Origin of the sequence: Arthrobacter sp. 08Y14, assembly GCF_002929455.1 — a bacterium.
Lineage (GTDB): Bacteria > Actinomycetota > Actinomycetes > Actinomycetales > Micrococcaceae > Arthrobacter_B > Arthrobacter_B sunyaminii.
Window position 1 is genome coordinate 57,672 of record NZ_PJIX01000005.1, and the last position, 57,671, is coordinate 115,342.

The 57,671-nt window shown below is 64.3% G+C and carries 50 protein-coding genes, 1 tRNA gene and 2 riboswitches (2 of these 53 cut by a window edge); of the genes, 21 read left to right on the plus strand and 30 right to left on the minus strand.

Annotated elements, in window-relative coordinates:
* Together CXR03_RS17130 and speB are read right to left on the minus strand one after the other, a co-directional pair.
* On the minus strand, nt 1-1,207 hold the 5' portion of the coding sequence (locus CXR03_RS17130) for a thiamine pyrophosphate-binding protein (protein ID WP_104104949.1). Its footprint begins 518 nt before the window's first position; the window shows 1,207 of its 1,725 coding nt (coding positions 1-1,207); its start codon is at nt 1,205-1,207; its stop codon lies beyond the left edge, outside the window.
* Between the two features lie 33 nt (nt 1,208-1,240).
* Nucleotides 1,241-2,206 (minus strand): agmatinase, encoded by a 966-nt coding sequence (speB, locus tag CXR03_RS17135; protein ID WP_104056150.1) that lies wholly within the window; start codon nt 2,204-2,206, stop codon nt 1,241-1,243.
* A 162-nt stretch (nt 2,207-2,368) separates the two neighbouring features.
* Between speB and CXR03_RS17140 the strand changes: the two genes are divergently transcribed.
* Entirely contained in the window at nt 2,369-4,060 is a 1,692-nt protein-coding gene (locus CXR03_RS17140) for an FAD-dependent monooxygenase (RefSeq protein WP_104104950.1), read from the plus strand.
* A gap of 10 nt (nt 4,061-4,070) precedes the next feature.
* Here the strand turns inward: CXR03_RS17140 and CXR03_RS17145 are convergent, their stop codons facing one another.
* Nucleotides 4,071-4,646 (minus strand): helix-turn-helix domain-containing protein, encoded by a 576-nt coding sequence (locus tag CXR03_RS17145; protein WP_104104951.1) that lies wholly within the window; start codon nt 4,644-4,646, stop codon nt 4,071-4,073.
* A gap of 216 nt (nt 4,647-4,862) precedes the next feature.
* On the opposite strand from CXR03_RS17145, the gene CXR03_RS17150 reads away from it, so the two are divergent.
* A complete protein-coding gene (locus CXR03_RS17150; RefSeq protein ID WP_104104952.1) occupies nt 4,863-6,377 on the plus strand; it encodes a sodium:solute symporter in 1,515 nt (504 codons plus the stop codon).
* On the opposite strand, the gene CXR03_RS17155 is transcribed toward CXR03_RS17150, so the two are convergent.
* Complete coding sequence (locus CXR03_RS17155; RefSeq protein ID WP_258073739.1) at nt 6,378-7,499, minus strand: AI-2E family transporter; 1,122 nt, start codon at nt 7,497-7,499, stop codon at nt 6,378-6,380.
* 103 nt (nt 7,500-7,602) lie between these two features.
* The gene (locus CXR03_RS17160; protein WP_258073734.1) at nt 7,603-9,357 is read right to left on the minus strand and encodes a long-chain-fatty-acid--CoA ligase; all 1,755 of its coding nucleotides are present in this window, start codon (nt 9,355-9,357) and stop codon (nt 7,603-7,605) included.
* Nucleotides 9,358-9,731: 374 nt separating this feature from the next.
* Here CXR03_RS17160 and CXR03_RS17165 point away from each other — a divergent pair, with 374 nt between their 5' ends.
* The 6 genes from CXR03_RS17165 to CXR03_RS17190 all read left to right on the plus strand — a co-directional run bounded on the left by CXR03_RS17165 (nt 9,732) and on the right by CXR03_RS17190 (nt 17,337).
* Nucleotides 9,732-10,859, plus strand: a complete 1,128-nt coding sequence (locus CXR03_RS17165; protein WP_258073735.1) for a VIT1/CCC1 family protein — start codon at nt 9,732-9,734, stop codon at nt 10,857-10,859.
* 9 nt (nt 10,860-10,868) lie between these two features.
* Nucleotides 10,869-11,696, plus strand: a complete 828-nt coding sequence (locus CXR03_RS17170; protein WP_104104956.1) for an aldo/keto reductase — start codon at nt 10,869-10,871, stop codon at nt 11,694-11,696.
* A gap of 102 nt (nt 11,697-11,798) precedes the next feature.
* Nucleotides 11,799-12,740, plus strand: coding sequence for a DUF6507 family protein (locus tag CXR03_RS17175; protein ID WP_104104957.1), 942 nt, complete (start codon nt 11,799-11,801; stop codon nt 12,738-12,740).
* The gene (locus CXR03_RS17180) at nt 12,737-13,255 is read left to right on the plus strand and encodes a hypothetical protein (RefSeq protein WP_104104958.1); all 519 of its coding nucleotides are present in this window, start codon (nt 12,737-12,739) and stop codon (nt 13,253-13,255) included. The genes CXR03_RS17175 and CXR03_RS17180 overlap by 4 nt, the downstream gene beginning before the upstream one ends.
* A 361-nt stretch (nt 13,256-13,616) precedes the next feature.
* Entirely contained in the window at nt 13,617-15,497 is a 1,881-nt protein-coding gene (locus CXR03_RS17185) for a BCCT family transporter (RefSeq protein ID WP_104104959.1), read from the plus strand.
* A 286-nt stretch (nt 15,498-15,783) separates the two neighbouring features.
* Nucleotides 15,784-17,337 carry an alpha/beta hydrolase gene (locus tag CXR03_RS17190; protein ID WP_104104960.1) on the plus strand — a complete coding sequence of 518 codons (1,554 nt, stop codon included), beginning with the start codon at nt 15,784-15,786 and terminating at the stop codon, nt 17,335-17,337.
* 27 nt (nt 17,338-17,364) lie between these two features.
* Here the strand turns inward: CXR03_RS17190 and CXR03_RS17195 are convergent, their stop codons facing one another.
* The 6 genes from CXR03_RS17195 to CXR03_RS17220 all read right to left on the minus strand — a co-directional run bounded on the left by CXR03_RS17195 (nt 17,365) and on the right by CXR03_RS17220 (nt 25,847).
* Nucleotides 17,365-18,786 (minus strand): sugar porter family MFS transporter, encoded by a 1,422-nt coding sequence (locus CXR03_RS17195; protein WP_104104961.1) that lies wholly within the window; start codon nt 18,784-18,786, stop codon nt 17,365-17,367.
* A gap of 85 nt (nt 18,787-18,871) precedes the next feature.
* Nucleotides 18,872-19,774, minus strand: a complete 903-nt coding sequence (gene sucD / locus CXR03_RS17200; RefSeq protein WP_104056130.1) for a succinate--CoA ligase subunit alpha — start codon at nt 19,772-19,774, stop codon at nt 18,872-18,874.
* Nucleotides 19,775-19,812: 38 nt separating this feature from the next.
* Nucleotides 19,813-20,982, minus strand: a complete 1,170-nt coding sequence (sucC, locus tag CXR03_RS17205) for an ADP-forming succinate--CoA ligase subunit beta (RefSeq protein ID WP_104104962.1) — start codon at nt 20,980-20,982, stop codon at nt 19,813-19,815.
* A 207-nt stretch (nt 20,983-21,189) separates the two neighbouring features.
* A complete protein-coding gene (gene pcrA / locus CXR03_RS17210; RefSeq protein WP_104104963.1) occupies nt 21,190-23,688 on the minus strand; it encodes a DNA helicase PcrA in 2,499 nt (832 codons plus the stop codon).
* Between the two features lie 82 nt (nt 23,689-23,770).
* Nucleotides 23,771-24,571: an inositol monophosphatase family protein gene (locus tag CXR03_RS17215; protein WP_104104964.1), complete on the minus strand. Its 801-nt coding sequence runs from the start codon at nt 24,569-24,571 to the stop codon at nt 23,771-23,773.
* Nucleotides 24,572-24,632: 61 nt separating this feature from the next.
* Complete coding sequence (locus tag CXR03_RS17220; RefSeq protein WP_146070548.1) at nt 24,633-25,847, minus strand: acyltransferase; 1,215 nt, start codon at nt 25,845-25,847, stop codon at nt 24,633-24,635.
* A gap of 103 nt (nt 25,848-25,950) precedes the next feature.
* Here CXR03_RS17220 and CXR03_RS17225 point away from each other — a divergent pair, with 103 nt between their 5' ends.
* A complete protein-coding gene (locus CXR03_RS17225; protein ID WP_104104966.1) occupies nt 25,951-26,586 on the plus strand; it encodes a hypothetical protein in 636 nt (211 codons plus the stop codon).
* 82 nt (nt 26,587-26,668) lie between these two features.
* Here CXR03_RS17225 and CXR03_RS17230 read toward each other — a convergent pair whose 3' ends face one another.
* Nucleotides 26,669-28,810: an MMPL family transporter gene (locus CXR03_RS17230; RefSeq protein ID WP_104104967.1), complete on the minus strand. Its 2,142-nt coding sequence runs from the start codon at nt 28,808-28,810 to the stop codon at nt 26,669-26,671.
* An 85-nt stretch (nt 28,811-28,895) separates the two neighbouring features.
* Between CXR03_RS17230 and CXR03_RS17235 the strand changes: the two genes are divergently transcribed.
* The gene (locus CXR03_RS17235) at nt 28,896-29,405 is read left to right on the plus strand and encodes a MarR family winged helix-turn-helix transcriptional regulator (RefSeq protein ID WP_181034669.1); all 510 of its coding nucleotides are present in this window, start codon (nt 28,896-28,898) and stop codon (nt 29,403-29,405) included.
* 67 nt (nt 29,406-29,472) lie between these two features.
* Nucleotides 29,473-29,546: transfer RNA gene (locus CXR03_RS17240), tRNA-Arg, on the plus strand.
* A 70-nt stretch (nt 29,547-29,616) separates the two neighbouring features.
* Here the strand turns inward: CXR03_RS17240 and CXR03_RS17245 are convergent.
* Nucleotides 29,617-31,536 (minus strand): ABC transporter ATP-binding protein, encoded by a 1,920-nt coding sequence (locus CXR03_RS17245; RefSeq protein ID WP_104104968.1) that lies wholly within the window; start codon nt 31,534-31,536, stop codon nt 29,617-29,619.
* 207 nt (nt 31,537-31,743) lie between these two features.
* Here CXR03_RS17245 and CXR03_RS17250 point away from each other — a divergent pair, with 207 nt between their 5' ends.
* Nucleotides 31,744-33,417 (plus strand): ATP-binding protein, encoded by a 1,674-nt coding sequence (locus CXR03_RS17250; RefSeq protein WP_104104969.1) that lies wholly within the window; start codon nt 31,744-31,746, stop codon nt 33,415-33,417.
* Between the two features lie 10 nt (nt 33,418-33,427).
* Here the strand turns inward: CXR03_RS17250 and fdhD are convergent, their stop codons facing one another.
* From fdhD to CXR03_RS17290, 9 genes are all read right to left on the minus strand, one after another.
* Complete coding sequence (gene fdhD, locus CXR03_RS17255) at nt 33,428-34,255, minus strand: formate dehydrogenase accessory sulfurtransferase FdhD (RefSeq protein ID WP_104104970.1); 828 nt, start codon at nt 34,253-34,255, stop codon at nt 33,428-33,430.
* Nucleotides 34,256-34,354: 99 nt separating this feature from the next.
* Entirely contained in the window at nt 34,355-35,647 is a 1,293-nt protein-coding gene (locus CXR03_RS17260; protein ID WP_104104971.1) for a molybdopterin molybdotransferase MoeA, read from the minus strand.
* A complete protein-coding gene (locus CXR03_RS18490) occupies nt 35,637-35,927 on the minus strand; it encodes a DUF6457 domain-containing protein (RefSeq protein ID WP_219815636.1) in 291 nt (96 codons plus the stop codon). Before CXR03_RS18490 ends, CXR03_RS17260 begins: the two co-directional genes overlap by 11 nt.
* Nucleotides 35,928-35,959: 32 nt before the next feature.
* Nucleotides 35,960-36,676: a molybdenum cofactor guanylyltransferase gene (locus tag CXR03_RS17265; protein WP_219816281.1), complete on the minus strand. Its 717-nt coding sequence runs from the start codon at nt 36,674-36,676 to the stop codon at nt 35,960-35,962.
* On the minus strand, nt 36,676-37,176 hold the full coding sequence (locus CXR03_RS17270; RefSeq protein WP_104056105.1) for an HNH endonuclease: 501 nt from the start codon (nt 37,174-37,176) through the stop codon (nt 36,676-36,678). Before CXR03_RS17270 ends, CXR03_RS17265 begins: the two co-directional genes overlap by 1 nt.
* A 217-nt stretch (nt 37,177-37,393) precedes the next feature.
* Nucleotides 37,394-38,224 carry an NlpC/P60 family protein gene (locus tag CXR03_RS17275; protein ID WP_104104972.1) on the minus strand — a complete coding sequence of 277 codons (831 nt, stop codon included), beginning with the start codon at nt 38,222-38,224 and terminating at the stop codon, nt 37,394-37,396.
* Nucleotides 38,225-38,256: 32 nt separating this feature from the next.
* The gene (locus tag CXR03_RS17280; RefSeq protein ID WP_104104973.1) at nt 38,257-39,093 is read right to left on the minus strand and encodes an NlpC/P60 family protein; all 837 of its coding nucleotides are present in this window, start codon (nt 39,091-39,093) and stop codon (nt 38,257-38,259) included.
* 3 nt (nt 39,094-39,096) lie between these two features.
* Nucleotides 39,097-39,283, minus strand: a riboswitch (cyclic di-AMP (ydaO/yuaA leader).
* A gap of 95 nt (nt 39,284-39,378) precedes the next feature.
* Nucleotides 39,379-40,149 carry a M23 family metallopeptidase gene (locus tag CXR03_RS17285; protein ID WP_104104974.1) on the minus strand — a complete coding sequence of 257 codons (771 nt, stop codon included), beginning with the start codon at nt 40,147-40,149 and terminating at the stop codon, nt 39,379-39,381.
* A 2-nt stretch (nt 40,150-40,151) separates the two neighbouring features.
* Nucleotides 40,152-40,365: riboswitch (cyclic di-AMP (ydaO/yuaA leader) on the minus strand.
* Between the two features lie 65 nt (nt 40,366-40,430).
* Nucleotides 40,431-41,129 carry a metal-dependent transcriptional regulator gene (locus CXR03_RS17290; RefSeq protein WP_104056097.1) on the minus strand — a complete coding sequence of 233 codons (699 nt, stop codon included), beginning with the start codon at nt 41,127-41,129 and terminating at the stop codon, nt 40,431-40,433.
* Between the two features lie 229 nt (nt 41,130-41,358).
* Here CXR03_RS17290 and serC point away from each other — a divergent pair, with 229 nt between their 5' ends.
* The gene (gene serC / locus CXR03_RS17295) at nt 41,359-42,489 is read left to right on the plus strand and encodes a phosphoserine transaminase (protein WP_104104975.1); all 1,131 of its coding nucleotides are present in this window, start codon (nt 41,359-41,361) and stop codon (nt 42,487-42,489) included.
* A 42-nt stretch (nt 42,490-42,531) separates the two neighbouring features.
* Here serC and CXR03_RS17300 read toward each other — a convergent pair whose 3' ends face one another.
* The 3 genes from CXR03_RS17300 to CXR03_RS17310 are packed head-to-tail and all read right to left on the minus strand — an operon-like array spanning nt 42,532 to nt 44,792.
* Complete coding sequence (locus tag CXR03_RS17300) at nt 42,532-43,806, minus strand: MFS transporter (protein WP_104104976.1); 1,275 nt, start codon at nt 43,804-43,806, stop codon at nt 42,532-42,534.
* Between the two features lie 51 nt (nt 43,807-43,857).
* A complete protein-coding gene (locus CXR03_RS17305; RefSeq protein WP_104056091.1) occupies nt 43,858-44,394 on the minus strand; it encodes a DUF3027 domain-containing protein in 537 nt (178 codons plus the stop codon).
* Nucleotides 44,395-44,408: 14 nt separating this feature from the next.
* Nucleotides 44,409-44,792 (minus strand): cold-shock protein, encoded by a 384-nt coding sequence (locus tag CXR03_RS17310; protein WP_104056228.1) that lies wholly within the window; start codon nt 44,790-44,792, stop codon nt 44,409-44,411.
* 242 nt (nt 44,793-45,034) lie between these two features.
* Between CXR03_RS17310 and CXR03_RS17315 the strand changes: the two genes are divergently transcribed.
* The 6 genes from CXR03_RS17315 to CXR03_RS17340 all read left to right on the plus strand — a co-directional run bounded on the left by CXR03_RS17315 (nt 45,035) and on the right by CXR03_RS17340 (nt 52,131).
* A complete protein-coding gene (locus tag CXR03_RS17315; RefSeq protein WP_104104977.1) occupies nt 45,035-45,298 on the plus strand; it encodes a hypothetical protein in 264 nt (87 codons plus the stop codon).
* Between the two features lie 39 nt (nt 45,299-45,337).
* Complete coding sequence (locus tag CXR03_RS17320) at nt 45,338-47,770, plus strand: helicase-associated domain-containing protein (protein WP_104104978.1); 2,433 nt, start codon at nt 45,338-45,340, stop codon at nt 47,768-47,770.
* Nucleotides 47,763-49,409, plus strand: coding sequence for a DNA repair helicase XPB (locus tag CXR03_RS17325; RefSeq protein WP_104104979.1), 1,647 nt, complete (start codon nt 47,763-47,765; stop codon nt 49,407-49,409). The genes CXR03_RS17320 and CXR03_RS17325 overlap by 8 nt, the downstream gene beginning before the upstream one ends.
* A gap of 80 nt (nt 49,410-49,489) precedes the next feature.
* A complete protein-coding gene (locus tag CXR03_RS17330) occupies nt 49,490-50,203 on the plus strand; it encodes a response regulator transcription factor (protein WP_104056083.1) in 714 nt (237 codons plus the stop codon).
* A gap of 3 nt (nt 50,204-50,206) precedes the next feature.
* Nucleotides 50,207-51,676 (plus strand): HAMP domain-containing sensor histidine kinase, encoded by a 1,470-nt coding sequence (locus CXR03_RS17335; RefSeq protein ID WP_308470593.1) that lies wholly within the window; start codon nt 50,207-50,209, stop codon nt 51,674-51,676.
* 164 nt (nt 51,677-51,840) lie between these two features.
* Complete coding sequence (locus CXR03_RS17340; protein ID WP_104104980.1) at nt 51,841-52,131, plus strand: WXG100 family type VII secretion target; 291 nt, start codon at nt 51,841-51,843, stop codon at nt 52,129-52,131.
* Nucleotides 52,132-52,295: 164 nt separating this feature from the next.
* Here the strand turns inward: CXR03_RS17340 and groL are convergent, their stop codons facing one another.
* From groL to CXR03_RS17360, 4 genes are all read right to left on the minus strand, one after another.
* Nucleotides 52,296-53,933, minus strand: a complete 1,638-nt coding sequence (groL, locus tag CXR03_RS17345; RefSeq protein ID WP_104104981.1) for a chaperonin GroEL — start codon at nt 53,931-53,933, stop codon at nt 52,296-52,298.
* 320 nt (nt 53,934-54,253) lie between these two features.
* A complete protein-coding gene (locus tag CXR03_RS17350) occupies nt 54,254-54,457 on the minus strand; it encodes a cold-shock protein (RefSeq protein WP_104056226.1) in 204 nt (67 codons plus the stop codon).
* 220 nt (nt 54,458-54,677) lie between these two features.
* Nucleotides 54,678-55,307 (minus strand): LytR C-terminal domain-containing protein, encoded by a 630-nt coding sequence (locus CXR03_RS17355; RefSeq protein WP_104104982.1) that lies wholly within the window; start codon nt 55,305-55,307, stop codon nt 54,678-54,680.
* Nucleotides 55,308-55,344: 37 nt separating this feature from the next.
* On the minus strand, nt 55,345-55,647 hold the full coding sequence (locus tag CXR03_RS17360) for a DUF3263 domain-containing protein (RefSeq protein WP_104056073.1): 303 nt from the start codon (nt 55,645-55,647) through the stop codon (nt 55,345-55,347).
* Between the two features lie 166 nt (nt 55,648-55,813).
* Between CXR03_RS17360 and CXR03_RS17365 the strand changes: the two genes are divergently transcribed.
* Entirely contained in the window at nt 55,814-56,560 is a 747-nt protein-coding gene (locus CXR03_RS17365; protein WP_258073740.1) for a uracil-DNA glycosylase, read from the plus strand.
* A gap of 14 nt (nt 56,561-56,574) precedes the next feature.
* Nucleotides 56,575-57,432: a siderophore-interacting protein gene (locus tag CXR03_RS17370; protein ID WP_104104984.1), complete on the plus strand. Its 858-nt coding sequence runs from the start codon at nt 56,575-56,577 to the stop codon at nt 57,430-57,432.
* A 99-nt stretch (nt 57,433-57,531) separates the two neighbouring features.
* Here the strand turns inward: CXR03_RS17370 and CXR03_RS17375 are convergent, their stop codons facing one another.
* On the minus strand, nt 57,532-57,671 hold the 3' end of the coding sequence (locus CXR03_RS17375) for a threonine/serine exporter ThrE family protein (RefSeq protein WP_258073741.1). It continues 1,237 nt past the right edge of the window; the window shows 140 of its 1,377 coding nt (coding positions 1,238-1,377); the start codon falls outside the window, past its right edge; it ends in the stop codon at nt 57,532-57,534.

Here is a 57,671-nt window from a genome sequence, read left to right on the forward strand (position 1 = left end):
CAGCCATGAACTTCCGTTCCATGTCCAGGTCCTGGCTGTCCAGACGGTCAGCCACCTGCGCCAGTGTCCGGGCCACCAGCTGCTCCGGGGTCTGTCCGTTCCAGTCCGGCTCCTTCCGCGGAGTATCGGCGAGCACGGAACCGAGCGCCTCATCCAGTGCCGCGAGGGCCTGCCCGGCATCGGCGCGGATGCCGAGGGCCGGCCGGTTGGATTCCAGCACCCGCGGCTCGGCGTCGATCTGGATAATCCGGCCGCGCGGCTGCAGCGTGAAGTAGTTGGACGTGACCTCGCCCAGCGACGAGCCGACGACGACCAGGACATCGGCATCTTCGAGGACATCGGTGGTGTGGCGGTCCTCGATCCAGGATTGGAGCGACAGCTCATGGTTCCAGGGGAACGCTCCGTTGCCGCCGGGGGTACAGATCACCGGCGCGCGCAGTTTCTCCGCCAGTGCCAGCAGATCAGCTTCCGCTTTGCCGCGGCGGGTTCCGCCGCCGGCAATAATCGCCGGACGTTCCGCAGCGGCAAGCCACCGCACCGCTTCCTTCACCAGCTCGGTCCGCGGCGGATTATCAAAGGGCTCTGCCAGCGCATCTTCGACTGCGGGAACCATCACGGGGTTCAGCAGGACATTCTGGGGTATCTCCAGCCATACCGGCCCCATGGGCGAGGAGATGGCTTCCGTCCACGCATCCTGGATGGCCGAGGGAATGCCCGAAGCGTGCTGGATGAGCCGCTGGCTCTTGGTGACGTTGGCAGCCGAAGCCTTCTGGTCATCAAGCTGATGGAGCATGCCGCGGCGCCGGGCACCCAGTCCCTCGATGGGAATCTGGCTGGCCACCACCACCATGGGCACGCCGGTGGCGTAGGCCTCCTGCAGCCCGGCGAGCGCTGTCAGGGCTCCGGGACCGGTGGACAGGAAGACAACTCCCACCTGGCCGGTGGCACGCGAGAACCCGTCGGCGGCAAAAGCGGAGTTGTTCTCCACCCGCGAGGACACAAAGCGGAGGCTGGAACGGGACAGGGCGTCGAACAGTCCCAGCGCATGCTGTCCGGGGATACCGAAGACGGTGGTGGCACCGAGTGCGGCGAGGGTTTCCACCACCAGGTCTCCGCCGTTGCGCACCGGCGAAGCACCGCCGGGCAGCACGGCTTCCTCAGACAGCAATGTGTTCGGGATTTCCTCATCGCGAACGTGGCGCGTCATGCCGGATGCTCCACCCTGGCCCGTCCCGCTCATTTACGAAAGTCCCATGAGGGTGATCAGGTCATAGGCCACATGGGAGGCGGCCACCGCGGTGATGTCGGCGTGGTCATATGCGGGAGCAACCTCAACGACGTCGGCGCCCACCAGGTTCATGCCGCGCAGGCCCCGCAGGATTTCCAGCAGCTCGCGGCTGGTCATGCCACCGGCTTCAGGGGTGCCGGTTCCGGGGGCGTGCGCCGGGTCCAGGACGTCAATGTCCACCGAAATGTACAGCGGACGGTTTCCGATCCGGTCCCGCAGCTTGGCGACCACTTCGTCCACGCCCTGACGGAAAACATCGGAGGACGTCACGATGCCGAAACCAAAGCGGCGGTCATCCTCCAGGTCCCGCTTGCCGTACAGCGGTCCGCGGGTACCCACGTGTGAAATGGCTTCGGTATCGAGGATTCCCTCCTCCACCGCCCTGCGGAACGGAGTGCCGTGTGTGTATTCAGCACCAAAGTAACTGTCCCAGGTGTCCAGATGGGCATCGAAGTGCAGCAGCGCCACGGGCTGGCCTGCACGCTCCGTGGCTGCACGCAGCAGCGGAAGGGCAATCGTATGGTCTCCGCCCAGGGTGAGGAGCTTGGAGCCGCCGGCGGTCAGATCCAGCGCGTTTGCCTGGATTGACTCGATTGCTTCATTGATGTTGAACGGGTTGACTGCCATGTCACCTGCATCGGCCACCTGCAGGTTCTCGAACGGCGAGGCATCCTGCGCCGGGTTGTACGGACGCAGGAGCCTGGAAGCTTCACGGACATGGTTGGCCCCGAAGCGGGCGCCCGGCCGGAAAGAGACACCGGTGTCAAAAGGCACTCCCACCACGGCAACATCAGCGTGCTGCACCTGGTCCAGCCTGGGCAGGCGGGCATAGGTGGCCGGTCCGGCATAACGCGGCACCAGCGCCGCATCAACAGGTCCGAGGTTGCCGTTGGCGGTAATGCGCGGCGGGTTCTGCATGCTGTTTCTCCAAATCCGGGCCGGCCGGAATCCGGCCTGCCCTTGGCGACGCACCCGGCTCACCGACTTCCGGCGGCCTCGAATGCGTTGCCTGTTAGGCATCAAGTGTTTCCCATGAGGCTAAAGTGGAACGTGGGCCGCCGTCAAGACTAGGCTGTTCCTATGGCGGCTCAACAGCACAGTGCGGACAGTACCTACGACGTCGATGTCCTGATCGTGGGCGCCGGCCCAACGGGGCTGGCCCTGGCGGCCCAATTGGAGAGCTTCGGGACGAGTTTCCGCATCATTGACCGCAGCCTCACGCGTTCAGAGCACTCGCGTGCACTGGCGCTGCAGCCGCGGACCCTGGAAGCCCTTCGACCCTTCGGGATCAGCTCAGCACTAACGGCAGCGGGCCATTCTGCGCGCGGACTCCATCTCCATCTGCCCGATCAGACCCTCCCCGTTGACCTGTCCGACGCAGGCATTGAGGATTCCGAATTCCAGCACCTGCTGTTCCTCTCCCAGGCGGAAACCGAACAAGCTCTTGCCGCACATCTATCCGGCCGCGGGGTCCGGGTAGAACGCGGGGTTGAACTGCAGGATTTGGAATTCCTGGACACGGAAGATCCGTTCGCCGGAGTGGAAGCCAAGATCCAGCGCATGGACCGGGGCATCGAACGCATCCGAGCCCGCTACGTTGTCGGCGCAGACGGCGCACACAGCACGGTTCGCTCCAAGGCAGGCATGGACTGGCGCGGCAGCGGCTATCCCGGCACCTATGTGCTGGCCGACCTCGAAGTTGACGGTGCGGAGCCGGGCCACATGCACGCCTACCTCAATGGGGACGGCTTTATGTTCCTGTTCCCGCTGGGCCGCCCCGCAACGTGGCGTCTGATCACCATGAAGGAGGACGGCGATCCGGCGCAGGCAACGCTGGAGTCCCTGCAGAAGAATGCGGACAAGTTCTCCGGCGGGGCACTGACCCTGCGGGATCCCCAGTGGATCAGCGATTTCAAACTCTCGCACCGGATGGCCGAATATTTCCAGAACGGATCCGTCTTCCTGGCCGGGGATGCCGCCCACATCCACTCCCCTGTTGCCGCACAGGGCATGAACACCGGCATTCAGGACGCCTTGAATCTTGGCTGGAAACTGTCGCTGGGCGCACGCGGCCTTGCTTCCGAAGAGCTGGTGGACAGCTATGACGCGGAGCGGCGTCCCGTGGGCAAAGACATACTCCAGTTCACCGACCGCATCTTCCGCCTGGCCTCGTCCAAGAACGCCCTCCTGAAGCTGCCCCGCACCAAACTCCTGCCGGCCCTTGCCCCCAAGGCTTCCGGGTCCAAAGCGCTGCGCTCACGGTTGTTCCGTACGGCCTCCCAGCTGGGTACCCAGTACCGCGGCAGTGACATGGTGGACACCGGAGACAGCCGCCTTCCGGCATTCCTGACCGCCGGGCCGAAGGCCGGAGACCGGTTGCCGGACGCGGTGGTCCTGGAGCACGGACGCGAGCGGCGCCTGCATGAAATCCTCGCAACACCGGGCTTCCACATCCTCCTGTGCGGTCCGGGGTGGCCGGCGGACACCCAGCTGCGAATCCACGACGCCCTTGGGCGACTCTCCCCGTGGCTCAGCGTCCAGCGCCTGAATGTGGGCAGCAGGCTGGCAGTGGCGGATCCCGCGGAAATCCAGGACGTGAGCGGACTGGCCTTTGAACGCCTCGGACTCAGCGTCCGGCGTCCGGAGATCCTGGTGGTGCGTCCGGACGGACACATCGGGTTCCGTTCCCAGGGGACAGACATCACCGGGGCAGTCCAGTACCTGGACCGGCTGACAACTCCGGCCGCGGGCAATCTGGCCGCCGCCGTCTAGTCCGTTCGGGTCAGCTCGCCGACGGGCTAACCAGCGTCCACAGCACCACGGCCTCTTCGTCCGCGGGATTGCGCCATGAGTGCGGTTCCTGGCCGGGAAAAGTTACGGTGTCCCCTTCGGAGAGTTCCATGGTTTCTCCGGCAAACTCCAGCACAAAGCGCCCGCGGGCAACGTGGAGTACTTCCACGTCGCAATCCACGGAGTAGAGCTCCGTCTCCCCGGAGCCTCTGGGCTCAATGACTGCGCGGATGACCTGGACTCGGCGTTCGGCACGCGGCGTCACCAGCCGCTCCGTGATCCCCGTGCCGCCCAAATGCACTGACGGTGCATCGCGCCAGCGCGTCAGCTCCGTTGCCGGTGCAGTGAACAGGTCTCCGATGGAGATCGACAGCACCTGGCACAGCGTGAGCAGGGAAGCCACAGACGGCGATGTGAGGTCCCTTTCCACCCTGCTGAGGAACCCCTTCGTGAGACCCGTGGCACCGGCCACCTGCTCAATGGTCATCCGGCGGGCCTGCCGTGCCAGGCGGATCCTCGGCCCGATGGCCACCGGGGCATTGGAGGGCTCTACTGGCAAGGCCTTCATGACGGAAATGTCCTCTCATTCTTCTGACCTGCGGAAAAGCCGCCGGTTCCCTCTTCCGAGCATATTGCAGCCCAGCGCTCAGTCCCGTCCTGCGCGGCACCAAGTAACAACTGCCGAAATCATTGACGGCGGCACCGCGCTGAATTAGCCTACGGGACAACATAAGTTTACTTGGGGGCATTTTGCTGCCAAGTCTGGCGCAACGGCAGGAATTTCATGGAACACCTGAATACCGTCATCGTGGTGGCCTACCTCGCGGGCATGCTGGCCTTTGGCTGGTGGGGAAAGTCCCGGACCAAGAATGTCAGCGACTATCTGGTGGCCGGCCGCCGTCTGGGCCCGGTTTTCTACACCGGCACCATGGCAGCCGTGGTCCTGGGCGGGGCCTCCACTGTGGGCGGAGTGGGCTTGGGCTACACCTACGGGATCTCGGGAATGTGGCTGGTGGTGGCGATCGGCGCCGGGGTGCTGCTCCTGAGCCTGCTTTTTGCGTCCACTCTGCAAAAGCTGAAGATCTACACCGTCTCGCAGATGCTCACCCTGCGCTACGGAGTCCGGTCCACGCAGGTCTCCTCCATCGTGATGCTCGCCTACACCCTCATGCTGTGCGCGACGTCGACGGGGGCCTATGCGACCATCTTCGTGGTCCTCTTCGGCTGGGAGCGGTGGGCAGCCATCGCCGTGGGCGGCGCAGTGGTGCTGGTCTACTCCACCATCGGCGGAATGTGGTCCATCACCCTGGCCGACATGGTCCAGTTCATCATCAAGACCGTGGGCGTCTTTGCCCTGATGCTGCCCTTCACCCTCAACGCGGCAGGCGGCCTGGACGGCATCCGGGAGCGCGTGGGAGCCGAGTTCTTCAGCCTCACCGGCATCGGCACCCAGAGCATCATTACGTATTTTGTGGTTTACACCCTTGGTTTGCTGATTGGACAGGACATCTGGCAGCGGGTCTTCACCGCCCGCACCCCGCTGATCGCGCAGTGGGGCGGCACCGCTGCGGGCATCTACTGCATCCTGTACGGTGTGGCCGGGGCAGTGATCGGCATGGCCGCCAGCGTGGTCCTGCCCGCCGTGGCTTCCAAGGACGATGTCTACGCCGATGTTGCCATGAACATCCTTCCTGTGGGTCTGGGCGGCCTGGTGCTCGCGGCGGCCGTCGCTGCCATGATGTCCACAGCCTCCGGTGCACTTATTGCCGCCGCGACCGTGGCCCGCGCCGACGTCGTTCCCTTTGTCACCGGTTGGGTCCGCGGACGCGGCACCGCTGCACCCGCTGAGTCTGGCGGCAACCCCGAGCACCTGGTGGCTCAGAACCGGGCCTGGGTGTTGGGCCTGGGCCTTGTGGCCATCGGCCTGGCCATCGCGGTTCAGGACGTGGTGGCTGCCCTGACCATTTCCTATGACATCCTGGTCGGCGGCCTCCTGGTGAGCATCCTCGGCGGGCTCACGTGGAAGCGGGGCACCGGATTCGGCGCGGCGCTGTCCATGGCCGCCGGCACCGTGGTCACGCTGGGAACCATGGCCTTCCTGGAAATCACTGCGGAACAGCAGTACGACGGAATCTACGCCAACGAACCCATCTACTTCGGGCTGCTGGCCTCGGCCGTCACCTACATTGCCGGTTCGCTGCTCACGCCTCGCACCGACGACGTCGTGATGCGGGCCTGGGAGGACCGGGTAGCCGGCCGCTGGACGGACACCGACGCCGAGACCGCACCGGTGGCCTGATCAGTCCTGAACAGCCGTGCCGGCGGATTCCGCTTCCTCCGGCTCGGGGAGCTCGGGGACTTCCTCCGGATCGCCGTCGTCCTCTCCGATCCAGACTTTGATAATCGCCCAGGAAACCGCAGCGATGGGAACGGAAAGGATGGCGCCAACAATTCCGGCCAGAATTGTGCCGGCCGTCAGCGCCAGCAGAATCACCAGGGCGTGGATGCTCAGGGTTCGGCCCATCACTACCGGCTGCAGGAAGTTTCCCTCCAGCTGGTTCACGGCAATAATCACGATCACCACGATCAGCGCCACCAGGGGCCCGTTGGCCACCAGAGCGATCAGGGCCGCCAGCACGCCCGCCGCCGTGGCTCCCACCAGCGGAATGAAGGACCCGACAAAAACAATCACGGACAGCGGCAGTGCCAGCGGCACCTGCAGGATGAAGAGAGCCGCGCCGATGCAGATCGAGTCCACGGCGGCCACAATAGCCGTACCCCGGACGTACCCGCCCAGGACCTCCATGGCCCGGGCACCGGACAGGCGCGCCTTCTGCAGCCGGTCCCCGTGGAACCAGCGCAGGACGAATGCCCAGATCTTGTCCCCGTCCTTCAGGAAGTAGAACAGCACCACGGCCAACAGGATGAACCCCGTGATGAAGTTTGTGGCCGCACCAATGCCGGCCAGGGCGCCGTTACCCACAGCCGAGCTGGTGGCAAAGCTGATCGCGGCGTCACGGGCGTTTTCAATTGCGGCGGTGTCATGCGGGATGGGGCTGTCCTGAATGAATTCATACAGCTTGTTGAACCCGTCCACGGCCTGGTCCACCAGCGAGCTCCACTCGCTGCGGATGGCAAAAACGATGCCGGTGATGAGTCCGCCGAACACGATGAGCAGGAGCAGGAAGGAAACCCCGGTGGCGAGGGCGCTTGGCCACCCCTTGCGCCGCAGCCAATTCACGAAGGGGGCAATGGCTGCGGCCAGAATCAGGGCGAGCAGCACAGGAATGACCACGAGGGTGATCTGCAACAGTCCGTAGATGGCGACCACCGCGAGGATGAGCACCAGGAGGATCTGGGCGGCGCGTTGGGCAGCGTGGCCCAGGGAGCCGCTCCAGTACCGCTGAGGTGGTTCCCCCATGGGTCCGCGGTGCTGGGGTGACGGTGTTGTGGACATGTCCTGGTCTTCCTGTTGGCGGAACCGGTGAAGGAATTACTCGGGTGTTGCCTCTACTGTGTTGCCGCTACGGTGCAGTTGTGCCGTCGCTCGAGGCAGCGGGCTCGGTCAGGCTGTCCCGGACGTGCCGGCGCAGCACCTTGCCGATCAGCGAGCGTGGCAGATCAGGAATCTGAACGATCCGGCGCGGCACCTTGTAGGCTGCCAGCTCTTTACGGACATACTCGCGCAGATCTTCGGGCTTGAAGTGCGCATCATCTTTTACGACGACGGCGGCCACCACATCCTCGCCCCCGCTGGGCCTGCCGATGCCGACGACGGCGGCATCGGCAATGCTCTCATGGCGTTTGAGCGCTTCCTCCACCTCGGACGGTGACACGTTGAAGCCGCCGGTGATGATCAATTCCTTGATCCTGTCGCGGATCGTGACGAAGTGATCCTCATCCACGGAAACGATGTCACCGGTGCGGAACCAACCGCCGTCCAGCAGGGCCGCCTGGGTTTCCGTCGGCTTGTTCCAGTAGCCCTGGAAAACCTGCGGGCCGCGGATCAGCAGTTCGCCTTCCTGTCCGGCCGGCCGGTCCACAGTGGGGTCCTCCGGATCCACCACACGGATATCGGTCAGGGGGAACGGCACCCCCACCGTTCCGGGCTTCCGGGTGGGGCCCATCGGGTTGCCGATGGCAACCGGTGACGTTTCGGTCAGCCCGTACCCCTCAATCAGGTAGCCGCCGGTGGCTTCCTCCCACGCCTGGACGGTTGCAGGCGGGAGGTTCATGGCGCCCGAAATCGCGAAGCGCACGCCCTTCAGGGAAACTCCCTTTTCCTTGGCCCCGGCAGCAATACGGTCATAAATCGGCGGAACGGCCGGGAGGAAGGTGGGCGGTGACTTCTTTGCTGCGTTCAGCACCAGATCCACGTCGAATTTGGGGAACAGGACAAGCTTGGCGCCAATGCTCATCGCAAAAGTCAGGCACAGCGTCAGGCCGTAGGCGTGGAACATGGGCAGGATGGCGTAGAACGTTTCCTTGCCCGGCCGCAGCCCGGGCACCCAGGCCCGGCCCTGCGCAGCGTTGGCCATCAGGTTGGCGTGGGTGAGCATGGCACCCTTGGGCGTGGATGTGGTGCCGCTGGTGTACTGGATCGCGGCGAGCTCCGATGCCTCGGGCCGCGGATGCCGGCGCCGGAGAGGGCGGTGGTCCAGCAGCTTTTTCCATGCGACAACGTTCCGGGGTCCGCTGCGGGGCGCCTTGGCAACGGTCAGGGCACCGCGGGCCTTGCGTGCCGCCGGAACGGGAAGTTTCAGGGCCAGCCGGTTCTTCAGCGGCATGCCCTCGATCAGGTTCACCGATACGATGCTGCGCAGCGGAATGTCTGCGGGCAGGGCCTGCAGCCGGTCCACTGCCTTGTCCCACGCCACGGCCACCGTAGCTCCGTGGTCCTCGAACTGGTGCCGCAGCTCCCGGTCGGTGTACAGCGGATTGTGCTCAACTACGACGGCGCCAAGCCGCAGGATCGCATAGAACGCCACGATGTGCTGGGGGCAGTTGGGCAGCACCAGCGCCACACGGTCGCCCTGCTTCACTCCCAGCTTCTTGAGTCCGGAGGCTGCACAGCGGATTTGTTCGCCAAGGGCTTGATAACTGGTGGTCGCTCCGAAGAATTCCAGGGCGGTTTTGGACCCGTATTTCCGGATTGACTGCTCCACCATGTCCACCAGGGACCCGTCCGGCAGGGACGGGTTTGCGGGAACCCCGGCACCGTAGTGGCGCGTCCAGGGCCGCTCGTGTTCGACAGGGACTGGTGGTGTATGAGTAGTCACGTCCTCGACTTTAGCTCTTGAGCGGGGAGCTTCCGCTCCAGGCCCGCCGGTTCCAGCACCGTTGACTGCTGCCTGCATCCTGTCTTCCTCGGGTTGCACTTTAGTTCTCCGCTACACTGATAGGTCGAAGGGGAGTAGCTCCGGCCCTCCCGCAGAATCCATAGTAATGAACTCAGTCAGCGGTCATTGATTGCCGCTGGTTGCCGCGTTCACCGGATCAGCGGGAAGCAGCCGAGGTCTGTCGACATACTGGCCGCCATGCGGCCCGGCATACCACCCACTGTGTTCAACGCGCGGGCGAGCGAGACCTTCGGTCAGTTTCGCCATCAGCTGACCGGAGCCTCCCGAACGCTCCGGTCCACGTACCAGGAGCAGTGTTGAACACCCACCCCGAAGCCGAGCGCCCGCCCCAGCCCCGGCCGCCGTCGTCGTCCGACCTCAAACGGTGGCGTCAGTACCTTGCCGACGAACGAGCGGAAGCCGACACTTACCGTTACCTTGCCGAACGTCGCGACGGCGAAGAACGCGACATCCTGCTGGCCCTGGCCGAAGCAGAAGGCCGCCACGAAGCCCACTGGCGGGAGCTGCTGGGTGAAGAGGCCAACCGGAGAACCCGCGCGTCCCTGCGCAACCGTCTGCTCGGATTCCTGGCCCGGCGGTTTGGATCGGTGTTTGTCCTGGCGCTGGCCCAGCGGGCCGAAGGCCGCTCCCCCTATGCGCAGGATCCCAACGCCACGAGCGCCATGGCCGCCGATGAACAGATTCACGAGGAAGTAGTGCGGGGCCTGGCCACCCGCGGCCGCAACCGGCTCTCCGGCAACTTCCGGGCCGCCGTGTTCGGCGCCAATGACGGGCTGGTGTCCAACCTCGCCCTCGTGATGGGCATTGGTGCCACCGGCGTATCCAGCGGCTTCATCCTCTTCAGCGGCTTGGCCGGCCTGCTGGCCGGCGCGCTCTCCATGGGAGCGGGCGAATACGTCTCCGTACGTTCCCAGCGCGAACTCCTCGAAGCATCCCGTCCCACCCAGATCACGCTGGCCGCCGCCAAATCCCTGGACATTGATGCCAATGAGCTGGTGCTTGTCTACCGGGCACGGGGCATGTCTTTGGAAGCCGCAGAACACCGTGCGGCCGAGCGCATGGGCCTGTACAGCTGCGACTGTGACCCCAGCTTCTCGCTAAATCCGGAAGCTGCCGTGGAGGGCGTGGACGAGCACGAAACGGTGGGCACCGGAATCGGAGCCGCAACCTCCAGCTTCTGTTTCTTCGCTTCCGGCGCCATCATCCCGGTCCTGCCCTACATTTTCGGGCTCACCGGACTGGCCGCCGTCATCACGTCCTGCGTTCTCGTAGGCCTGGCCCTGCTCATCACGGGCGGCGTGGTGGGTTTGCTGTCCGGCGCCTCACCCCTGAAGCGGGGACTGCGCCAGCTGGCGATCGGCCTGGGAGCAGCCGGCGCCACGTACCTGCTGGGCATGCTGTTCGGCACCGGCGTGGCCTAGGCTTCCCCCATGAATACTTCTGTGCCCCTCCTTCAGCTCCGCAGCGGCGCCCTCATCCCCCAGATCGGGCTGGGAACCTGGCCCCTGGACGATGGCCAGGCGGCGAGCGCCGTGGAAACCGCCATCAATCTGGGCTACCGGCATTTTGACACCGCAGAGAACTACCGCAATGAGAGGGGTGTGGGCGAGGGTCTGCGCCGCAGCGGCCTGGACCGCGCAGAAGCTTTCATCACCACAAAGTTCAACAAGGAATGGCACAGTTTCGACGGCGTTCGCCGGGCAGTGGAGGCGGCCATCCAACGGCTGGGAACGGACTATGTGGATTTGCTGTTGATCCACTGGCCCAATCCCGCACAGGACACCTATGTGGACGCTTTCCGAGGTATGCGGGCCGTCCAGGAGGAAGGCCTGGCCAAAGCCGTAGGCGTCTCCAACTTCAAGCCTGCCCATCTGCAGACGCTGGCCGATGCCGGTCTGGTTTCGGAAGTGAACCAGATCCAGCTTGACCCCTACCGTCCGCGCAGGGATGTCCGGGAGGCCAATGCCAGGCTCGGGACGGTGACCGAGGCATGGAGTCCGCTGGGCAAGGGCAGCCGGCTGCTGGAGGATCCCCTGCTCGGCACACTCGCCGCCAAATACGGCAAGACACCGGCACAGGTGGTGCTGCGCTGGGATATCCAGTCCGGCATCGTGACCATCCCCAAGTCCGCCAACCCGGAACGGATGGCGCAGAATCTGGACATCTTCGATTTTGAGCTCGATGACCGGGAGATGACAGCGCTGGACACACTGGAAACTGATGCTCCAGTGACCGATTCGGACGTCTTCGGCCACTAGCTCCCGGGGTTTTCCACAGGCGGGAAGCTCGCGTATCCGAGGCTAACCGGACCGGTTAGATTGAGCTGACCGGCCAGCCGCCGGGCATCGGAAGGGGAACTCGTGGCCGCCTACAACATTGACACCGCTGCGGTCATGGCTGCCGTGCAGGACACGGAAGCAGAGCTGGCTTCGCTGGTCTCCCAACAAACAGATCTCCAGGGCGGGGTGGACGCGGTCACAGCCTCGCTCGGCGTCAGCCCGGTGGCACGGGCTTTCACTACCTTTGCGGCCGAAACGCTGTTCCATGACCTCCGCTCCGGACTGGTCAGCTCGGACCGCGCCGTTCAGTCCGTGAAGGCTGCGGTTGCCGAGTACGTCGCCGCCGATGAGGAGATGCGCAGGCGCGCCGAGGCAGCGGCAGCAGCTGTGCCGGCTGCCGGTTCCGGCAACCCGGGGAAAACGCTGCCCGCTGTCCTTCCCGGGGCCGTGCCGGAGGCCGGGCCGCGTGTCGAGCCGGATCGAGGTTCGGTGGTTCCCCCTGCCTTGCCCCGGCCCCGGCCTTTGCCGTCACCGCGCCCGGGCAAAGAGCCGGAGCCGGAACGCGGAGCTGTTGTGCCTCTGCCCGGACCGCCGCCCTGGAAGCCCGTTTGGCCGCAAAAGCCCCTTCCTGTCCTGCCGAACCCGCTGCTGAGAATCCCGTACTGGTGGATGCAGCTGCCGTGGTGGCGGCGTCCCCCGTGGTGGCTTGGCCCCCCACGGTGGATGCGTCCGTGGTTCCCCGGGCTGCCCCGGTGGCCCCACGGGCCCGGCGTACACAGGTCTCCCTGGCTCTGGGGATTCTGGCCGATGCCGGGCTGCCCCTGTCCGCATCGGCTGCCGGACGTGGGATTCCTGCCTCCTCCGGAGTATTACTACCCCTTGGTCCCGCTGGAGATTCCCCGAGTGGGTACAGAGCTGCCCGTCGCGCAGATGCTAATTGGCCGCCAGACCATACCCGCCGACGCCGAACCTCCGGCTGAATACAATGCCGGCCCGGGCAGCCGAAAGTGGGGACTGACATGAGCACCTCGATCGACCTGACGGCTACGGCGGGCTTGCCTGCCCCCTCGGAGCTTGAGGAAAGCGCCGCAGCCATCCTGCACCGAGGTTCCATCATCAACGATTCCCTTCAGCGGGCGCATGCCAGGTGGTCGCTTTTGGCCGATGCCTATGAAGCCCCCGAACAGTTTCAGGTCCGAGGCGGCATGGACCTGCCCCGCACCGCAGGGGAAGCAGTGCTCCAAGCCGCCTCCCATGCCGCCTCGGCACTGAGGGCCTTCGCGGGCGCTGTCGAAGAAATCCGCCGGAAGCGCCTTGAGCTGCAGGCCGAAGCCGGTGAGCTTCTGGAGAAGGAGAACAACTGTCCGGCGCCAACCGGGGCCTTGCCTGCCGGAAACGTTCCGCCCAGTCTTCCCGCGCTCCTTCTGCAGAGCAGAGCGGACCAATTGGCACTGGAGCTGAGCGCCGCTGAAGATGAGTGCATGCGTGCCTTGGCACGGTTGGAGCGCAGCGACGGTGCCGAGCGGCGGGGACTGTAGCGGGCGGGGTTCCTGCCTCTGATTTAGCTGAGCTCCCGATCACAAAGGTGGTGTGTGTTTCCACACCCGCCCCCGGCCGAAATCGGCACAGGTCCGCGGTTGTGAGCCTTTTTAGGGCAATTTTTGCTCCTGCGTAATTTGACTTGAATGTACAACCGGGAAAGCCTAAGAAGGACTACGCATCACTACGTATCAGGTGCGGAAGAAACGCAGAAGAGGGGCAGCGTCGCTTTCATCACCCGGTAAAAGCCATGCCCGCAGAGTTTATGCCTGCAGATTCCGGGACCAGCTGCCTCATCCCAGCCGCCCGAAATATCCACACGAATACCGGGCATTCTTCCGTTAATATCTAGGAAGGCCTATGGCTAACACGACTGAAACTCCCCCCGCCATCCCGGGGGAAGACGCCCTGATTGCAGAAGCTGATCCGGACCAGGAACTGCTCCAGCAGCTCCTGGAAACCGAACGGGCGCATGAAGCTGCCCGCCGGGCCGACGTACCGGCCAAACTGGACAAGGTCCTCTTCGGAATCACCGGTGCACTGGCCATTGCCTTCATCCTGTGGGGATTCTTGGGCGGTGATTCGCTGGCCGCGTCGTCACAGACCGCACTGGACTGGGTCATGGCCAACACCGGCTGGCTGTTTGTCCTGCTGGCGTCCTTCTTCGTGGTTTACGTCCTGTGGCTTGCCCTGGGCCGTTTCGGCAACATTCCGCTGGGCAAGGATGATGAGGAACCGGAGTTCAAGACACTGTCCTGGATCTCCATGATGTTCGCTGCAGGCATGGGCATCGGCCTGATGTTCTACGGCGTTGCGGAACCGCTGTTCCACTACGTTTCTCCTCCTCCCGGCACCGTTGACGGACAGACCCCGGAAGCCCTGCGCACCGCCATGGCCACTTCAATGTTCCATTGGGGACTGCATCCCTGGGCCATGTACGCAATTGTTGGCATCGCCATGGCTTACGGCAGCTACCGGCTTGGACGCAAGCAGCTCATTTCCTCCACCTTCACCTCCCTCTTTGGCCGGGCACGGGTTGACGGTCCATTGGGCAAGATGCTGAACGTTTTTGCCATTTTCGCGACTCTTTTCGGCACCGCGGCCTCCCTTGGCCTGGGTGCACTGCAGATTGGCAGCGGCATGGAATCAACCGGCTGGGTCGACACCGTCGGCGCCCCCATCCTGGTTGGCATCGTCGCGATCCTGACGGCGTGCTTCGTAGGCTCAGCCATGTCCGGGATCTCCAAGGGCATCCAGTGGCTCTCCAACATCAACATGGGCCTTGCACTGCTGCTGGCGATCGTCGTGTTTATCGCCGGCCCCACCCTGTTCATCCTTAACGTGATTCCCTCCGCCATTGCCGACTACGCCGGCAACATGGCCGAGATGGCGTCGCGCACTGAGGCCGTCGGCGACGAATCCATGCGTGCCTGGCTCTCCGGATGGACCATCTTCTACTGGGCCTGGTGGCTTTCCTGGACGCCGTTTGTTGGCATGTTCATTGCCCGTATCAGCCGCGGGCGGACAATCCGGCAATTTGTCAGCGGTGTCCTGCTGGTTCCTTTCGTGGTCACCGTCCTCTGGTTCTCGATTTTCGGCGGCGCCGCCATCGGCACGTCCCAGACTGCCGCTCCGGGTGAGGCGGATGCCCTGACGGCGGCTGCCGGCTCGGACGCAGCCCTCTTCGAACTGTTTGCCCTGCTGCCCATGCCCAACCTGATTGCTGCGGCCGTCGGAATCCTGGCCATGGTGCTGGTGGGCATCTTCTTCGTCACCGGTGCGGACTCCGCATCCATTGTGATGGCATCCCTGAGTTCCAACGGGTCGGACAAGCCGGCCCGCGGCGTCGTCATCTTCTGGGGTGTCCTGACCGGTGCGGTGGCGGCGGTCATGCTCCTGGCGGGAGACGACGCCGATCCGTCAACGGCGCTGGCTGCCCTGCAGCGGATCACCATCGTGGCGGCGCTGCCGTTCGCGCTCGTCATGCTGCTGATGACCGTTGCCCTCGCCAAGGACCTGACCCGCGACCCGATGGCCCTGCGGCGCCGGCTGGCCAGGTCAGTGGTTGAACGGGCTATCGCCTCCGGTGTGGATGAGCATGGCGGATCGACCTTCGACCTGTCCACCCATGAGCACGACACCACCACGCACGACGCCGCCACTCCCGCCCCCGTGCCCGCGCGTTCAGCGCAGGCCGGAACGCCAGCGGGCGACGACGGACCGCTGCGCCCGCGCAGCTAGCTAGCCGAAGCCGAGGCCCGCGCAGCATTCTTGAGAATGCTGCGCGGGCCTCTGCTGTCCCGGCTGGGGGCAACCGCTCACATGAAGGCGGAAGAGTACTTGACGACAGAACCTGGCTGAAGACTCCCCGGCAGCGGGAACCGCTAATTCCCCCAATTTGGCCCCAATGTGGCCGTCTTCCTTGCGGTACCTCAATCCTCTGCATAGCCTCCCCACAAGTTACCGAAGAGTAACTCGTTCCACGCCATGCTTTGAGACAATCACGCACAGAGACAATGAGGTCCCTATGAGGAAGCATCTTGGTATTCTGGCCGCAGTTGCAGGACTGCTGGGGTCATCCCTGGCAGCAGCTCCCGCCGTCTGGGCGGCACCGGCTCCAGCACCCGCACCCGCCGTCCGCACCGACGTCGTCATCACGAGTTTTGACGGCACTCCCATCCACACCAACTTCTTTCCGGCCGCAGGCCTTACCTCCGGCCAGCAGGCGCCCACTGTAATGGTTGGGCCCGGGTTCGGGCTTCCCGGCGGACGCCTCCCCGTCACTCCCACCAGCACACTCATCGGTTCCATCGGCATCGCTCCCCTGCGCGATGCCGGATACAACGTGGTGACCTGGGACCCGCGCGGCTTCGGCCTCAGCGGCGGCGAGGCCTACATCAACAACCCGCAGTACGAGGGCCGGGATGCCCAGGCCATCGTGGATTACATCGCGGCCCAGCCCGAGGCCCGCCTGGATGCCCCGGGGGATCCGGTACTTGGCATGGCAGGTGCTTCCTACGGCGGCGGCATCCAATTTGTCCTGGCGTCCCAGGATCCGCGCGTAGACGCCATCGCCCCCACCATTGCCTGGAATGACCTGACCACCAGCCTGTACAAAGAAGGCTCGTTCAAGACTGGCTGGGGTGCGTTGCTCTGCGCCGAAGGCACCGCGCTGGGCCAGCTGGGTTCGCTCGTTGGCAACCAGGGCGCACTGTCCGCGCCTGTGCGCAAAGCCTGCAAGGAGGGCCTGACCTATCCGAACCGGCTCAGCTCCGAATCCGTGGCGTACTTCGCCTCGCTCACCCCGGACGAGATGTTCACGTCCATCACGGCACCGACCCTGATCATCCAGGGCACCGCGGATACCCTCTTTACGCTCTCCGAGGCCACCCGCAACTATGAACTGATCAGCAGCGCCGGCACCCCCACCAAGATGCTGCAGTTCTGCGGCGGTCACGGTCTGTGCAACTCCACGGCCGGACCGGACCGCATCACCCCTGCGGTGCTGAACTGGTTCGGCAAGTATCTGCAGAATGCACCGGTGGATACCGGAGCGGCGTTCGAGTTCATCGACCAGTTTGGGGTGACCCGCGCGGCTCCGGGTTACCCGGCAGCCACCGGGTCGTTGACCGGGTCCGGCAAGGGTCCGCTGCTGCTGACGCCGGCTGCCCTCAGCGGCGCGGTTGTTGCGGCGGCCGTGGCGCCGTCGGCTGTCAATGTGCCCATCAGCACGCCGGCGGTGACGACGTCGGTCTTTGGAGCTCCGCAGCTGACCCTGACCTACCGCGGATACGCACCCCAGGGGAACACCCATGTGTATGCGCAGATTATCGACAAGGCACGGGCGTCGCTGGTGCTGGGTAACCAGGTCACCCCGGTTCCCCTCATCCTGGACGGCAGGGAACGCACGGTGACAGTGCCCTTGGAAGAGGTGTCCTACACCGTAACGTCCGCCAGCCGGCTGGTGCTGCAGGTGACGCCGGCAACGTCCGTCTACGCACTTCCGAAGGCGACGGCCCTGACCAGCTTCACGGCGTCGGTCACGGTGCCGACGGTTGGCGCCTACCCTGTGGTCCCGTAGGCGCCCGGCCAAGAATGTCCCCCGGGGCTAGCGGCGCCGCTCCCCGGGGGACATGCCGCGCAGCTGTGCTTCCACCTGTTCCAGGCTTCGGCCCCGGGTTTCCGGCATGAAGCGCTTCACGAACAGAATCGCGCAGATGCCCAGCGCCACGAAAATGAAAAAGGTGTTGGATATTCCCAGTCCGGCCATCAGCATGGGGAAGGAGAAGCCGACGGCGAAGTTCGTCATCCACTGCACGAAAACGGACAATCCCATGCCCAGCCCGCGGACCCGCAGGGGGAAGATTTCGGCGATCATCAGCCAGGTCACCGGAGAGATGGAACCCTGTTGGAAAGCCAGGAACAACACCGTCAGGGACAACACCACGAAGCCGCGGGCCGTCCCCTCGGGCATCGTGATGGAGGCGACGCCGATCAGCAGCAGCGTCGTGGAGGTGCCGATCAGGCCGGTGATCAGCATGGGACGGCGGCCCACCCTGCCCAACAGCCAGATGCCCAGGATCGCGGCGGCAACGGAGACGACGCCGTTGGCGATGTTGGCGGTGAGCGCGGCTTCGGTGCCGAATCCGGCGTCGGCGAGGATCTGCGTCCCGTAATACACGATCGCGTTGACGCCGGTGATCTGCTGGACCACGGACATGCCCATGCCGATCAGCAGCACCCGGAACAGCCAAGGTTCAGCGAAGTCCTTGAAGGAACCGCGCCGGGTGTCTTCGCCGGCGCCCAGGGCGCGGACGCCGTCGTATTCGGTTTGTGCGTCTTCAGTGCTGCGGATTTTCTGCAGCACCGCCATCATCTGCGGGTAGCGTCCCTGCGCGGCGAGCCAGCGCGGGCTTTCCGGCACAAACTTCATGCCGATCCACAGGGCGATTGCCGGCACCGAGGCCACGGCCAGCATCCACCGCCAGACGTGGGTCTCCCCGCCCCATGCGTTGCCGATGCCGGCGTTGACCGTGAAAGCGGCCAGCTGGCCGGTGACGATCATCAGCTGATCGCGCGTCACCATTTGTCCGCGCCGGTCAGCGGGAGCAATTTCGGACAGGAACATGGGCACGACGGCGGATGCACCGCCCACGGCCAGACCCAGCACCACGCGGGCCACCACCATCAAGCCCACGGTGGGGGCAGCCGCTGTACCGAGGGCACCGGCGAGGAAGACTGCGGCCAAGGCCATCAACAGCCGGCGGCGGCCGAACCTGTCAGCGAGCTGGCCTGCGGCCAGGGCACCAAAGGCTGCTCCGAAAAGGAGGCTTGAAGTAATCAGGCCTTCCGTGAACGGGGTCAGGCCCAGGTCCTCCGTCATGAAGGGCAGCGCGCCGTTGATGACACCGGTGTCATAGCCGAACAGGAAGCCGCCAAGGGTGGCAATCCAGGAGGCACGCCCCAGCACGCCGCGATGGCGGTTTCGGCCCTGCCGGGCGGAGGTTGCGGGGGTAAGAGTTGTGGACATCACGTTCTTTCTGGATATAGCCAAGCGCACAAAAACCCCCGCCCGCCGGAAAGTACTCCGGCGGACGGGGGTTGATGCGTGCGTGTTAGAGCGCTGCGTAAACTTCGCGCAGCAGGGTGGCGGTCTCGGACGGCGTCTTGCCGACCTTCACGCCGGCAGCTTCAAGAGCTTCCTTCTTGGCCTGAGCGGTTCCTGCGGAACCGGAGACGATGGCGCCTGCGTGGCCCATGGTCTTGCCTTCGGGAGCGGTGAAGCCTGCCACGTAGCCCACAACGGGCTTGGTGACGTTGGCCTTGATGAACTCGGCAGCGCGCTCTTCTGCGTCGCCGCCGATTTCGCCGATCATCACGATGGCCTTGGTTTCGGGGTCAGCTTCGAATGCGGCCAGCGCATCGATGTGCGTGGTGCCGATGACGGGGTCGCCGCCAATGCCGATGGCGGTGGAGAAGCCCAGGTCACGCAGCTCGTACATCATCTGGTAGGTCAGGGTGCCGGACTTGGAGACCAAGCCGATCGGGCCCTTGGAGGTGATGTTGTTGGGGGTGATGCCAACCAGTGCTTCGCCCGGGGTAATGATGCCGGGGCAGTTCGGGCCGATGATGCGGGTGACCTGGTTGCCGTCGGCATCCACCTTGGACTGGGCGTGGGCCCAGAACTCAGCGGAATCCTGGACGGGAACACCTTCGGTGATGACGACGACGAGGCCGATGCCGGCGTCGATCGCTTCCATGACGGCGTCCTTGGTGAAGGCCGGCGGCACGAAGACGATGGAGACGTCTGCATTGGTCTTGTCCATGGCCTCGGTGACGGTGCCGAAGACGGGCAGTTCCACGTCGCCGTGGGTGACCGTGGTGCCGGCCTTGCGGGCGTTAACGCCGCCGACAACCTGGGTTCCGGCCTTGAGCATCAGGGCGGTGTGTTTGGTTCCTTCGCCGCCGGTGATGCCCTGAACGATGACCTTGGAGTCCTTGTTCAAAAAGATAGACATAAGGGGATTCTCTTTCTAAAGGTTCGACAGGCTCTGGATCAGCGAGCGGCGTAAGCGAGCTCGGCAGCCTTGTCGGCGCCTTCGTCCATGGTGGTGGCCAGGGTGACCAGCGGGTGGTTGGCCTCGGCGAGGATGCGGCGGCCTTCTTCGACGTTGTTGCCGTCCAGACGGACGACCAGCGGCTTGTTGGCCTCGTCGCCCAGGATTTCCAGGGCCTTGACGATGCCGTTGGCGACGGCGTCACAGGCGGTGATGCCGCCGAAGACGTTCACGAACACGGACTTGACCTGCTCGTCATTCAGGATGACGTCCAGGCCGGCGGCCATGACGGAAGCCGAAGCTCCGCCGCCGATGTCCAGGAAGTTGGCCGGCTTCACGTTGCCGTGCTTCTCGCCGGCGTAGGCGACGACGTCGAGCGTGGACATAACCAGACCGGCGCCGTTGCCGATGATGCCCACCTGGCCGTCGAGCTTGACGTAGTTGAGGTCATTGGCCTTGGCCTTGGCCTCGAGCGGATCCGCTGCATCCTTGTCTTCCAGCGCGGCGTGGCCGGGCTGGCGGAAGTCTGCGTTTTCGTCCAGGGAAACCTTGCCGTCGAGGGCAACGATGTCACCGGCGCCGGTGCGAACCAGCGGGTTGACCTCCACCAGGGTGGCGTCTTCCTTGACGAAGACATCCCAGAGCTTCAGGATCGCGCTGACAACGCCTTCACGCAGTTCAGGGGCGAAACCTGCGGTGTCGACGATCTCTTCGGCCTTGGCCTGGTCGATGCCCACGGCGGGATCAACGGCAACGCGGGCCAGGGCGTCGGGGCGCTCTACGGCGAGGACCTCGATTTCCATGCCGCCCTCAACCGAGCACATGGCCAGGTAATTGCGGTTGGCACGGTCCAGAAGAACGGAGAAGTAGAACTCCTCAGCAATGTCAGCACCCTGTGCGATCATCACGGTGTTGACGGTATGGCCCTTGATGTCCATTCCGAGGATGTCGGAGGCGTACTGGAACGCCTCGTCAGCGGTCTTGGCGACCTTGACGCCGCCGGCCTTGCCTCGGCCACCGACCTTGACCTGTGCTTTGACGACAACTACGCCGCCAATCTTCTCGGCTGCAGCTTTTGCTTCTTCAGGAGTGTGCGCCACGATTCCGGCAAGCACGGGTACACCGTGCGCCTCAAACAGATCGCGCGCCTGATATTCAAACAGGTCCACGGGCTAGTGTCCTTCTACGTCGAAGTAGGTTTACATTCGATCAAATGATCGCAAAAGCAGATGCGTAAAGCCTGTCTGCCTCTCTGGAACTTTAGTCGCTCGGCACTCAATGCCGTCCATAGACTACCGCTTTAGTGATGAAGCGCACACTTCTATGGTTTGTAGAAAACCGTGGCTGTGGAGTATGAGTCGCAGATTACTTTTCGTTCACGACTCTTTGGTCAGCGGGGCGTACCTCAACAGCAGACGCTTTTCTCCGACGTCAAACTTCACCTTGGCCACGGTCTTGTCTCCGGACCCCTCCACCGCGAGCACCGTTCCGTGCCCGAAGGACGTGTGGTTGACCTTGTCCCCCGGTGCCACTGAAATGACTTCCTTCTGAGGCTGAACCCGCCCAATTGCCTTCGCAACGGGTGCGGCGGAAATGTTGCCGCCGGTGCCGGAGCCCGACGGCGCCCCGGCGCCCCAGTGCGAGCCGCCGTACCGGCTGGACCCGGCTCCGGAGCTCCCGCCCCAGGCGGGCCGTTCCATCCCTTCGCGCTTCCAGTCGATCAGTTCCCCGGGGATCTCTCCGACAAACTGGCTGGCGGGGTTGTACTGGCTTTGTCCCCACATGCTGCGCACTTCTGAACGGGTAATGTAGAGGCGTTTTCGGGCACGGGTGAGGCCCACGTAAGCGAGCCGCCGTTCTTCGGCGAGCTCCGCGGGGTCGGTGGCCGAACGCTGGTGCGGGAAGAGCCCCTGCTCCATGCCGGTCAGGAAGACCACCGGGAATTCAAGCCCCTTGGCAGTGTGCAGCGTCATCAGTGTTACCACGCCCTGGCGGCGGGACTCCTCGACGGCGGCTGCCACTTCCTCGGCGGTGCCCTCCGGCGCGTCGGGAATGGAATCGGCGTCCGCCACCAGGGAGACCTGTTCCAGGAACTCCCCCAGCGAGCCCTCGGGATTGTCCTTCTCATATTCGCGGACCACTGCCACCAGTTCGGCGAGGTTCTCCACCCGCGATTCATCCTGCGGGTCAGCAGAGGAACGCAGCTGGGCCAGATAGCCCGTCTGTTCAAGCACGGCTTCCAGGGCGGCCGCGGCACCGGAGCCGGACGCCACCTCGGACAGGTCATCGATGAGCTTGACGAACCCGTTGACTGCATTGAGCGACCGGGTGGCCAGCCCGGGGGCCTCGTCCGCCCGCCGCAGGGCTGCCATGAACGAAATCCGTTCCCGCTCGGCCAGGGCCGCTACGGCATATTCGGCGCGGTCGCCGATGCCGCGCTTGGGCTCGTTCAGGATCCGGCGCAGGTTCACGACATCATCGGAGTTCACCAGCACCCGCAGGTAGGCCAGCGCGTCCTTGATTTCCTTGCGCTCGTAGAACCGGGTGCCGCCGACCACCTTGTAGGGCAGCCCCACGCGCACCAGGACGTCTTCCAGGGAGCGGGACTGTGCGTTGGTCCGGTAGAACACCGCGACGTCCCCCGGGCGCAGACCCTCTTCATCCTGCAGCCGGTCAATTTCCTCGGCAATGAACCTGGCTTCTTCGTGTTCGTTTTCGCCGACGTAGCCAATAATCTTCTCGCCGTTGCCCTCGGCCGTCCACAGGCGCTTTTCCGGACGGTTCGGGTTGCGGGAAATGACGGCGTTGGCCGCGTTCAGGATGGTTTGCGTGGAGCGGTAGTTCTGTTCCAGCAGGATGGTGCGTGCTGTTGGATAGTCCTTCTCGAAGTCGACGATGTTGCGCACATCGGCTCCGCGGAACGCATAAATGGACTGGTCCGAGTCGCCCACCACGGTGAGCTCGGCCGGCGGGATGTCCACCGTGTTGTGCTCGCCGGGCACACCCACGAGCTCCCGCACCAAGGCGTACTGCGCATGGTTGGTGTCCTGGTACTCGTCCACGAGAATGTGGCGGAACCGCCGGCGGTAATACTCGGCCACGCCGGGGAACGCACGGAACATGTAGACCGTCTGCGCAATCAGATCGTCAAAGTCCATGGCATTGGCCGACCGCATGCGCTCCGTGTAGCCCTTATAGACGTCGGCGACTGCCTGCTCAAACGGATCGGAGTAGTTGGCCGAGGCGGCAAAGGACTCGTCATCGATCAGTTCATTCTTCAGGGCGGAGATCTTGTGCATGATCATTTTGGGTGTGAAGCGCTTGGGATCCAGGTCCAAGCCCTTCGCCACCAGGGTGATCAGCCGCAGCGAGTCCGCTGAGTCATAGATGGAAAAATTCGAGTTCATCCCCACCGATTTGGCCTCGCGGCGCAGGATGCGCACGCAGGAGGAGTGGAACGTGGAAATCCACATGGTCTTGGCGACGCCGCCAACCAGCGTTTCGATGCGCTCGCGCATTTCCGCAGCGGCCTTGTTGGTGAACGTAATCGCCAGGATCTGGCCGGGGTTGGACCGTCCGGTGGCCATCAGATAAGCAATCCGATGACTGAGCACCCGCGTCTTGCCTGACCCGGCTCCGGCCACGATCAGCAGCGGTGAACCCGCGTGTTTGACGGCTTCTTCCTGTTGCGGATTCAGGCCCTGCAGCAGGTCCGCTGCCCGCTTTTCATCCACACGCGACGGCGTGTGCGGGCGTTCGACGTCGCCGCGCCCGTTCCGCGAAGGAGACTCCGCGGCGGAATCGGCGGCGGCGGAACCTGGCTTGCCGGCGTCGGTCTTGGCGGCTGAAAAGTACGGATCAAAAAGATAGTCCATGGTGTTCTTAAGTCTAGGCGCTGGCGCCGACCATTCCGGCGCTGGTCTTTTGCCGTGGTGGGCCGCGCCTGGCCGGCCCCGCTCAGGCCCGTATGAGTGCGCCTTCAATTTCGCGTACCGCCGACGCCCTACCCGCGATGTGCCAGCGGAAGCCGTTCACCTCAACCACGGCCGTGCTTCCGCCGGCTGCCCGCACAATGGCCTTGCCCGGCAGCCAGTCCCACTCCGGGCAGCTGTGCTGGAACCAGGCTCCCAGCCGGCCTGACGCTACTCCCCCGAGGTCGCAGGAACCCGAGCCGAGCATGCGGATGGTGGCAGCCCGGGAGGCCGCAGCGGTCCAGGGACCGGCCACTTCGGGGCGGAGCAGCCAGGTGGGATGCAGGTAGGTTCCGGCGCTGAGCCGGTCCAGGGATGCATCTCCCAGCGGCGGAACCGGATCACCGTTGAGGGTGGCGGGGTGTCCCTCGCCGCCGAGCCACAACCTGTCTTCCTGCGGCTGGAAAATGGCTCCCAGCAGAACGTCAGGATCACCGTCCAGCGATTCCGGCTCGTCCGCCTTCAGGGCAATCGCGGAACACCAGTACGTGGATCCGGCAAAGAAGTTATAGGTCCCGTCCACGGGGTCGATCACCCAGGATCTGCCGGAGGTGCCCGTAACACTGGCACCTTCCTCCCCCACTATTCCGTCATCGGGGCGGAGCTCGCGGATCCGCTCCACCACCAGCTTTTCAGCAGCATGGTCCGCCGCGGTGACGACGTCGGACACGGTGGTCTTGGCGGTTGCGGTCAGCCCCTCCGAGCGCATGCGCAGGGCCAGTGCCCCGGCATCGCGCACCAGGGAAGCCGCCAGGGAGAAATCTTCGTTCGTCGCGTGAACACTCATTCGGCCAGCCTATCGGGCGCCATCACCTAACCAAAGGAACGGCTGCCGGCGGCTGGCCGGCTCAGGCTTGCGCGGCTGCGGCGGCGGGTTTTTCCGGGAATCCGTCCGCGGTGGCGGCGGGCATGAGCGGCGCGGCGGGTCCGGCGGAAGGCTGCGGGACGGCAGCGTGCGGTGCCGCAGCTTTTCCGGCCCGGCGGACCGTGCGCATGATGGGCCGCTCCAGCCAGATCCAGGAGCAAATAGCCGGCAGGAACGTGAGGACCCCCGCAATGATGATGTAGGCGGGCAGCCCCCGTTCATGCAGCCCGTACAGCGCCAGCAGCTGCTGGACCGGGAAGGCATAAATGTAGATGCCGTAGGACACGTCGTTTTTCTTGACCAGCTGCGGCGAAGGAAGCCACAGCGAGATCCACAGGAGCCCGTAAGCGATGAACGCCCCGGAGGCGCCGCCGCCCCAGGTCGGAAAGAAAGCGGTGAGGACCGCAGCGGCGGCCAGCGAGAGCACTGCCGGCAGCCAGTGGATGCCGATCCGGTGCTTCCAGACGTAGACAACGGAACCGCCAAGGAAAAACGGCAGCAGATGCATCAGCATCGTGAAGTCGTAGTTGCCCTGCGCGTACGGGGCAATGCGCGTCATCGCGACGTTGGCCGCCACGCTCAGGACGAACAGGACAGTGATGGGCCACGGAGACTTGCGCACCAGGGCAAACAGACCGATAAAGGCCACGATGATGTAGCAGCAGAACTCAAAGTAGATGCTCCACAATGAGCCGTTCCACACGCCGGCGTAGGGCACCGCGGCAGGGGTTCCGGCGACGTCGTACGCGTTCATGCGCAGTCCCAGATTGGTGAATACGTAGTTGAAGGGTGTGGTTCCGGTGCCGAAGAAGCCGTCCAGGGTGCCGTTCGCCTTCGCATAGCCGATGGGCGCAAAGACCGCCGCCACCACAATCAGGCAGACGATGAAAGCGGGCACAATGCGCGCGATGCGGTGCACGAGGTAATCGCCCAGGCTGTGAGTGAAGCGGCTGTGCGTGATGAGGTACCCGCTGATGACGAAGAAACCTGCAACGGCCCAGCCGCCCAGCGTATCCCCCGCGAAGGACGGCGAGTTTTCAGTCCCCGAAAGCGGCCAGGCATGGTGCACGAGAACAGCAACGGCAAAGACCAGCCGAATCAGGTTCAGGCTGTTATTCCGTGCATCAAACGGCTTGCCGATCCATAGGCTGTCGGCAGCCCGGTAATTTCCCAACATGGCCTCCAGCGGCGTTGACAACCTGCCAATGCTATCTGACCGGTACAAATTCGAGGTTCAGAGGACTCAGTGGCGGTGCAGGTTTTCAGCACGGCCGCTGCGCACTGCGGCCATACTGTTAAGCATGGGAAAAACTCCGGCACAGCGGGCCGCCAAGCACGGCGAGAATGCAGTCGCCCCGCCGCATACAGCGAATATGGCCACTCCGCCCTCCGGGCAGCAGGCCAAGTCCAACGCCAATCTGATCCTGGTGGCGGCGGTTGCCACCACTTTGTTCATGTTCTTCTACCTGCACCTGCTGGTGCTGGATCAGATGACGCAGCTCTCCGGTGGCATGGCCATGCCCGATTCGCTGGTGGGCGGCTACAGCCTGGAGTATCTGGCGGACCTGCGCTCGGTCATGGACGCCGATGCCCTCGGCCAGCTCAGTTATGTGCACAAGACGGCCGGAACCATCTTTCCCCTGATCTTTGGCTTCACCTGGCTGCTGATCATCGGGCTGAATGCCCGCGGACGGGTCAAACGCTGGATTCTGTGGGCTGCCCCCATCCTCTTTGTCATTGTGGATCTGTGGGAAAACGTTGCCATTGACGCGGCTCTTGGCGCGGACACCCTGACCAGCGCCGATGCCACCCTGGCCAGCGCCCTGACGATTGCACGCTGGATACTGTTTGCCCTGAGCCTGCTGGCATCGCTGGTTGCCGTGTTCAGCAAACGCCGTCCCCGCTCGGCGGACAGCCAGGCTTCGACGAAAGCCTAGGCGCTCACGACCGACTCCAAGCAGAAAAGTGCCTGTCCGGATAATCCGGACAGGCACTTTTCTGTTTCTTATGGGTGAACCGTCAGCGGGTGTTTGCCCGATGCGCGCCGGCGGGTGCAGGCAGGGACTTCGATCCCGAATCATCACCCGAGACAGGTGCCTCGTGCCGGCCCCCCGTGCCGGCCTTAGCCGCCGGGTTGGACGGCCACCAGAACTTGTCGCCGAGGATGAAGGTCAGTGCCGGAACAATGACCGTGCGCACCACCAATGTGTCGAGCAGGACGCCGATCGCCACGGTGATACCCACCTGGGTCAGGGTGACCAGCGGCAGCACGCCAAGGACAGCGAAGACGGCAGCGAGCAGGATGCCGGCACTGGTGATCACGCCGCCGGTGGAGCGAAGGGCGCTGAGCATGCCCTGCTTGGTGCCCATGGTCATGGCGTTCTCTCGGGCCCTGGTGGTCAGGAAGATGTTGTAGTCCACACCCAGTGCCACAAGGAAGATGAACGAGTACAGCAGCGTGAGCGTGTCCAGGGCCGGGAAGCCCAGCACGTTCACGAACAGGACCCAGCTGAGGCCGGTGCTGGCAACGAACGTCAGGAGCACTGAGGCCACCAAAAGAACCGGAGCCACGATGCTGCGCAGCAGGACCAGCAGAACGAGGAACACCAGGATGATCACCGAGGTGACCACCAGCGTCAGGTCGTGCTGGTTCGCTGCGAGCTGGTCCACGCGTTCGGCGGCTTCACCGCCCACCAGCGCCTCATATTCTGGGGTTTCCGCCAGATCGTTGCGCAGGTCTTCAATGAAGGCGTTGGCCTCGGCAGTGCCGGGCTCGTACTGATCTACAACGTCGATGCGGCTCACGCCGTTGTTTTCGGAGACCACGTCGGCGCTGGACACGCCTTCAACAGCGGCGAGTTCTTCCGCCGCGGCTTCCGCGGAATCGGTATTCACCAGGACAGTAACCGGCGAGGTGGAGCCGGCGGGGAAGCCTTCGGCAAGGGTTTCGGCTGCGGTGACGGCCTGCGGCTTCTCGGTGAACTGTTCGTTCTCGCTGAGGCCGATCTGGACGTTGAACAGGAGTGCGCCGGCCGCCAGCAGAACGACGACGGCGGTGCCGGCGATGCGCTTGGGGGCACGGGCCGTGGCCTCTCCGAGCTTGCCCCAGAATTTGCCTTCACGGGCTGCGTCGCCGACCTTGGGCACGAATGGCCAGAAGAGCTTCCGGCCGAGCAGCACCAGGGCTGCGGGCAGGATGAACAGGGCGCTGAGGATGGCCAGCACAATGCCGGTGGCCGCGGAGAAGCCCAGGCCGCGGTAGCTCAGGGTATCGGTGAAGAGCAGCACCAGCAGGGCCAGGATAACCGTGCCGCCGGAAGCGATAATCGCTTCCCGGGTGCGGGTGAGCGCTTTGCCCATGGCCTGGTACTTGGACTCGTGGATGCGCAGTTCTTCGCGGTACCGGGCGATCAGCAGCAGGGCGTAGTTGGTGGCAGCACCAAAGACCAGCACACTGGTGATGCCCACTGCGGACGGATCAACGTCGATTCCCACTACCGGCGCCAGCAGGTCCACCACCTTCAGGGCAGCCTGTTCGATGGTGGCCACCACGGCCAGGGGAACCAGCCAAAGCCACGGTGACCGGTAGGTGATGAGCAGCAGCAGCGCAACGACGCCGGCCGTAACGGTCAGCAGAATGAAGTTTGCTCCGGAGAAAACACCGGCCAGGTCAGCAGTGAACGCCGCCCCGCCGGTCAGTTCAGCCTTGATGCCTTCGGGGGCAGCATCCGAAATGCTTCCGCGGAGGCTTTCCACCTCGGCGGCAACAGCGTCGCCGTCGTCCGCGGCCGCTTTCAGGGTGACCGGAACCAGGCCCACCAGCTTGTTTTCCGACACGATCGGCGGCACCTGCGGAGGAGGGCCAACGGCTCCCAGCTCGGTTGCAGCTGCATTAATGTCTGCGATTGCAGCCTGATCGGCGTCGGTCAGTTCGCCGCCGTCCTCCCGGGACACCACGATCAGTGCGGTGGATGTCTGGGCATCGGGAAACTCTTCGAGGAGTTCGTTGACCTGCGTGGTTTGGTATTTGTCGCTGAGGCCTCCGACTGTGGAGGCCTCGTTCTCCTGCGCCGGCAAAGCAAAGAGGCCAATGACGACCGCAAGGCTCAGCAGCAGCGTAATCCAGGCCGCTTTGGCCGACTTCACTATCCCTGCGTACATGCTCGCTCCTGGTGCACTAAAAATTGTCTCCAGCAAAAAGTATCTCACTTATAGAGATACTTCAATGTGGAGTTACAGTAGGACCGTGGAAGAAAAGGATCTGCGGCGCAACATCATCAACGCCATCCGCGGCATGGGCCTTGACGGGCAGCGCGTGGCGGATACTTTCGCGCACCGGCACGGACTCAATAACACCGATATGCGGGCATTGACCCTCATCATGGAGGCTGAGCTGAAGCATGAAGCTTTGACGGCCGGCCGGCTAAGCGCCAAGCTGGGCACTTCCACAGGAGCCACCACTGCGGTGATAGACCGGCTGGAACGGATCGGACACGTCCACCGCAACCGGGACCATTCGGATCGCCGGAAAGTAACCCTTCATTTTGAACCGCTGGCGATGCAGCTCGCGGGGGCGTACTTCGGGCCGCTTGGAGCGCTCACCGACGAGGTCATGAACCGGTACACCACGGAGGAATTGGCAACTGTCCACCGGTTCATGGAAGACATGCGCTCTGCCTATGCTGCTCATCAGGCCGCGTTGGCCGATCCTGTTCCGCCGGCGGCAACAGAGCCCGCCGAACAACACGGACCGTAATGCCTGCAACAACACCGCCGCGGAAACAGGTAAGCTGATAACCGCCTGCCGGCCAGTCCGGCAGTCCGCCCTCGTAGCTCAGTAGGATAGAGCGGCCCTCTCCTAAAGGGCAGGTCGTCGGTTCGATTCCGGCCGGGGGCACTTTCTATGCCCGGGCACTTTCTATGCCCGGGAACTTTCTCTGCCAGGACACTTCTGCCCGGGCATATCCTCAGGATGCCGTCGGGCGCTTCCCCGCCGACACGGCGTCCGCATCCGCGGCAGGCGTTGTTTCCACCGCGAACTGCGTGCCGTGAAGTTCCGCATAGCGTCCCCCCAGCGCCAACAGCTCAGTGTGGGTGCCCTGCTCCGCGATGAGGCCTCCCTCGATCACCAGAATCTTGTCCGCGTTGCGAATGGTGGACAACCGGTGCGCAATGACGACGGCGGTGCGGCCTTCCAGCGCTTCCCCGAGGGCAGCCTGCACGGCGGCCTCGGATGTGGAGTCCAAAGCCGCAGTCGCTTCGTCCAAAATGACGATCCGGGGCTGGGCCAGCAACAGCCGGGCGATCGTCATCCGCTGGCGCTCTCCTCCCGACAGCCGGTAGCCGCGCTCCCCCACCATGGTGTCCAGGCCGTCGGGAAGGGAGCGGATCAGGTCCTCGAGGCGGGCGCGCCGCAACGCATCCCACACCTGTTCCTCGCTGGCTTCCGGGTTGGCCAGGAGCAGGTTGGAGCGGATGCTTTCATGGAACAGGTGCCCGTCCTGGGTGACCATTCCCAGCGCCTGCCGAATGGAAGCGAAGCTGACGTCCCGCACATCGGTGCCGGAAAAGCGCACGGCTCCGGAATCGACGTCGTACAGCCGGGAGAGCAGCTGGGCAATGGTGGATTTGCCGGCACCGGAAGTGCCCACCAGGGCAACCGTCTGGCCCGGCTCCACCCGGAACGAAATACCGTGCAGCACTTCTTCGCCGCCGCGGGAATCCAGTACCGCAACATCCTCCAGCGAGGCCAGCGACACTTTGTCCGCCGTCGGATAGGCGAACCGGACGTCGTCGAACTCCACAGCCAGCGGACCCTCCGGAACCGGAACCGGGTTCTCCTTCTCACGAATCAGCGGCTTGAGGTCGAGGATTTCGAAAACGCGCTCGAAACTCACCACCGCGCTCATGATCTCCACCCGGGCATTGGCCAGCGACGTCAGCGGTGCGTAAAGCCGGGTCAGCAGGAGTGCAAGCGTCACCACATCGCCTGTGTCCAGCCGCCCGGTCAGGGCAAAGTAGCCGCCCAGCCCATAGACCAGCGCCAGAGCCAGGGCGGAAACCAGGGTCAGAGCAGTGACGAAAACTGCCTGCATCATGGCCATTTTCACGCCAATGTCCCGCACCCGGGCTGCCCGTACCGAGAACTCGGTGGATTCCTGCTCCGGCCGGCCGAACAGCTTCACCAGCGTGGCACCGGGTGCCGAGAACCGCTCGGTCATCTGCGTGCCCATGGACGCGTTGTGGTTTGCCGCCTCACGGCGCAGCGAAGCAAGTTTTCCGCCCATGCGGCGGGCGGGGATCAGGAACACCGGCAACAGCAGCATCGCCAGGACGGTCACCTGCCAGGAGGTGTTGAGCATGACGATCAGAGTCAGGACCAGGGCCACGACATTGCTGACGACGCCGGAGAGGGTTCCGCTGAAGGCCTGCTGGGCTCCAATGACGTCATTGTTCAGCCGGCTGACCAAGGCACCTGTCCGGGTGCGGGTGAAGAAGGCGATCGGCATTTTCTGCACATGATCAAAGACGGCGGTCCTTAGGTCCAGGATGACCTGCTCACCGATCCGCGACGAGAACCAGCGGGTAGCCAGGGACACCGCAGCATCCGCCACTGCCACTGCCCCGATGAGCACCGCCAATTGGATGACCACGCCCGTTGCCGAGCGCGCCACGATGGCATTGACAACTTCTCCTGCCAGCACCGGCGTGGCAACTGCCAGAAAGGCACCAAGGGTGGACAGCAGGATGAAGCCGACCAGTTGCTTCTTGTAGGGAGAAGCAAACGTGACTATCCGCTTGAGGGTCTCCTTGGAGATCTTGTTGGTGCTGCCCTTGGCGGTGGAGATTTTATGAAGAGAACTCCAGGCCGCGCTTTCCATGCTCATGATCTGTCCTTATGTTGTTGACCCTCTCCAGCTTAAGCCTCGGCACTGACACCGGATGCCGGGTCCGATGTCCCGGACAGCATCTCCAAACCGGGGCACGATGGAACCAACCCCGCAGTGACGGCAGACACACCAATAAGTGTGCGCGCTGGTAGGATTCCTTTCGCCGGGTCCTCCTGGGAGCTCGGCACACAACGAAAGGCATCCATGCCCACGGCTCTCCTACCGCTGCCGGAAACATCCGGTGATGCCGGTGAACAGTGCGCGGTAGTGGGCGTCCGCAGCGCTGATCTCCGGGACTCAGCGGAGGCCGTCCTGCTGGCAGCGGGCCTCGTTCCGGTGTACGTGGAGTCTGAGCACGAAGTCGTCAGCGCCATCCTTGAACGCGATGTGGTGCTGGCAGTTGTCGACGCGGAAATGCTGGCGGCAACAGGGCCTGAACACCTTAGCCGGCTGCGGCAGGAACCCTCCGTGGCCTCGCTGCCGGTCATCCTGCTGGCCGGCGATGAAGAGCTGAACATTGAAACAATGGTCCAGCTGAGCATCACCCACTTTGTAGCCGGCAGCGTCCAAAGCACGGATCTGGCCAACCGCGTGGCCCTTATTCTGGCAGGCACCCGGGCCACCCGCCGCCGCAAGGTCGCCGCGGCCCGTCTCCGGGACAAAGCCCGGGCTGTGTCCGCCGCGCTGCGGGGAACCAATGACCCCCAGCAGATGGCTGCCCTTGCCGTTCAAGGTCTTGGCGAGGCGTTTGGCGCCTGCCACGTGAGGATTGAGACGTTCCAGGACGAGCGTGTTCCCGAGGTGGCAGCGTCCTGGAGCATGACCAGCGGAACAGCCGGCCTTCCGCCGCTTCCCCTGGCCGAAACCTCAATCCTCAGTTCCTCGTTATGGGATCGTGAAGCTGTTCTTCGGATTGAGGACCACCTCTGCTCCGACGATCCCGAGAGCGGCATGTTCCCGGCCCGCGTGCCTGCCGCTGTGCGGACATCGGTCTTCGCTCCGCTGGGCCACGGGGATCAGGTGCTTGGCTATGTTTGGATTGCCGGCACCACCGGACCCAGGAGGTGGAGCCGGACAGAACTTTCCCTCATCCAGCACGTATGCGGGAATCTGGCTCACGGACTGGTGCAGGGGCACGTCATTACGGCCCAGCGTGAAGTGTTGGCACGGCTGCGGGAACTCGATCGGGCCAAGACTGACTTCGTTGCCACAGTGAATCACGAGCTGCGGACCCCGCTAACCTCGATTACCGGCTACCTTGAGCTAATCCTGGAGGGCTCCGGAGAAGACATTCCGCCGAAAACCAGGCAGATGCTGGAAATAGTTGGGCGCAATGCCGCCCGGCTGGATCAGCTCATTTCCGATCTGCTCACCATTTCGCGCACGGATGCCCATGCAGCTCTGGCGCTGGAGGACCTGGACCTCGGTGAACTGCTGGATACCGTGGCCGCTTCCCTTGCACCCGCTGCCGCTGCCAGCGGGATTACGCTGCAACTCGGGCTGCTGCCGGCTGCGCATGTGGTGCGGGGGGACAAAGCCCAGCTGGAACAGGTCTTTACGAACCTGTTGTCGAATGCCGTGAAGTTCACCCTTCCCGGCGGGACTGTTAACGTGTGCAGCAAAATGGTGGCCACGGACGCCGGACTCCAGATCAGGGTTCAAATTGTGGACAACGGCATCGGCATCCCGGAAGCGGACCTGCCCAAGCTGTTTCGGCGCTTTTTCCGGGCCTCCAACGCCACCTCGGCTGCCATCCCCGGCACCGGCCTTGGCCTGGCTATCGTTCAGGACATCGTGCTCCAGCACGGCGGGGAGCTGGACATCGATTCGACCCTGGGCCGCGGCACTACGGTCACGGTCCAGATCCCCGCCTGCTGACCGGTCTTTCTCAGGCCAGGATCCGTTCCGGATACGAATAGCAGTTCAAGGACGTTCCGCGGCTGAAACCAACCACGGTCATTCCGGCGTCCTGGGCCAGTTCCACCGACAACGACGACGGCGCACTCACCGCCGCCAGCACCGGAATCCCGGCCAGCTGCGCCTTCTGCACCAGCTCAAAGGATGCCCGGCCGGAAACCTGCAGCACGGTCCCCCGCAGCGGCAGCATCCCGGCACGCAGGGCCCAGCCAACCACCTTGTCGACGGCGTTGTGGCGCCCAACATCTTCACGCAGGCACAACAGCTCACCTTGGACGGTGAACAATCCGGCGGCGTGCACGCCACCGGTGCGGTCAAAGACCTTCTGTTTCTGCCGGAGCTGTTCCGGCAGCCCGGCCAGGATCCGCAGCGGCACCCGGACGTCGTCGTCGCCCACCGAAAAATGGGACGACTTGCGAACCGCTTCTATGGAGGCGGTGCCGCAGATACCGCACGAACTTGAGGTGTAGACGTGGCGCTCCATCGTGGTGTCCGGCAGGGCGGTGCCGGGCCTCAACTGCACATCCACCACGTTGAAGGTCTGCTGCCCGGAGTCGTCGACGCCGGCACAGTAGCGCAGGCTGACCAGCTGTCCCGGTTCCCAGATGATGCCTTCTGAAACCAGGAACCCTGCAACGAGGTCGAAATCGTCGCCCGGCGTCCTCATCGTCACGGTGAACGACCGGCCGCCCACCCTGATCTCCAGCGGCTCTTCGCCGGCCAGTACGTCCTCGCGTTTGGTAACTGTTCCGTCCGTCCGGAATTTCGTAATCTGACCGCGCCTGGTAACCCGTCCCATACTCTCTCCTTAGACACACCCGCTTTTAGCAACCGGTTTGTGCAACCACTGCCTGCTCTTCCACCGTGGCGGCTGCCCGTCCGGTGTGCCGCACCTGCCCTAACGTGCCGGAGGCTGCTCTACCGTCCAGGGCAGCGGCAGCGCGGTAACGGCCTCGTCAGTGGTGCACCCTGCCTCGGGGACCACCATCACCGCATCAGCGTCCGCGATCCCGCGAAGCATTCCCGATCGGAAGTACGGCGACGGCACCGCCCTGCCGTTCTCGATCCGGCACGGAATAAGCCGCGTCCGTCCCGGCAGCGGCTCGATATCCACTCCGGCGAGCACATGTCGTTCGGGCGGGAGCGGAGCGCCGCGGAGCCCGTCCAAAAGCGGCTGGAGGACGGTGAAGACCGCCATCATGGCAGCCAGCGGATTGCCGGGAAGCGCCACAAGCAAACGTCCGTCGGGAAGGCGTGCCAGCATGGTGGGGTGTCCGGGGCGCATGGCGATGCCGTCGATCAGCATCTCAGCCTGCATGTCCTCCAGCGCCTGGCGCAGGTGGTCGGCCTCAGACCGGCCGGTACCTCCGGTGGTGATCAGCACGTCTCCGGAGGACATCGCGATGGACATCTCGTCCGTGGCGTCGGAGCTCAATGCCGCCACCACGTCTTCATAACGGTCCGAGAGACGCCTCACCACATCCATGCGGCCGCCCAGCATGGTCACCAGCTGGGGCAGCTGGGGGCCGAAAGTATCCCGAACCTGGCCGGCTTCCGGAAGCCCGTACTCAATGACTTCATCGCCGGTCAGCAGGAGGGACACGCGGGGAGGGCGCAGCACCGGCAAGGTGTCATGCCCGCACACAGCTGCCAGGGCAATGTGTGCCGGATTGAGCACGGTGCCGCGTGTAATGGTGACTTCACCGGCCGCCGCCTCTTCCCCCGCCGGCCGGATGTGCTCGCCGACGCTGGGTTCCCCTCCTCGGGCGCTGGAGCTGAGGGTGAGCTTGTCATCGCCGGAGACAACACCGCTTTCGGAGCGAAGCACACTGCTTGCACCGGCAGGAATCATCCCGCCGGTGAGGATGGCCACGGCTTGTCCGGGCTGCAGCGGGCGGCGCCCTGATTCCTTGTGGATCTGCCAGCGCTCCGCCCGGGGTTCTTCATGGGTCACCAGCTGCCAGGGCGGCGGACCGGATACAGCCCAGCCGTCCATCGCGGAGGAAGCATAGTGGGGAACCGGTTGCAGCGCCGTTGTATCCAGCGCGAGGATCTGCCCCAGGGCCTCGGCCAGCGGGACTGTTTCATAGGGAAGCGGCCGCCCTGCGGAGTATGCGGAGCTACGGGCATGCTCCCACGCTGCGTTCGGCTGCAGCGGAAGTATGACGGGCGTTGAGTTGTCAGTGGTCATCAGTATCTCCGGTTTCACCGTAGTTTTTGCATTCTCGGGCAGCCACGCGCATCGCTGCGCCCATGGCGGCGGCGTCGTCGGCCTGGCCGCTCCCGGCCGCCAGGCCTGCCGCGAATCCCGCAATGAAGGTGGTCAGCGGAGCAGCCGGGCGGACTACCGTGTGCGCTGCAACGGAGGCCAGCTGCAACACTGCGCCAACGTCCACTGTGGTGTCTTCAAGCTCCAAGGAGGTGAGCAGTCTGCCGCACCACGCTTCGAGTTCCTCTTCCTGGCTTGCCATTTCCTGCTCCTTTATCGGCGCATATCTGCACGCTAGTTCAACGCCGCGGGCGCATCCGGGTCCCCGGCGGTTCCGGGTTTCACTGACCAGCGGCCCGCGTCCTCCCAGGTGTCAATATCCGCTGTGCTGTGGGGCGGCACCGCAACGTTCCTCCATTGCACCCTAGCAAGGAGCCGCTTCATTGAAAGGTTTTCCAGTCCGCCAGGCCTGTCGAAGAAGCTGACGGCGGCGCCCAGGGCAGCCGTTCGATACAGTCCGGCCAACGGCTGGGATCTTCCGGATTCGTCAACGCAGAGGAGGGATTGGGGCTGCCGGCTCCCTTGATGACTGTCGTCTGCCGAGTTGCCGGCTTCAAGGAGGAGCGCCGTTACTGCCGCGGAGATGAACGGCATGTCGCAGGCAAGGACCAGCGTCCATTCGGGCGGGGTTGTCCCCGTGAATTCATCCCCTGACGCCAGCGCAGTCCATGCTGCGGCTACGGCGGCTGCCGGGCCCGAGAACGGCGGGTCCTCCCGGACCAATTGCGCAGGAACACCGGATGCCTCCACGGCAGCGGACAGCTCCGGCGGCCCCGCTACGGCGCAGCTGCGTGCCCCGGACGCAGCCTCCAGCGCAACTGCCAGAAGCGTGCGGCCGGAAGACTCCAGCAGAGCTTTCGGTGTTCCGCCGAGCCGGGAGGATCTCCCGCCGGCAAGAATAATGGCATTGTGTCCGACCAAATGGCCCAACCCCCAGGTATTGGGCTCCATCAGGCTGCTGTGCCGGCATCGAGGAACTGATTCCATTGCGGTGCCGGCCGTTCCAATTCGCGAATTTGCCAGCGTGCTCCCCGCGGCGGCTGGGGCCGGAACCTAAGCTGCCATCCCAGCTGGGTGAGGGTCCTGTCGCCTTTTGCATTGTTGCACCGCAGGCAGCATGCAACCAGGTTTTCCCAACTGTCCGCCCCGCCCCTGGCCCGGGGAAGGACGTGGTCCACGGTGGACGCAGCCTTGCCGCAGTAGGCACATTGGTGACCATCACGGCGCAGGACTCCGCGCCGGGTGGCAACGGTGCCTTCCCGATACGGAACTTTCACATAACGGTGCAGCAGGATCACTGATGGTCGAGGAAGGATTTCCGTGGGCCCAACCACAGGTTCGCCGTCTTCTGCAACAACGCTTGCTTTTCCTGCCAAGACCAGCACCAGCGCCCGCCGGAAGCTCACTACAGCCAACGGCTCATACCCGGCATTCAGAACGAGAGTGCGCATAGACGTTTTCCTCTTCGCCTGCGGTCCGTCGGCGGGGCCAGACCCGTCAACGGATGAAGGGACTTCGGATGATCTATGGAAAGGGTATGCCCCCATCCGGGTCTTCGCCATTTCCGGCAGCGGCCGCAGGTTTAAACGCGTCAAGGGTTCCTCCCGAAGGAGGAACCCTTGACAACTCCGGCATATCGGAGTGTGCGCAGAGTGTTCTACAGGCCCTCTAGCGGACCCGGATGTACACGCCGCCCGAGCCGAGCTCGGCCGGAGCCACTACCGTGGAGTTTCCGTTGAAGCCGCCGTGGATGGCCTGGCCGTTGCCCACGTAAACAGCAATATGGGCCATACCCATGCCGCCGTCTGCGTAGTAGATCAGGTCGCCCGGAACAGCCTGTGAGGCGCTGACGGTGCTGCCCAGGGACAGGTAGCCTGCAGGCCAGTCGTGAAAACTGATTCCTGCAGCAGCCAGTGAGTTGGTAACCAGCATGGTGCAGTCCTGCGACACGCCCAGCTGGGCGTAAGCAGCCGCTGCAATGATGGAAGCCGTACCGGAGGCCGCCGGAGCGCTGTCCTGGACCGGAGCGGGGCTGGCCGAGACGGCAGGTTGTGCACCGTAGCCCGCAGGAGTTGCGTCCTGCAGCGGGGCTGCCGCTTGGGACTGCTCTGCCGCGGGCTGCCCTGCCTCGGACTGCATTGCCGGCGTCTGCAGCGCAGTCTGGGACTGCACGGCAATCTCAGGCTGCACTGCTTCAGGAGCCGTAATGACACCGGCAACGGCCGGACGGTCAAAGTTCACGGAAGCAGTGGAAGGAACCGTCAGTTGTGCGGCAGCGGCCAGGTCCAGCGTGCTGGTCTGAACGTCGCGGGCAACATCGGAACCTGTTGCGTTGGCTGCGACACCGGAAGCCAGAACCAGGCCGGATGCAGCAACAACAACAGCCGCCTGCCGTCCCATGGAACCGGCGTTGGCAGACACTGCCTGGGCAAGTGCACTCAGCGGTGCGGTGCGTTCCACCGGTGCGCGGTGACGGGCACGCTCAGTTGTAGAAGTCATGCGAGTGAAGTCTCCGTTATCTGCAACTGGGCTTAGCTGACGCGGACGAAGCTTGCGCCGCCGAGGTAGGACAGCGGGTGCAGAACGGTGTTCATACCGTCGAAGCCGCCGCTGATTACCTGACCGTTGCCCACGTAGATTGCTACGTGGCCGGAGGTGATGACGAGGTCGCCCGGCTCGGGCGAGCCGACAACAGAGCCGTATGCGAAGAACTGCGCGGGAGCCAGGTCGCCAACCGACTTGCCGACCGAACGCAGTGCATTCTCCACCATGGCGGTGCAGTCCTGGGCAACGCCGATCTGCGAGTAGGCGGAGGCTACCAGGGCCGCGCCAATACCGCTGGCTGCGGGAGCAGGAGCCGAAGCAGGTGCGGGAGCCGGGGTGTTGACGGCCGGAGCCGCTGCAGGTGCCGCGTTGGTGGCGGCCGGGGCTGCGGGCTGGGCCTGAACGGCTACGGCCTGCTGCGCCTGAACGGCGGCAGCCTGCTGGGCCTGAACTGCCTGCTCCTGGGCTACGGCGGCTGCAGCCGCTGCTGCTTCTTCCGCAGCAACCTGGGCACGGTATTCAGCGCCGGATACAGCAGAGACCGGCTCAATGGTGGCCAGTTCGAAGGGTGCCTGTGCGGAGACCGAAACGGCGCCGGTGGTGGTTACGGCACTGAGCGGAGTGGCCTCGAGTGCCTGACGATCGGTGCTGACGGCTGCCTGGGCGGGAAGACCAGCGGCCAGGACGAGTCCTGAAGCAGCGACGACGACGGCTGCCTGGCGGCCGATGGTTCCCACATTGGAGGTGACGGCCCGGGACAATGCTGAAATTGGGCTCGACTGGACGGTGGCCGCGCGACGGCGGCCGTGAGCTACTGATGACACAAGTTTGCCTCTCCCAATGCCTGCGAGGTGAGCTGTCGGATTCGGATGGGAGTCACCCGGTTGCCGGCTGTGAAGCCTGGCAACTTAACCCCAAGGGCTTCTTGCGAAGCCCGAATTTGGTTCCCCCGCCTCTGCCATGCGATGTTGCGAACGGACCTCAGACAGTGGCAGAGCTCGGCGATCTGTTAGAGGGTGCCCGATCTTTAGGTCGATCAGGCACGAGGATGACCTTACAACAACATTTGGCCAATGTCACGTTCAGGTCACGGAATGGTTATCCTGCGGTCACAGCCAGCCCAGCGGGTCAACAACTTCGCCGTTCACCATGACCTCAAAGTGCAGGTGGCAGCCCGTGGAAGCACCGGTGGTACCGCTGGCCCCCACCAGGTCCCCCCGCTCCACCGTGGCTCCCACAGCAACGGCAAGGCTGGACATGTGGTTGTAAGTCGTTTCAACACCGTTACCGTGGTCCACAACCACGCGGTTGCCGCCACCGTAGGCGTGCCAGCCCGAGAAGGTCACGGTCCCGGACGCAGCTGCAGTGACGTCAGTGCCGCAGGCGGCCGAAAAGTCCTGGCCGCGGTGCATCTCGCCCGCGGTGCCCGTGATCGGGCTGACCCGGTAGCCGAAGCCCGACGTTTCAACGAGGTCCGCTGCCAGCGGCTTCGCGAGCGTCCCCTTGGCCGCGCCTGCAGAGATCTCCGAACCGGAGGCAACAACCACGTGTCGGAGTTTGGCTTCGGGATCGAATTTGCTGCTGAGTGCGGCACGTTCAAAGCTGACTGTCGCTTCGGGATCAGCCGATACCACCGGGGCTTCAACCGCAACAGCCTGCAGTTCCTGCACGGGCTCGCTGACGGCGGCGGTGGTGGGGATGGCAACGGTGAGGATCAGGCCGGAGGTTGCCGCTGTGATCGCTACCTTTTGTGCGGTGTCGCCTAGGGTGTGGTTCTTGGTTTCCGCGCGGCGGCGGCCGGATGTCTGGCCGTTCCGGGAGCGTGGAGCCGGGGCCGGAGCAGACGCGCGGCGCCTGCCCGGGGCAGCATGCTTCGACAAGGTATACCTCTCTCATATGCCTGCGAAGTTAGCTGTCGGATTCGAGTAGAGAAACTCGGCCCCGCACTCACCACCGGCCACACCAGTGGTGCGGCCGCTGTGCTGATGCTGGAGGCTTCACCCCGAGGCAGCCTTGGCTGCCGATTGATGGGTCCTCCGCCCCTGCCTGAAAGTCTGAAATTCCGGGCCAGTGGCAGGGTTCGGCGTAAGGCCCGGATAACGGTGTTATTTCAACGTCATTAAGTCACTATAGGTTAAGGAAGCCAAAAGAGACCATTCCGTTATCCGGCGGTGGAAACAAACACGTGGTTGGCTACCTCTGGAGGAAGCTCGAGCGCCCCTTCAATCCCTGGTACGCGCACGGAGATGTAGCCGGCCACCGTCTCGGCGGTAAGTTCCGCACCCGGGCGCAGCCCTGCCTCATCAAGCTGGACGAGCAGTTCGGGCTCCACCTGGACCGGTTCGGCAAGGCGAACCAGCTGCAGCTTGGTTCCGGGCTCAGTCGCGGCAACCGCTGCAACCAGGTTGATGACTCCGTGGTGGAAGAGTTCGGCGGCTACTCCGCCAATCTCTTCCAGGCCCGGGATGGGGTTTCCGTACGGCGATTCCGTGGGCCGGCCCAACAATTCATAAAGGCGCCGCTCCACCCGCTCGCTCATCACGTGTTCCCAGCGGCAGGCTTCATCATGCACATACGCCCAGTCCAAGCCGATCACGTCTGAGAGCAGCCGTTCCGCCAGGCGGTGCTTACGCATCACTTCCGTTGCCCGGCGCCGGCCCAGTTCGGTCAGCTCGAGATGCCTGTTCCCGGACACCACCACCAGTCCGTCCCGTTCCATCCGGCCGATTGTCTGGGAGACCGTTGGCCCGGAGTGGCGCAGGCGTTCTGCGATCCGCGCCCGGAGCGCAACAATGTTCTCCTCTTCAAGCTCCAGGATGGTCCGCAGATACATCTCAGTGGTATCGATGAGGTCCGTCATGGCAGGGCCGCTCCTATGTATTCGAGGGAAGATCAGGAGAACAACGGCTGGACGCCGCCGCCACAGGTGATTACTGCCAATACGTTACTTCATTGACCCACGGGGCGGATAATTCCAGCGGTGTCCGGCACCTTGCTGAGCGAGTTCACAAATGGCCCGGACACGGCACGGTGGGGCAGAATAAAAGGGCATATCAGAGCACCCTGCCTACCGCTTGGAGCGATACCCCATGGGCGAAACCGCCTCGCTAACGATTCCCGCCGAACTACTCCCCCGGGACGGCCGGTTCGGTGCCGGCCCCTCCAAGGTGCGTCCGGAACAGATGGAAGCACTGTCCCGCGCCGGCGCAAACCTGCTCGGCACCTCCCACCGCCAGGCACCCGTCCGTAATCTTGTGGGGAACGTACGGGAGGGACTCTCCAGCCTTTTTCGCGCGCCGGACGGCTACGAGGTGGTACTTGGGGTAGGCGGTTCCACCGCATTCTGGGATGTGGCGTCCTTCGGCCTGGTTCGGGAAAAAGCACAGCATTTGTCCTTCGGCGAGTTCGGTTCCAAATTCGCCGCGGCCACCAACAAGGCTCCGTTCCTCGCGGAGTCCTCCATCATCAAGGCTGACCCGGGAACCCGTCCCGAGGCTGTCGCTGAGGCCGGAGTGGACGTTTACGCCTGGCCCCAGAATGAAACATCCACGGGCGTCGCCGCACCGGTCCGGCGTGTTCAGGGCGCCGACGCCGATTCACTGGTCCTCATCGACGCGACCTCTGCCGCCGGTGGCTTGGACGTGGACCTGGCGGAATCCGATGTGTACTACTTTGCTCCGCAGAAGAACTTCGCTTCCGACGGAGGGTTGTGGCTGGGCATGTTTTCCCCCGCGGCACTGGAACGGGCCGCGCAGATCAATGCAACGGACCGCTGGATTCCCGATTTCCTGAACCTGCAGACGGCCATCGACAATTCCAAGCTCAACCAGACCTACAACACGCCGTCGCTGTCCACCCTGGTCACGCTGAACGCGCAAATCGAATGGCTGAACGCGAACGGCGGCCTGGACTTCGCCACCGCGCGCACAGCGGACTCCGCCGGCCGGATCTATGCCTGGGCGGAAGCTTCCCCTCTGGCCACTCCCTTCGTGGCCCGGCCCGAGGACCGCTCCAATGTCATTGCCACGATTGACTTCGACGACAGCATTGATGCGGCGGCAATCGCAAAGACGCTCCGCGCAAACGGCGTCGTGGACGTGGAGCCTTACCGCAAGCTCGGCCGCAACCAACTGCGGATCGCAACGTTCGTGGCCATCGAGCCGGACGACGTCAGCGCGCTGCTGCAGTGCATTGACTACGTCATCGAACACACCCGGTAATTCCCCCGGACAGCGAGAGAGCCAACCAGCAGGACCCGGCCTTTAGACCAGGCCCGGGTCCTGCTCTGTCTCACTGGTGGTCATGTGGAGCCGCCGGGGAAGAGCCCGGTCATAGTGAATCCGCAGGTGGTGCGCCCGCCATGCCCAGACGAAACCCACCACGGCGGTGATAAGCCCGGATGCGGCCGCTACGCCCAGGCTCCAGCGCGGCCCAAAACTGTTGGATACCCAGCCCACCAGAGGAGCACCGATGGGGGTTCCTCCCATGAAGATGGCGAAGTACAGCGCCATCACCCGCCCGCGCATCACCGGGGTGGTGGTCGTTTGGACATAGGCGTTGGCGCTGGTCATCAGGGTGAGCGCAAAGAGTCCCACCGGAATGAGCGACACGGCAAACCACAACAGGGTGGGCGCTGAGGCTGCCACCAGGCAGGCTGCACCAAAAGCCCCAGCCGCACCGAAGACAAAACGCAGCCGCGGTTTGTCCCGCCGTGCCGAGAGCAGCGCCCCGCACACCGAGCCAATGGCCATGACCGAGTTCAGCAAACCGAAGATTCCGGCGTCCTGGCCGAACTCGGTGCGGGCCATGGCCGCAATGAAGACGGCGAAGTTGAGCCCGAAGGTGCCCACGATAAACACGGCCAAAAGCACCATCATCAGGTCGGGGCGAAGCCGGACGTACTGCAAACCCGCCCTGATGCGCCCCTTGCCCGGAGCCGCTTTGGGCAGAACCCTTAGTTCACTGCTGCGCATCTTCAGCAGGGCGATGACCATGGCAGCGAAGGTGAGGGTGTTAATAAGGAAGACCCAGCCCGGGCCAACCGCAACCGTCAGCAGTCCTGCTGCGGCGGGGCCGACCATGCGGGCACCGTTGAAGGAGGCACTGTTCAGGGCAACGGCGTTGGGCAGGTCGGATTCACCCACGACTTCCGAAACGAAGCTTTGGCGGGCCGGCGCGTCCACGGCGGAGACCACGCCCAGCGCAAGCGCAAACGCGTAGACGTGCCACAGCTGGGCGGCGCCCGAAAGGACCAGCACCCCCAGCCCCAGGCCCAGAGCGGCCATGGCCACCTGCGTGAAGACCAGCACCTTGCGCCGGTTGTAAGTGTCGGCAATCAAGCCGGCCCAGGGAGCCAGCACCAGCTGGGGGCCGAGCTGCAGGGCCATGACGATGCCCATCGCGGCGGCATCCTGGTCCGTGAGGATGTCGTACACGAGCCAGTCCTGGGCGGTCCGCTGCATCCAGGTGCCGATATTGGACACCAGCGCACCCAGGAACCAGATGCGGTAGTTAAAGAACCTCAGCGACCGGAACAAAGCTCACCACCGGATAAACAAGACTTGATGATTTCCCCCGGACCCACTGGTTTAACGATCCTCCTGCGCTGCCCCGTCCTGGCCGGTGCCGTCCCCGGCACTGTCTGCGGCATCGTCTGCTGCGTTGCCGTCGCCGTCGGGCTGTTCGCGTTCCTGCGCCGCACGGGCGGCTTCCTCAGCCGCAACGTCCTCCGGACGCAGCCGTTCCGACCACGGCAGCCATTCCGGAGCCAGAACAGCATGTTCCGAGGGCAGCAGGCCCACCTCACACACCGTCGCCGCTTTGCCCCGCGGCACCCGCGCCACCGTGGCATACCAGTGCCAGCCGTTGTAGCCGGGGCGCAGGGACTCAAAACGGTGCGTTACCAGGCGCTCCGCGTCGGGAAACGCACCAATGTAGGAGCCGATCTGCTCAGCCGGGACAACTTCGAGAAGCCCTGCGCGGGCCGTTTCAACGGCTGCTGCCAAAACCGCGTCCGGCTTCGATGGCCGGCGTACGCGGCGGGGGGCCTTGGCAGGTGACTGGGTTCCGTCGGCAGCAGCTGCCGCGGAAACTGTTTCGGAAGATTCTGTTGCGCTAGTGCTCATGCAGCGACTCCGCCTTATACGTCCAGGTCATCGGCAACGGCACGCAGAACGGCCGCCACCTTGGTGGCATGCTTCTTATCCGGATACCGGCCCTTGCGCAGGCCGTTCGAGACTGCATCCAACAGTTTAATAAGGTCTTCGGTAATGATTGCCATGTCATCCGCGCTCTTGCGCGTGGCCCGGGCCACCGACGGCGGAGCCTCCAGGATCCGGGCCGAGAGGGCCTGTGGCCCCCGCCGCCCGTCGGCAACACCAAACTCCATGCGGGTACCGGGCTTTACCTCGGTGACACCGGCCGGAAGCGCCGAGGCATGAAGGAATACTTCCTGACCCTCGTCTGTGGCCAGAAACCCAAAACCTTTACCAGTGTCGAACCACTTGACCTTGCCGATGGGCACTTCGGTTACCTCGTTCTTAGCTGTTGAGTGCAGCAGATGCCTGCCGCATTGTCCGCATCCCGTAATTTCCGTCCGCGTGCAGCACTGGTGCGCGGCAACTGTTTCCACTTAATGCGGGCCTGCCAGATACTACGGGAGAGATACTACGGGGAAGTCTGTCCCCTTAGAATATCCCGCCCGGGTAATCCTTCTCCGTGCCCAACCTTTGGAGGGCACCGTTTCCGCTGTTAGCGTTAAAGCCCATGGACACCCGCACGCCTTCGCCCGGCGAGACACCGCAACGCACCGCCCCCCAGAAGTCCATCGTGCGACGGGTACTCTCGGGCACGGCCGCGACGCTGGCTGTCCTGGGCCTGCTCTGCCTGGGAGTTGTTCTCCTCTCTGCTCTTCGCGGCGAGAGCGTCTGGCCGGGCTTCGCCGCGGGGGCCATCTATTTGCTCCCGGCGGCATTCCTCCTGATGGCAGGCCTAATAATTGACGGAATCCGCCGCAGGCGACGCGGCTAAGCCGTTTGTTTTGGTTCCTGGTCGGGTAACGTGGAGACGATGTCCGCGATCCGAGCTTTAGCCGAAGATCTAGCTGCACGCAGTGACGACCAACTGCGTGAATTGCTTGCGGCCCGACCAGACCTGGTCCTGCCTCCGGTCCCTGATTTCCAAGCCCTTGCGGCCCGTGCGTCAACACGGATCAGCGTCCAGCGCGTGCTGGAAAAGCTCACTTCCCCCGAGCTGCAGGTCCTGGAGGCCGTGGACCTGACGACCAATGAAAACTCACACCTCAGCACCACGGCGTCGTGGCTGAAGAGCGCCATAGCCGGGTCCACCATCAAGGCCCTGGACGGCATCCTTAACCACCTGCACGCACTTGCCCTGCTGCGCCGCGCCACTCCGCACCCCGGAGCGCCCAGGGCCGACGCCGGACGCCGCTTCTATTTGCCGGTCTCAGTGCTGGGGGAAGCCCTGGGCGCCTACCCCGCGGGGTTGGGCCGGCCCTATTCCACGCTTGCAGTCCAACAACCGGAATTCGGCCAGCGGCTCGTGGGCATTGTGGAGGGACTGCGCCAAAGCGGCATTCCCATGGAAAGGGCCGACACCCCTGCCACCGCGGCCCACTCGCTGCACCACCTGGTTTCGGATCCGGCCGGCTGGAGCATGCTGATGGCCGATGCGCCGCAGCAAACCCTCGACCTCCTCCGACGGTTCAAGTACTCCCCGGTGGGTACCATCCCCAAAAAGGCCGCGCTGGGCCGTGCCGTGCTTGATAATCCTTCCCCCACACCCGTGGAGTGGCTGATAGCCCGCGGACTTCTGGTTCCACTGGATGCGCTGCATGTGGAGCTTCCCCGCCCCGTGGGCCAGGCCTCCCGGGGTCACGTCATTGTTTCTGATTTCAAGCTTTCACCTCCCGTTCCGGCAACCCGGCGTGTCTCCAACAATGTGCGGGACAATGCCGCTTTCGGGGCAGTGGCCGAAACCCTGCGGCTGGTCACCGAACTGCTGACCCTCGCCGCGTCAACACCGATCAGCACACTGCGCTCAGGCGGAGTGGGAGTGCGGGAGGTGCGCCGGGTTTCGGAAGCACTGCGCGTTGATGTGCCCTCCACCGCCTGGCTGCTGGAACTGGCCGCACTGGCCGGCCTGTTGTCTCTGGACGTCACCACCTCCCGCTGGTGCGTCACTGAGGAGACCTGGCTGACCCTGGACCGGCATGAGCAGTGGAAGCAGCTGGTGAGCGCATGGCTGGAGGCAGACCGTGCTCCCTCCCTGGTGGGCAGTCCGCTGCCCGGCGGCGGAGCTGTCAACGCCCTGGCAGCCGAGGCATCCCGACCCGATGCGCCGCTGGTGCGCAAACGGTCGCTGGAGATGCTTTCCGCCATGCTGGAGGAGGACACCGCTGAGGAAGGTTCCACCGGAGCCCTTGACGGAGAATCCCTCGTGGGTGCCTTGACCTGGCACCAGCCCCGGCTTCAGCGCCGCTTTGCGCGGCTGGTTCCCGGCATCCTCAAAGAAGCCGCCCAGTTGGGATTGCTCGGATCGGGGGCCCTCACCGGCTTGGGCTCCGCCGTTGCCGCCGGCGACTGGGACACTGCGGTGGAACGCCTGCGCAATGCCCTTCCGGAACCGCTGAACTCCTTCCTGCTGCAGGCGGACCTGACGGCTGTCGCTCCCGGATACCTGGAGCCCGGCGTCGCCCGAAAGCTCGCTTCCATTGCTGTGGCTGAGGGCCAGGGCCCTGCCACCATCTACCGCTTCAGCGCTGACTCCATCCGCCGCGCCCTGGATGACGGGCAGAGCGCCGCGGACATCCTGGACTTCCTGCGCCGGCATTCAGCCACGGAAGTCCCCCAGCCGTTAAGGTACCTGGTGGAAGACACCTCTGCCCGCTATGGACGGCTCCGGGTCGGTGCCATGGCTTCCTACCTCCGAAGCGACGACGAGGACGGGCTCTCCGGCCTGATGGTCGATCCCGGCACAGCAGCCCTGGGTCTGGTGCGGCTGTCACCCACCGTCATCGGCTCCGTGGCAAGCCCGCAGGAGCTCTCCCATACCCTGCGCGAGCTCGGATACACGCCCGCATTGGAGGGCCGTGCCCGCCCGGTGGCCGGATCCCACGCACATCCGCCCATCACCGTACCGGCGTCGTCGCGCACCCGGCTCAATCCCTGGGAACTGACGGACGAGGATATTGCGGACCAGCTGGCAGCCCTGCGCGGCTCCGGACCCCCCGTCGCCGGACGCAGTGAAAGCCAGCCCCTGATCGGCTTGGAAATCCTCCGCGAAGCCATCCGCACCCGCAGCTCGGTCCGGATGGGTGTCGTGGACAGCCAGGGGAATCAGCGGCAGGAAATTTTCGTTCCCTTATCAGTCACCGACGGACGGGTGCGGGTCTTTGATCCGCGCCGGGACGTGGAGAGAGTGGTGTCGGTGCACCGAATCATGGATGTCGAAATAGTGGAGGATACCCCGGCGCATGGCTGACGGACCATTGATTGTCCAGAGTGATAAAACCATTCTGCTGGAGGTGGATCATGCCCAATCGACAGAGGCGCGGCACGCCATCGCCGCCTTTGCCGAGCTTGAAAGGGCGCCTGAGCACATCCACAGTTACCGGCTGACGCCGCTGGGCCTGTGGAATGCCCGGGCCGCGGGGCTCGACGCCGAGCAGGTCCTTAACACCCTGCTGACCTACTCCCGCTTCCCGGTGCCGCACTCGCTGCTGGTGGACATTGAGGAAACCATGTCCCGCTACGGACGGCTGAGGCTGGAGAAGGACCCCCAGCACGGCTTGGTGCTGCGCACCACTGACTACCCGGTGCTGGAAGAAGTGATGCACGCCAAGAAGATCCAGCCGCTGCTCGGCCCGAGGATCGACGGCGAGACCGTGGTGGTGCAGTCCTCCATGCGCGGGCAGCTCAAGCAACTGCTGCTGAAGCTTGGCTGGCCTGCCGAGGACCTGGCCGGTTACGTGGACGGCACCCCGCACCCCATCATGCTCAATGAGGACGGCTGGTCGCTGCGCCCGTACCAGAAGCTCGCCACGGAGAACTTCTGGGCCGGCGGATCCGGCGTCGTCGTCCTGCCCTGCGGCGCGGGGAAGACGCTGGTTGGGGCCGCGGCCATGGCCACCAGCTCAACCACCACCCTGATCCTGGTCACCAATACGGTCTCGGCCCGGCAGTGGAAGGACGAGCTGCTCAAGCGGACGTCGCTGACCGAAGATGAGATTGGCGAATATTCCGGGGCGGTGAAGGAAGTCCGGCCGGTCACCATCGCCACCTACCAGGTGCTCACGCTGAAGCGCGGCGGGCTGTATCCGCATCTCGAGCTGCTGGACGCCAATGACTGGGGCCTGATTATCTATGACGAGGTGCACCTGCTGCCGGCGCCGATTTTCCGGATGACGGCGGATCTGCAGGCCCGCCGCCGCCTCGGGCTGACCGCCACGCTGGTACGCGAGGACGGACGCGAGGGTGAAGTCTTCTCGCTGATCGGCCCCAAGCGCTACGACGCGCCGTGGAAGGACATTGAGGCGCAGGGCTACATTGCCCCGGCCGAATGCGTCGAGGTCCGGGTGGACCTGCCCCGCGATGAGCGGGTGGCCTACGCCATGGCAGAAGACGCAGACAAGTACCGCCTGTGCTCGACATCGGAAACCAAGACCGGCGTCGTCGAACAGCTGGTCCGCCGCCATGCCGGCGAGCAGACCCTGGTGATCGGGCAGTACCTGGACCAGCTGGATGAGCTGGCGGAGCGCCTGGATGCCCCGGTCATTAAGGGTGACACTCCGGTGAAGGAACGCCAGCGGCTGTTCAACGAGTTTCGGGACGGCACGCTGACCACCCTGGTGGTTTCCAAAGTTGCCAACTTCTCCATCGATCTGCCGGAAGCGTCAGTGGCCGTGCAGGTGTCCGGGTCCTTCGGTTCCCGGCAGGAAGAGGCCCAGCGGCTGGGCCGGCTGCTGCGTCCCAAGGCAGACGGCAAGGCGGCACACTTCTACACGGTGGTGGCCCGGGACACCCTGGACCAGGACTTCGCGGCTAAACGGCAGCGTTTCCTCGCTGAACAGGGCTACGCCTACTCCATTCTCGACGCCGCGGACATCGAAAAGCCGGTTTAGACGCCAGACACCAGCTCACAGTCAGCAACTGTCGGGCCTACCTACAGACAATGCACAGCTAAATGTAAGAAACTGATTCAGTGAATAAATCATCCGGACCTGAAGCCCGTCTCCTGGTCGTTGACGACGAGCCCAACATTCGCGAACTCCTTTCCACCTCCCTTCGCTTCGCCGGCTTCGACGTAGTAGCCGCCGGAAACGGGCGGGAAGCCCTTGCCGCCGTGGAGGAGCATGCCCCGGACCTTGCGGTCCTGGACGTCATGCTCCCGGACATGGACGGGTTCACCCTCACCCGGCGCCTGCGGGCGGCCGGTCGGCATTTCCCGGTGGTTTTCCTGACGGCCCGGGACGACACCGAGGACAAGGTCACCGGGCTGACCGTAGGCGGGGATGACTACGTCACCAAGCCGTTCAGCCTCGACGAAGTCGTGGCACGCATCCGCGCTGTGCTGCGGCGGACCCAGCCGCTCGACGACGACGACGCCGTCCTGCGCGTCGATGATCTCGAGCTTGACGATGACGCGCATGAAGTCCGCCGCGGCGGGGTCACTATTGATCTCTCCCCCACCGAGTTCAAGCTGCTCCGTTACCTGATGCTTAATCCCAACCGGGTATTGTCCAAAGCCCAGATTCTGGACCATGTCTGGGAGTACGACTTCAACGGCGACGCCTCCATTGTGGAGTCCTACATTTCGTACCTGCGCCGCAAGATTGACCGCAGCCCGGATGCGCCCGCCCTGATCCAGACCAAGCGCGGGGTGGGTTACCTGCTGCGTACGTCGGAGAAGCGCTAAGCCTTGCTCCGCCGCTGGAAATCTGCCTCGCTGCGCACCCAGCTCGTAGCCATCATGGCAGTCCTGATGGTCATCACCGTCACCATCACGGGGTTGGCCACCATCTATGTACTGCGCCAAATCCTGGTGACGCGCCTGGACGCGGAAATCGATGACAACGCGCCGGCCGTTGCTCGCTATCTCGTCTCGGAGGGCCAGAACGGCGACGCGTCGCTCTTCCAGTTCTACGGACTCTACCTCCGCGATGACGGCAGCTACGGCCCGGAAACCCACAGCGATCCCGACGACGACAGGCCCGTTGTGCCGCATTACACCGCTCAGGAAGTCCTGGAGCTGGAACAGGCGGGGAAGACCGTGCCCGGCACCGCCCCGGGCAGCAAGGGCTGGCGGTTGAAGGTATTCGCGCTGGAGAATGTTCCGGGATCCGTTGTGGTGGCACTGTCGCTGGATTCCGTTGCCACCACAGTCGATGAAGCAGCATCGCTGGTGTTCTCGGTGGGGCTGCTGGGCACTCTGGGTGCCACTGGGATCGCGTACTGGGCAGTAACCCGCCAGTTCCGCCCGCTCAGCCAGGTGGAGAAGACGGCGGCAGCCATTGCCGCCGGCGATCTGTCCCGGCGCGTGGATGTGGGCAACCCGGCAACCGAAATCGGCAGGCTCTCGCGGTCCCTCAACGCCATGCTGGCCCATATTGAAACGGCGTTTGCTGCGCGAACCAAGTCGGAACAAAAGATGCGCCGTTTCGTCCAGGACGCCTCCCACGAGCTGCGCACCCCGCTGGTGACCATCCGCGGATTCTCCGAACTCTACCGCCACGGAGCCCTGCAGAAACCGGAGGAAATCGGCGCCGCCATGGGCCGCATCGAGAGTGAGGCCAAGCGGATGGGCCAGCTGGTCGAAGACCTGCTTACCCTGGCCCGAATTGATGAACAGCGCCCGCTGGAATACGCGCCCGTGGACCTGATGCTCCTTGGGAATGATGCGGCCATGGACGCGCGCGCCAGCGCGCCGGGACGTGACATCCGTGTGGTGGGCCTGGACGGGCAGCAGCCGCGTCCGGCCCCCACCATCGGTGATGAGGCCCGTCTGCGACAGGTTGTGGCAAACCTGATGACCAATGCGCTGCGCTACACCCCTGACGGTTCTCCCATCGAGATCGCCGTGGGGGTGGCTCCGGTTATCCACAACCGTTCCGACGCCGTGCTGGAGGTTCGGGATCACGGACCGGGCATCTCGGAAGAAGATGCGGCACGGGTTTTTGAACGCTTTTACCGGGCCGATTCCTCCCGGTACCGCGAAACCGGCGGTACCGGCCTTGGTCTGGCCATTGTGGCCGCGCTGGTGGCCCAGCATGACGGCACTGTCCGCCTTTCCGAAACTGAGGGCGGCGGCGCCACAATGTCCATCCGCCTGCCCTACCGCGCTCCGGAGGAGTTCGATGACGACGCCGGGGAGCGGCCGGACAACGACTAGTCCGGGTTGCCGGCCCCTCCACAGACGTGGCCGGCGCGAGGCTGGGCCGAAGCTGCCCACAGCCTCCAGCGGACGGTCGTCCTCAATTCCCCGACCGGCCTAGTGTCAAAGCTCATTGAGCTTTTGACATTGACCAACGGAACAGCTTTTGAACGGAGACAACCATGGCACTGGTATCAGTGGACAGCGAGATCCTGGACGCCAAGAGCACCGAGGTGCGCGGAACCATCGACCGGCTCCAGTCAGACATCAACCGAATGCAGTCCGGCCTGCAGGCTCTAAGCGAGTCCTGGCAGGGACAGGCGTCGGCCAACTTTCAATCGCTCGTGGCCGATTGGCGGAGCACACAGGCAAAAGTCGAAGAGTCCCTGGCAAGCATCAATCTGGCACTCGGACATGCCTCGGCCCAGTACGCCGAAACTGAAGCGGCAAACGTCGCCCTGTTTCGGCACTGAGACGCCTTGTATCGGCGCTGAGAGGCCTTGTATCCGCGCTGAGACGGGCAGTTCCCAATAACAGGAAGGCGCGGCACCCGCAGGTGCCGCGCCTTCTCAAAACCGCGTCATGGTGATCCGTCCCGCCGGCTCATGGCGGCCCTTGGGAACGAATCGGCGTGGGGCTAGAAGCCGCCCATGCCGCCCATGCCGCCCATGTCATCGCCGCCGCCCATTGCCGGAGCAGCCTTCTCAGGCTTGTCGGCAACAACGGCTTCGGTGGTGAGGAACAGACCGGCGATGGAAGCCGCGTTCTGCAGGGCAGAGCGGGTTACCTTTACCGGGTCGTTGACGCCGGCAGCCAGCAGGTCTTCGTACTCGCCCGTGGCAGCGTTCAGGCCGAAGCCTTCGGGCAGGCCGCGGACCTTGTCCACGACAACACCCGGCTCCATGCCGGCGTTGAAGGCAATCTGCTTCAGCGGGGCGTCGATGGCAACGCGGACGATGTTGGCGCCCGTTGCTTCGTCACCCTCGAGGTTCAGGTTAGCGAAGGCCTTGAGGCCGGCCTGGATGAGGGCCACGCCGCCGCCGGCGACGATGCCTTCTTCAACAGCAGCCTTTGCGTTGCGGACAGCGTCCTCAATGCGGTGCTTGCGTTCCTTGAGCTCGACTTCAGTCGCAGCGCCGGCCTTGATGACTGCAACGCCGCCGGCCAGCTTGGCCAGGCGTTCCTGCAGCTTCTCGCGGTCGTAGTCAGAATCGGAGTTCTCGATTTCCGCACGAATCTGGTTGACGCGGCCCGCGATTTCCTCGGGGTCACCGGCGCCTTCCACGATCGTGGTCTCGTCCTTGGTGACTACCACCTTGCGGGCCTTGCCCAGCAGGTCCAGCGTGGCGTTCTCCAGCTTCAGGCCAACTTCCTCGGCGATGACCTGGCCACCGGTGAGGATGGCAATGTCAGCCAGCTGGGCCTTGCGGCGGTCGCCGAAGCCCGGAGCCTTGACGGCAACAGACTTGAAGGTGCCGCGGATCTTGTTGACCACCAGGGTTGCCAGGGCTTCGCCTTCGACGTCTTCGGCGATGATCAGCAGCGGCTTGCCGGACTGCATGACCTTCTCGAGAACGGCAACGAGGTCCTTCACGTTGGAGATCTTGGAGTTCACGATCAGGATGTACGGATCCTCGAGGACCGTTTCCTGGCGCTCGGCGTCGGTGACGAAGTAACCGGAGATGTAGCCCTTGTCGAAGCGCATGCCTTCGGTGAGCTCAAGCTCCAGGCCAAAGGTGTTGGACTCCTCGACGGTGATAACACCTTCCTTGCCAACCTTGTCCAGCGCCTCGGCGATAAGATCGCCGATCTGCTGGTCACCGGCGGAGATGGAAGCCGTGGCAGCAATCTGCTCTTTGGTCTCGATTTCCTTGGCGGAGGCGAGGAGCTCGGCCGTGACAGCTTCGACAGCCTTCTCGATGCCGCGCTTCAGGCTCAGCGGGTCGGCGCCGGCAGCAACGTTGCGCAGGCCTTCCTTGACCAGTGCCTGGGCGAGGACCGTTGCCGTGGTGGTACCGTCACCGGCAACGTCATCAGTCTTCTTGGCAACTTCCTTGACCAGCTCTGCGCCGATCTTTTCGTAGGGATCGTCGAGCTCGATCTCCTTGGCGATGGATACGCCGTCGTTCGTGATGGTGGGGGCGCCCCACTTCTTCTCAAGGACAACGTTGCGGCCACGCGGGCCGAGGGTAACCTTCACGGCGTCGGCGAGGATGTTCAGTCCGCGCTCGAGGCCGCGGCGTGCCTCTTCGTCAAATGCAATGATCTTGGCCATAACGGCTTTCGTCCTTCCGGAACAGTCATGCTGGGTGCTTAGATGTTGCATTCCAGACTGCGGTGCCCGCGACGGACGGGCCAACAGGAGCGATCTCTTTACGCTCCCGCAGGCCCTCACCTCAGTGGCTTGCTCTTTCACTCAACGCCAACCGCTTTTAGCAGTCATACGGCAAGAGTGCTAACTCAATAATTAGCACTCCCGCACACTGAGTGCAAGCGATCACGGCTCGGTGCTTGGCGCGTCACAGGCAACAGCATCCACGGTTCCGTGTCCGTGTCCGCAGGGCAGTCATAGGATTGGCGACCCGGCACCGGCAGCTACACGGTGCGGACGTCCTCCGCCTGCGGCCCCTTCTGGCCTTCGCCGATGTCGAACTCCACGCGCTGGCCCTCTTCAAGGGTGCGGTATCCGGACGCCTGGATTGCCGACCAGTGCACAAAAACATCAGTCTGTGCTTCGTCCACGGTAATGAATCCGTAGCCTTTTTCCCCGTTGAACCATTTGACGATCCCCTGCGCCATGTGCGTTTCTCCCACCTTCTTTGCGAGCGAAAGTCCAGCCACGGTGATCATGGCGGAACTGGCCGCGGCGCACAGAGCAGTCCGGAGCGCGGAGCCGTTTCTGCCGGCTCCGGATCCTGCGCGGCACGGCTGGCACTCACTGTAGCCAGTGCAGGCCGGACCGCCCGGTGCCGTGCAGGATTGTTATGGAGTATTTACGCAGCAGGAGGCAGTTTGGCTGCTACTGGAATCCCGGGCCGGGCACCACGGTGACCAGCGTGAAGTCCGGCGACTGAACGACGGTGGGAATCCCCAACAGCCGCGACAGCTCCTGGGCATTGGGCAGCTGGTCCTCGGTGCCGTAGAAAATGATCGATCCCTGCAGCAGCTGTCCGCCCCAGTTGGCAACCTGCGCCGTAGTCCAGCCATCGGCTCCCAGCCGGGCTGACACGCTGGCTCCCAAACCGCCGATTCCGCTTCCGTTCAAGACCACTACGGGCTGGCTCCGGTCCACTGCGACCGGCGCGGGTGAAGGTGTGGGGGAAGGCGTGGGTGCGGGTTCAGCACTCGGTGCGGCAGTGGCGGACGGGCTTGGTTCCGTACTCGGCCCGGGTTCAGAGGCCTGCGGTTCCGGGGATTCTACGGAAGCGGAGGAATCTGCGGCGGGCGCCCTGTCGCCGTCGTCCGCTCCGATGCCCAGGCGGGGAAGGACAAAATAAGCCGCCACCCCAAGCACCAGGGCGAGTACGCCAACGGTGATGATCAGGCCGAGTCCGCTGGAGCGCGAAGGGATCAGCCGTTCCCGGTGAACGCCCTGGCGCGACGACGTTTCGGGAACCTTGTCGAACTCATCCCGGGGGTAATTGCTCATGGTGAGGTATCAGTCCTTGGTCTCAGGTGGCGCCGGTTTAGACGTCAGAGCCTGAACGACGGGCGGTGCGCGCGCGCTGACGGGTTGTTCGTAGTCTACGCAGTCTCTTGACCAGCATAGGGTCGTGAGCCAGGGCGTCCTCGGTGTCGATCAGCGCATTGAGGACCTGGTAGTAGCGTGTGGCGGACATGCCGAACAGCTCGCGGATGGCTTGTTCCTTTGCACCGGCGTACTTCCACCAGGCCCGTTCCAAGGCCAGCATCTGCTGTTCCTGTTCCCCCAGCGGGCTGTCGGGGTCAACCGCGCCGTCAAGCGAGAAGGCTTCGGTTGTTTCGGCCACAGAATGCTCCCAGATAGTTGACGGTTTCACCACCCATGTTAGTTGGTGAATAACAGCTCTGTCATTTGCGTCTTCCGCCCTACCGGAATAGCCCGTTCCCCTGCATCCGGCCTACGCTGGATGGGTGAGTTCAAGCGACCCGACGCTCTTTCCCCTGCCGCACGAGCTGCCCGGCGACAAACCGTTCCCGTTCGCCGCCCCCGCAGCGCTCAGTGATGTCATGGCTCCGGACTGGGCCTGTGCACTGGGTCCCGCTGCCCAGGACCTGCACCGGATAGCTGCCGGACTCCAGGAAGAGCGCGCGTCCGGACACACCGTCCTGCCTGCACCGGAGAACATCCTCCGGGCGTTTTCCCGTCCCCTTGCAGAGGTCAAAGTCCTGCTGATCGGCCAGGACCCGTATCCCACTCCCGGCCATGCCGTGGGACTGTCCTTTTCCGTGGACCCTGCAGTGCGTCCGCTGCCGCGGAGCCTGAACAATATCTATAAGGAGCTTCACGCGGACCTCGGGATACCGCCCAGCGTCCACGGTGACCTCAGCTGCTGGTCGGACCAGGGGGTGCTGCTGCTGAACCGGGTGCTGACGGTTCGTGCCGGCAGTGCAGGGTCCCACCGCAAACGAGGCTGGGAGCAGATTACCGAGCTCGCGGTCCGGGCCGTGGTTGCCCGGCGCCTGGCCGACGGGAGCCGAGCGCCGCTGGTGGCCGTGTTATGGGGCAACGACGCCCGTTCAATCGTTCCGCTGCTCGATGATGTCCCGAGGATCGAATCCGCCCATCCCAGTCCGCTCTCCGCCTCGCGCGGTTTCTTCGGCTCACGTCCCTTCAGCCGGGTTAACGAACTGTTGCAGCAGCAGGGCGCCCCGCCAATTGACTGGCGGCCGGCGCGATACGGTAAAGAAAACGTCCTTTGATCTAGGAGAACCACATGCCTGACCCTTCCGCGCCCGCCGCAAAGCCAGCGCAGGATGTTCCCCGCCGGGCCCGTCCGCTGCTGGTCCTGGAGGTTCTGCGGACGGAGCAGCTGACTCCCCACATGGTTCGGGTAATTGCCGGCGGACCCAATTTCTCCCGATTTGCGGCCAATGGTTTTGCCGACTCATACTGCAAGATCTGGTTCGGTCCGGACGGTAAGCCGCTGGACGGAACAGCGGAGCTCGAAGCACTCCGGGAACAGTTTCCCCGTGAACAGTGGCCGGTGTCGCGCACTTACACCATCCGCAGCGTCGACTCCGCCGCCGCAGAGATCGCCATCGATTTTGTGGTCCACGGAGACGAAGGGCTCGCCGGGCCCTGGGCCGCCCGGGCCACAGCCGGTGAGACCCTCTCCTTCACCGGTCCCGGCGGGGCATTCAATCCAGACCCCGACGCCGGCTGGTACCTTTTCGCTGCCGATGAATCCGCGCTCCCGGCCACGGCTGCCGTGCTGGAATCGCTGCCTGCGTCCGCCGTCGGGCAGGTCTTTGTGGAAGTGGGCGGGCCCGAAGACCGCCAGCCGCTGAAGACGCCGGAAGGCATCTCAGTGACCTGGCTGTACCGCGGCGACCTCCCGGCAGGAAACACCGGCCTGCTGGCAGCCGCTGTGGCCGATGCGCCCTGGCCCAGCAACGATGTGCAGGTCTTTGCCCACGGTGAGCGGGAAGCGATGAAGGCGCTTCGGGATGTCTTTTTTGGCCTCCGCGGCTTGGAGCGCCGGCAGGTTTCTCTGTCCGGCTATTGGGCGGCCGGCCGGACAGAGGACGCGTTCCAGGCAGAAAAAAGGACCCCGGTCGGCAAGATCCTCTAGATCCTGCTTTCCGGGGCCCTCGGTCCGCCGCTCTTTCTTCCTGTCTAAGGTCCAGCCTGTCTAACGTCCAGCCTGCCTGACCATCTAACTGTCTAACGTCTAGCGGCGCCGGTTCCGGCGGTCGTTGCCGGAGAGGTTCCGGGTCAGCGGGCGGGCCAGATTGTCTCCAAACACCACACCGCCGGCGATCGCAAGAATAATCGTGAGGGCATTGAAGATGCCCACCGCACCAACGGTGA

Coding starts and splice junctions, on each gene's coding strand:
- CXR03_RS17275 (WP_104104972.1), bottom strand. CDS start 38,224: ATGACTTCTACAACTGAGCGTGCCCGTCACCGCGCACCGGTGGAACGC.
- fdhD (WP_104104970.1), bottom strand. CDS start 34,255: ATGGGACGGGTTACCAGGCGCGGTCAGATTACGAAATTCCGGACGGAC.
- CXR03_RS17185 (WP_104104959.1), top strand. CDS start 13,617: ATGGCTAACACGACTGAAACTCCCCCCGCCATCCCGGGGGAAGACGCC.
- CXR03_RS17215 (WP_104104964.1), bottom strand. CDS start 24,571: ATGAGTGTTCACGCGACGAACGAAGATTTCTCCCTGGCGGCTTCCCTG.
- CXR03_RS17145 (WP_104104951.1), bottom strand. CDS start 4,646: ATGAAGGCCTTGCCAGTAGAGCCCTCCAATGCCCCGGTGGCCATCGGG.
- CXR03_RS17290 (WP_104056097.1), bottom strand. CDS start 41,129: ATGACGGACCTCATCGATACCACTGAGATGTATCTGCGGACCATCCTG.
- CXR03_RS17340 (WP_104104980.1), top strand. CDS start 51,841: ATGGCACTGGTATCAGTGGACAGCGAGATCCTGGACGCCAAGAGCACC.
- CXR03_RS17315 (WP_104104977.1), top strand. CDS start 45,035: ATGGACACCCGCACGCCTTCGCCCGGCGAGACACCGCAACGCACCGCC.
- CXR03_RS17320 (WP_104104978.1), top strand. CDS start 45,338: ATGTCCGCGATCCGAGCTTTAGCCGAAGATCTAGCTGCACGCAGTGAC.
- CXR03_RS18490 (WP_219815636.1), bottom strand. CDS start 35,927: ATGGCAAGCCAGGAAGAGGAACTCGAAGCGTGGTGCGGCAGACTGCTC.
- CXR03_RS17230 (WP_104104967.1), bottom strand. CDS start 28,810: ATGTACGCAGGGATAGTGAAGTCGGCCAAAGCGGCCTGGATTACGCTG.
- CXR03_RS17150 (WP_104104952.1), top strand. CDS start 4,863: ATGGAACACCTGAATACCGTCATCGTGGTGGCCTACCTCGCGGGCATG.
- CXR03_RS17265 (WP_219816281.1), bottom strand. CDS start 36,676: ATGGAGCCCAATACCTGGGGGTTGGGCCATTTGGTCGGACACAATGCC.
- sucD (WP_104056130.1), bottom strand. CDS start 19,774: ATGTCTATCTTTTTGAACAAGGACTCCAAGGTCATCGTTCAGGGCATC.
- CXR03_RS17190 (WP_104104960.1), top strand. CDS start 15,784: ATGAGGAAGCATCTTGGTATTCTGGCCGCAGTTGCAGGACTGCTGGGG.
- CXR03_RS17325 (WP_104104979.1), top strand. CDS start 47,763: ATGGCTGACGGACCATTGATTGTCCAGAGTGATAAAACCATTCTGCTG.
- CXR03_RS17225 (WP_104104966.1), top strand. CDS start 25,951: ATGGGAAAAACTCCGGCACAGCGGGCCGCCAAGCACGGCGAGAATGCA.
- CXR03_RS17180 (WP_104104958.1), top strand. CDS start 12,737: ATGAGCACCTCGATCGACCTGACGGCTACGGCGGGCTTGCCTGCCCCC.
- CXR03_RS17170 (WP_104104956.1), top strand. CDS start 10,869: ATGAATACTTCTGTGCCCCTCCTTCAGCTCCGCAGCGGCGCCCTCATC.
- CXR03_RS17270 (WP_104056105.1), bottom strand. CDS start 37,176: ATGCGCACTCTCGTTCTGAATGCCGGGTATGAGCCGTTGGCTGTAGTG.
- CXR03_RS17245 (WP_104104968.1), bottom strand. CDS start 31,536: ATGAGCATGGAAAGCGCGGCCTGGAGTTCTCTTCATAAAATCTCCACC.
- CXR03_RS17140 (WP_104104950.1), top strand. CDS start 2,369: ATGGCGGCTCAACAGCACAGTGCGGACAGTACCTACGACGTCGATGTC.
- CXR03_RS17350 (WP_104056226.1), bottom strand. CDS start 54,457: ATGGCGCAGGGGATCGTCAAATGGTTCAACGGGGAAAAAGGCTACGGA.
- serC (WP_104104975.1), top strand. CDS start 41,359: ATGGGCGAAACCGCCTCGCTAACGATTCCCGCCGAACTACTCCCCCGG.
- CXR03_RS17355 (WP_104104982.1), bottom strand. CDS start 55,307: ATGAGCAATTACCCCCGGGATGAGTTCGACAAGGTTCCCGAAACGTCG.
- CXR03_RS17260 (WP_104104971.1), bottom strand. CDS start 35,647: ATGACCACTGACAACTCAACGCCCGTCATACTTCCGCTGCAGCCGAAC.
- CXR03_RS17370 (WP_104104984.1), top strand. CDS start 56,575: ATGCCTGACCCTTCCGCGCCCGCCGCAAAGCCAGCGCAGGATGTTCCC.
- CXR03_RS17305 (WP_104056091.1), bottom strand. CDS start 44,394: ATGAGCACTAGCGCAACAGAATCTTCCGAAACAGTTTCCGCGGCAGCT.
- pcrA (WP_104104963.1), bottom strand. CDS start 23,688: ATGGACTATCTTTTTGATCCGTACTTTTCAGCCGCCAAGACCGACGCC.
- CXR03_RS17195 (WP_104104961.1), bottom strand. CDS start 18,786: ATGTCCACAACTCTTACCCCCGCAACCTCCGCCCGGCAGGGCCGAAAC.
- CXR03_RS17155 (WP_258073739.1), bottom strand. CDS start 7,499: ATGGGGGAACCACCTCAGCGGTACTGGAGCGGCTCCCTGGGCCACGCT.
- CXR03_RS17250 (WP_104104969.1), top strand. CDS start 31,744: ATGCCCACGGCTCTCCTACCGCTGCCGGAAACATCCGGTGATGCCGGT.
- groL (WP_104104981.1), bottom strand. CDS start 53,933: ATGGCCAAGATCATTGCATTTGACGAAGAGGCACGCCGCGGCCTCGAG.
- speB (WP_104056150.1), bottom strand. CDS start 2,206: ATGCAGAACCCGCCGCGCATTACCGCCAACGGCAACCTCGGACCTGTT.